Source organism: Croceicoccus sp. BE223 (assembly GCF_031457155.1).
Classification (GTDB): domain Bacteria; phylum Pseudomonadota; class Alphaproteobacteria; order Sphingomonadales; family Sphingomonadaceae; genus Croceicoccus.
Map to the genome: position 1 here is coordinate 56765 of NZ_JAVDWB010000005.1, position 56792 is coordinate 113556.

Below are 56792 nucleotides of genomic sequence, written 5' to 3' on the forward strand. Positions count from 1 at the left end.
CCGCCAGCGCCGAGTTGGTGACGTTGTGGTCACCCAGCAGCGGCAATTCGTAACGCAGCGTCGCGCCCCGCCCGTCGCGCTGATCTTCGAGCACGATGGTCCAGTCCGCACCGTTGAGGGCGGCGGACATGATGCGGATGTCGGCGTCCGCTTCCGGTCCGACGCTGACCACCCGGCCCGGATGCGCGGCCCGCAGCACGCGGAACGGCTCGTAATCGAGAACCTGCGTCGACACGATCGCGGTGCCGCCCCGCTCGCACACGTCCTCCACCAGCTCGGATTTCGCCCGCGCGATGTTCTCGACCGAGCCGAACCGTTCGGTGTGCGCGTCGCCGATGGCGGTGACGATGCCGTAGTTCGGATGCACGAAATCGCACAGACGCCGGACCGAGCCGATGCCGTATGCGCCCATTTCGGCGATGAAATAGCGGTGGCTCCATTGCAGCCGCTCGCGGATGTGGCGGGTGAGGCCGAGCACGGTGTTGATCGACCCGCGCGAGAAGAACACCGGCCCGGACACCGCGAGCACTTCGGCGAAGATGTGCTTGGTGGTCGTCTTGCCGAAGCTGCCGGTGATGCCGATGCGCACCGGGTCCAGCCGTTCAAGCTTGTCGCGCGCTTCGGCGATGTAGCCCTGGTTGATCCGCTCCTGCCCCGGGCGCAGAAGCATGTTGGCGATGACCAGCGTGAAGGGCAGCAGTTGCAGGCCGACGATCGCGGGCAGCGCGCCGATCAGGCTGATCGCGACCGGCAGGACCGCGAGGATCGCCGCGACGGTGCGGATGCGGCGGGCCCGTTCGGTCAGGGCCAGCGGTTTCTTGTAGCGATATCCCGCCTCGCGCTGCGCGAGGGAAACGATGATTACGGCAGCCGCGATGATGGCCGCGACGGCCAGCATCAGCGGCAGGCCGATAGCGACCACGGCCACTACCACGACGATCAGCGCAATCAGCGTCAGCGTCGCCTTCACATCGTAGAGCCGCACCCGCAGCACGGCCGAGAGGAACCGGCCGCCGTCGTACTCCTCTTGCTGGAAATAGGTGAGCAGCGTGTTCAGCCGCACCCACGCGAGGCGCGCGATCGCCGCCGTCAGGACCACGTTGGCGAGAAGGAGCGAGATCGTGCCCGAGCCGAGGTTCGTCATGCCACAACCCTCCGCCCGCCGGTGATCGCTTCCTTTGCCGTCAGCGCGATCTGGTGCCGTCCGCGATCGAGGATCGAGATGTGGTCGTAGTGCGGCAGCTCGACGTACTCGCTCCCCGGCACCAGCGCGGCGATCTTGCGCCCGATCTCGGGCGGGGTCTCGGTGTCGGCACTGCCGTAGAGGAGGGTCATCGGCACCGTGATGCGCGGCAGGTCGCTGCTCTGGTCTTCCGAAATCGTCTTCACGAAGATGTCGCGCATCCCGGTCTCCCGGCTCATCACGTAGTCCGGGCTGCCGAACCGTTTTTCGAGCGCGATGAGGTCTTCTTCCGTCTTCGCCCCGGCCTTCAGCTTCTGGAACTTGCGGCCGTTCCACTTGCGCTTCCAGCGTTCGCGCGCGGATACGTCGCGCGGCACGCCGGCCCCGGCGACGATGACGATATGGTCGAACATGCCGGGCGATTGCACGCCGAGGCGCAGGCCCAGGCGTCCGCCGAAGCTGTGGCCGACCCACACGCAATTCTCGACGCCGAGATCGAGACGCAGGTGCCGCGCCATGAATTCGGCGTATTCCACCGTTCCCCACGCCTCGTCGGGCCGATCCGACTTGCCGTGGCCGGGAAGATCGAACAGGTAGGCATCGATCGACGGGGCCAGCGCTTCCGCCACGGGAATGAAGTCGCGGTGCGTGCGGCCCCAGCCATGGGCGAAGACCACTTTGGGAGCGCCCGGCGTGCCGATCCGGATATGGTGGGGAGGCTGCATGGCCCCCTTCTTACAGCGCCCGCAATGGCGCACAAGTTGACACCTGCGAGTCGCACACAGGGTGGGCCGCGCAAACTGAGGATAGAGCCGGACGATGGCTGCAGGGAAACGGGCGGCAAGGAAACGGGTGGCGGTGCTGTTCGGCGGCGCGAGCCAGGAACACGACGTCTCGGTCGTGTCGGCGCACCAGCTGATGGACGCGGCGGACGTGCGCGGGATCGAGGTCATCCCGGTCTACACCGATTTCGAGAACCGGTTCTTCTCCGCGCCGTTCCTGCGCGATATCCGCCGGTTCAAGCCGAAGCCTTCGGGCGCGCCGGAAGTGATCTTCAGCTGGTCCGAACGCGGACCGGTGATGCGCGAGCGCAAGAGCCTGAGCGAGACACCGATCGATTGCGTGCTGCCGGTATTCCACGGTCCTTTCGGGGAGGACGGTCGGCTGCAGGGGCATTTCGAACTTCTCGGCATCCCGGTCACCGGCTTTGCCGCGGGGTCGAGCGCGATGGCGATGCGCAAGGATGCGACCAAGGCGCTGGTCCGGCTGGCAGGCGTGAACGTGCTCGACCACGTCACCGCCAACCGCGCGCGGCTGGCCGATCCCGACGCCCTGATCGCGGAGGTCGAGGCGAAGTTCGGTTTCCCGACCATCGTCAAGCCGGCGAACCTCGGCTCCTCCATCGGCGTCGGGCTGGCGAAGACCGCGGCGGACCTGCCGGCGCTGGTTGCCTATGTCCTGGCGCAGGACAACCTCGCGATCATCGAACCGCAAGTGCAGAACCTCGTCGAATACAACATCGCGATGCGCTGGGACGAAGCGGCACAGGAAGTGAAGTTCTCGGCGATAGAGCGTCCGAAGAGCGGTGCCGAACTTCTTGATTTTAAAGAAAAGTACTTGTCTTCTGGTGGCGGGACGAAAGGTGCGTTCCTGCCCAGCGAAGGCATGTTGTCGCTGACCCGCGACATCAATCCCGACATGCCGCCCGCATTCAAGGCGACGATCCACGACTATGCCCGCCGCGCCTTCGTCACGCTGGGCCATCGCGGCGCGCCGCGCATCGACTTCATGTCGAACCGCGAAACGGGCGAGATCTGGTTCAACGAGATCAACGCCATCCCCGGCTCTTACGGCTTCTTCCTCTGGGAAGCAGCGGATGAGCCGCTGCTGTTCCCCGAACTGGTCGACCACCTGGTGACCGAGGCGCTGCGCGACACGGTCAAGAAGTTCGACGACCCGGTGCCGCAGGGAGCCTACCTGCTGCCGCGCTGACGCCTAGAGCGAGGAGACAAGGTGTCCCCCATCGACCGGGATCACGGTTCCGGTCATGAACGACCCCGCGTCGGAGGCAAGCAGCATCATCGGTGCGTCGATCTCCTCCATCCGGCCCAGCCGCCGCATCGGCACGCGTTCGAGCGTCGCCTTGCCTTGCGGCGTGTCGAAGTGACCTTCGTTGATCTCGGTCGGAAAATAGCCGGGGGCGAGCGCGTTGACGCGGATGCCGTAGCGCGCCCATTCCAGCGCCATCTGCTTCGTCATCTGCGCCACCGCGGCCTTGCTGGCGGCATAGGCGGTCAGCGCCTTGCCCTGCCGCAGGGCGAGGATGGAGGCGGTGTTGACGATGCTGCCGCCCGTGCCGGCGTCGCGCATCGCCTGCGCCGCGGCCTGGGCCATCGCGAAGACGCCGGTGAGGTTGACCGCGATCACCTGCTCGAACTGCTCGAGCCGCTGGTCGATCGCCATCGCCGCGCCGTCGATCCCGGCGTTGTTGAGCAGGATCGTCGCGGTGCCCAAGGCGTCGCCGACGCGGCCCACGACTTCGCCGCAGCGCGCCGCCTCCGCCACATCGAGAGCGAAGGCTTCGGCCCGCGCGCCGCGTCCGCGCAATTCGTCGCGCAGCGCCTCGAGCCGGTCCACCCGCCGGGCGCAGAGCGCGATCGATGCGCCGTGATCGGCGAGGGTTCTTGCAAAATGGGCGCCAAATCCGCTGGAGGCGCCGGTGACGATGGCCGTGCGGCCCGAAAGATCGAAGTTCATGGCCGCGAACGTGCCGGTGGAATACCGCGCGGGCAACTGCTTGTTTATCCAGCGGCGAGCGGTTAGCTCCTGTCGCCATGGCAAAGGACACAACAAAAAGCCTCGTCTCCATCGACGTGGGAGGAACAAACGCCCGTTTCGCACTGGCGGAAGTGAGGGGCGGCAAGGTCGTCTCGGTCAACGAACCGACAACGTTCGCCACCGGCAGCGTCGCCGGGCTGGCCGCGGCCTGGCAGCGGTTCGAGGACGCGCAGGAAGGCCGCCTGCCGCGCGTCGCCGCGATCGCGGTCGCCGGGCCAGTGAGCGAGGACGAGATACGCTTCACCAATTCGCACTGGGTGATCCGCCCCGCCGATATCGGCCGCGAACTGGGCGTCGACGAACATGTCCTGATCAACGATTTCGCCGCCGTCGGCCACGCGGTCGCCGCCGCGGGCGAGGAGCATTTCGTGCACCTGGCCGGGCCGACCGACATTCCCGAGCATGGCACAACGACGATCACCGGCCCCGGCACCGGGTTGGGCGTCGCGGCGTTGGTCCGCCGGCCCGACGGATCCTATCGCGTGCAGCCGACCGAGGGCGGCCACATCGGCTTCGCGCCCGAGGATCGGGTGGAGGAGGAGATCCTCGCGCACGTGCGCGAATCGCTGCCGCGCGTCTCGGTCGAACGGATGTGTTCGGGACCGGCTATCGTCTATCTGGCCGAAGCGATCGCCCGCATCGAAGGCCTGCCGATGCCTTCAGGCGACGACCGTGAATTGTGGCTGTCGGCGATCACCGGCAGCGATCCGGTCGCGGTCAAGGCGATGGAGCGGTTCTGCATGATCCTCGGCGCGGCGGCAGGCGACCTAGCGCTGGCGCACGGATCGAACGCGGTGGTGATCGCCGGCGGGCTGGGCCTTCGCATCAAGGACCAGATCATCGCCTCGCCCTTTGCCGAGCGCTTCGTCTACAAGGGCCGCTTCCGCTCCTTGATGGAGAAGATCCCGGTGCGGCTCATCACCCATCCGCAGCCCGGCCTGTTCGGCGCGGCGGCGGCCTTCGCCCAGAAATACGGCTGAGCCGTCATCGACCCATGAAGAAAGGGGCGGCGTGCCGGACTGGCGCGCCGCCCCTTTTTCGGGACCCGAGGGTCCGGATCAGGTGAACGATCCGCCCTCGGCAACCAGCTTTTCAAGCAGGGCGGCAGGCTTGAGGCCCATCATCTTCAGACCCGCGACGATGCGCGGCAGACCGTGGATGTCGGCCCAGCACATCGGGCCACCCTGATAGGCGGGCCAGTTGTAGCCAAGGATCGCGGCCACATCGATGTCGCCGGCGCGAAGGGCGATGCCTTCCTCAAGTATCTTGGCGCCTTCGTTGACGACCGGGTAGAGCAGGCCAGCCAGCACGTGTTCGGCGGGAAGCTCGGCGCCGGCCTCGATCCCGCGCGCCTTGCGGACCTGCTCGACCACGTCGATCGCGGCGGGCGAGGGGGTGCCGCGGCGCTTTTCGTCATAATCGTAGAAACCGCCGTTCAGCTTCTGGCCGCGACGTTCCAGCTTGACCAGCTCGCCGGTGATCGTCGTCTGGCCCGGGAAGGTCACGACGTCGAGGCCGATGAGATCGAGCATCTGCAGCGGCCCCATGGCGAAGCCGTAGTCGCGCATCGTGGCGTCGATCACCTGCATCGGCGTGCCGCGCAGCAGCATCTCCATCGACGCGACCATGTAGGGGAACATCAGGCGGTTGGCGATGAAGCCGTCGCAGACGCGGGCCAGCACCGGCGTCTTGCCGATCTTGCCGGCCAGCTTCATGCCGGTGGCGATCACGCTGTCGCTGCTCTTCGCGCCGCGCACCACCTCGAGCAGGGGCATGACGTTGGCGGGCGAGAAGAAGTGCAGGCCCAGAACCATCTCCGGACGCGAGGTGAAGGTCGCGATGTGGTCGATGTCGAGGAAGCTCGTGTTCGAGGCGAGGATCGCGCCCGGCTTGCAGATCGTGTCGAGCCGGCTGAACACCTTCTCCTTGATCTCCATGCTCTCGAACACCGCCTCGATGACGAGGTCGCAATCGGCGAGATCGTTCATGTCGAGCGAGCCGGTGAGGAGACCCATCCGGGTCTCGACGTCCTCGGTGGTGAGGCGGCCTTTCTTCGCGGTGTTTTCGTAATTCTTGCGGATCACCGACAGGCCACGGTCGAGCGCTTCCTGCTTCACCTCTACGATCGTGACCGGAATGCCGATGTTGGCGAAGTTCATGGCGATGCCGCCGCCCATCGTGCCGGCGCCGATGACGCCGACGGTCTTCACGTCAATCAGCGGCGTGTCCTTGGCGATGTCGGGCACCTTGGCGGTTTCGCGCATTGCGAAGAAGACGTGGCGCAGCGCCATCGACTGGTCCGAGGTGAAGAGCTTGTTGAAGTTGGCTGCCTCGGCCTTCATCCCCTCGGCGAAGGGCAGGCTGACGGCGGACTGGACCGAGGCGAGGATTTCGCCCGGCGCGATCACGCCGCGGAATTCACGGCCGTGTTCGGCCTTGAACCGGTCGAACAGTTCGGTGTCCGCGCGGTCCTTCGCGATCACGTCTTCCTTCTCGGACACGCGGGGCAGCGGGCCGTCCTTGACCATCACGGCGGCGGCCATGGCCACGGCCTCGGCCATCAGGGCATCGTCGGCGACGACCTTGTCGACGAGACCCATCTGTTCGGCGAGCGCGGCCTTCACCGGCTTGCCCGTGATCATCATCTGCAGCGCGGCCTCGGCACCGACCAGCCGGGGCAGGCGCTGGGTGCCGCCGGCGCCGGGCAGGAGGCCGAGCTTCACTTCGGGCAAACCCATCTTCGCGCTCGCCCCGGCGATGCGGTAATGGCAGCCGAGCGCCAGTTCGAGCCCGCCGCCCAGCGCGGTGCCGAAGATCGCGGCCACGACCGGCTTGGCCAGCGCCTCGATCCGGTCGATCACGCCCGGCAGCCAGGGCTCGCGCATGCCGATGTCGAACTCGGCGATGTCGGCGCCGGCGGGGAAGGTGCGACCCTTGGCGGAAATCACCGCCGCCTTGATGTCGCTATCCGACGCGATGCGGTCAGCCGCCGCGGCCAGGCCTTGCCGGACCGAAAGGCCGAGGGCGTTGACGGGCGGATTGTCGATCAGGACAACGGCAATCCCGTTTTCGACCGACAGCGAGACGGTGTCGGAGAGCGCTTCGGACATCTAGGCGGTTCCTTTCCAGTATGGGCGGCCCCGTGTCATGCCTACCGGCAGGCGGGCATGAGAGGGCGAGAATCGCGGGGAGAGATGCCCGCAATGACCGGAAATGGCAATTCCGCAGGGGAACAGGTGCGTTTTACGATCCCTGCAGACAGAACGGGCAGTTCGCGGCGAAGTGACCCGGGCGAATTTCCTCGAGGATCGGCTGCTCGTGCTTCATCCGCTCGTCGTGCGGCACGGGGCTGCGCGGCCAGAAATTGCACCCTTCGGGCGGGTTGAGCGGCGAAGGCGGGTCGCCCTGCAGCACGATGCGATGGCGGGTGCGTTCGGCGCGCGGGTCCGGGGTCGGGATCGCGCTCATCAGCGCACGGGTGTAGATGTGCAGCGGATGATCGACGATCTCGCTCGCCTCTCCCAGTTCGAGGATGCGACCGAGGTACATCACCGCGATCCGGTCCGCGATGTAGCGCACAACCGACAGGTCGTGGCTGATGAAGATCATCGTCAGGCCCATTTCCCGCGTCAGCCGTTTCAGCAGGTTCAGGATCTGCGACTGGATCGACACGTCGAGCGCGGACACCGGCTCGTCGGCGATGATCAGTTTCGGCTCGGGCGCGAGTGCGCGGGCAATGGCGACGCGCTGGCGCTGTCCGCCCGAGAATTCGTGCGGATAGCGCTTCATCTGGTTCGGGTTGAGGCCCACCGTGCGCAGGAGTTCCGCGACGCGCCCGCGCAGCGCCGCACCCTTGAGGTCGGGGTGCCGCGTGCGGATCGCCTCGGCCAGCGTGGTCAGCACCGTCTGGCGCGGATTGAGCGAGGCGTAAGGGTCCTGGAAGATCATCTGGAAGTTGATCCGTTCGTGCCGGATCGCCTTCTCCGACAGGGCGGACAGTTCTTTGCCTTCGAGGAAGATGCGGCCCGACGTGGGCCGGATCAGCTGCATGATCGTGCGCGACAGGGTCGACTTGCCGCACCCGGATTCGCCGACGAGGCCTAGGATCTCGCCTTCTTTCACGGTGAGCGTCACGCCATCGACCGCCTTCACCACGCCCTTGCTTTCGCGCGTGAAGAAGTGGGTGCCGAGGTCGAAATGCGTGTGCACGTCGTCGAGAACGAGGAAATCGCGGCGCGGGTCGATCGGTACCGCCGGTTCGGTGTGGGGCGCCTCCGTGTGCGCGGTGTCGATTAAGCTCTCAGGCGTCTCGGGATTCATTGCGCCGCTCCCGCCGCTTCGGTCTCTTCGGGCACTTCGGTGCTCAGCACGCTCTCGATCGGGGCCGAACTATCGCAGAAGCGGCAGTCGGCGTAGCAGTGCCCGTTCTCGAGCTCGACAAGCTCGGGCCGCTCCCCCTCGGACAGGCCGGTCTTGGGATAAGGGCAGCGGGGATAGAAGGCGCAGCCGTGGATCGGCTTCGAGACATCTGGCGGCAGGCCGGGGATGGTGTAGAGGTTCTCGCCCTTGGTCTGAAGCGAGGGGATCGTCTTCTGCAGGGCGCGGGTATAGGGGTGCCGCGCGTTGTAGAAGACCTGCTCGGCGGTCCCGCTCTCCATCATCCGGCCGCCGTACATGACGTTCACCTTGTCGCAGGTTCCCGCCACGACGCCGAGATCGTGGGTGATCAGGATGACCGCGGTGCCGAGATCCTCCTGCCGCCGCTTGATGATGTCCATGATCTGCGCCTGCACCGTCACGTCGAGCGCGGTGGTCGGCTCGTCCGCGATCAGCAGGTCAGGTTCGGTGATCAGCGCCATCGCGATCATCACGCGCTGGCGCATGCCGCCCGAGAATTCGTGTGGATAGCTGTGGACGCGCTTCGAGGCTTCGGGAATGCCGACTTCCTCCAGCGCGGCGATGGCCCTGTTGACGGCGGTCTTGTGGTCGACGTCGTAGTGCAGGCGCAGCGCCTCGGTCAGCTGGGTGCTGATCTTGAGGTAGGGGTTGAGCGAGGTCATCGGGTCCTGGAAGATCATGCTGATCCTCTTGCCCCGCACCTTGCGCAATTCCGCTTCGTCCATCTGCAACAGGTCGCGCCCGTCGAACATCGCGGTGCCGCCGTCGATCCGGCCCGGCGGTTCGGGTATCAGCCGCATCAGCGAATAGCAGGTGACCGACTTGCCCGAACCGGACTCGCCGACGATGCCGAGCGTCTCGCCCTTGTCGACCGAGAACGACACGCCGTCGACCGCCCGCACCACGCCGTCGCGGGTGTAGAACGAGGTCTTGAGGTCTTTGACTTCAAGGAGGGGGCCAGTTGCAGTCATGGGGAATCAGTCCTTCGCGCTCTTGGGGTCGAGCGCGTCGCGCAGGCCATCGCCCAGGAAATTGAGGCAGAAGAGGGTGAGGGCGAAGAAGAAGGCCGGGAAGATCAGCAGCCAAGGATAGATCTCCATGTTCTGCTGCCCTTCGTTGATCAGCACGCCCCACGAGGCGTCGGGCGGCTGCACGCCCAGGCCGAGGAACGACAGGAACGCTTCCAGCAACATGACCGCGGGCACGGTCAGCGTCGCGATGACGATGACCGGGCCGAGCACGTTGGGGATGAGATGCCTGAGGATGATCCGCGTGTGGCTGTAGCCCAGCGACACCGCGGCCTCGACGAATTCCTGCTTCTTGAGCCCGAGCACGCCCGAGCGCACGATGCGGGCCATCGACAGCCACTCGACCGCGCCGATCGCGATGAACATCAGCCACATCGAACGCCCGAAGGCGACCATCAGCAGGATGACGAAGATGGTGAAGGGCAGGGCATAGAGCAGGTCGACGAAGCGCATCATCGTCGCGTCGACCTTGCCGCCGAGATAACCCGCCGTCGCACCGTAGACCACGCCGATCATCAAGGAGACGACGGTCGCGAGAAGGCCGACCATCAGCGAGATGCGCCCGCCCTCGAGCGTGCGGACGAGCAGGTCGCGGCCCAGCGTGTCGGTGCCGAACCAGTGTTCTGCCGACGGGGCGGTGGCGCCGAGGAACAGGTCCTGTGCCTGACTGTCGTAGGAACTGATCCACGGCCCGACAATGCAGGCAAGCGCGATCAGGACGAAGATCACCAGGCTCGCCACCGCCAGCCGGTTCTTGCGCAGCCGCGACCATGCGTCCTTCCACAGGGACGAGCCCTGGACCAGTTCCTCTTCGGCAATCTCGGAGGCGCTGCGGCGCGGCCGCGGCGCAGGTTCGCTGGCGAGGACGGCGGTTTCGGAATGATCAGTCATACTTCAGCCGTGGGTTGAGCGCGACCTGGGCGATGTCGACGAGGAGATTCATCAACACGATCAGCGCCGCGAAAAGGAGAGTGAGGCCCAGGATCAGGAAGTCGTCGCGGTTGAGCGCGCCCTTCACGAACCACTGGCCGAGGCCGGGAATCTGGAAGATCGTCTCGACCACGAACGAGCCGGAAATGATGCCCGCCAGCGCGGGGCCGAGGAAGGTGATGGCGGGGATCAGCCCGCCCTTCAGGCAGTGCTTCCACACGATCGTGCGTTCGGGCACGCCCTTGGCCCGGGCCGTGCGGACGAAATCCTGGTTCAGCATTTCGAGCATCCCGCCGCGCGTCAGCCGGGCGAAATAGGCCGCGTAATAAAGACCCAGCGTGGCAGCCGGCAGGATCACGAATTCCGGACCGAACCAGCCCGCGACCGGCAGCACCGCGAAGATCAGGCCGAAGACCAGCGCCAGCAGCGGACCCATCACGAAGGTCGGCAGGCAGATGCCGGCCATCGCCGCCGACATCGGCACGTAGTCGAGCCAGGTGTTCTTCTTCACAGCCGCCAGGATGCCCGCCGGAATGCCGATCAGCAGCGCGACGAGCAGCGAGATCGAGCCCAGCTTGAGCGAGACCGGGAAGCTTTCGGCGATGATCGCGGTCACCGTCCGGTTGGCATAGACCGCGCTTGGCCCGAAGTCGCCGCGCAGGACGATGTTGGACAGCGAGGTCAGGAACCGCTCGCCCACGGGTTTGTCGTAGCCGTAGAACTTCTCGATCTGGGCGAGGATCTCCGGGGCGATGGCGCGTTCGGTGCTGAACGGGCTGCCCGGCGTCGCCGCGACGAGAAAGAAGGTGACGGCGTAGATCCCGATCAGGACGAGGATGCCCTGAAGGAAGCGCTTGCCGATGAATTTCAGCATGATGTCGATCCCGTCGCGAAAGGGGTAACGGCGTTCACCGGGCGGTTGCCGCAGTCGGCGTGGCGGTGGGGGCAGGGCTCGGCACGGTTCCCGGCATCGGCGCGCCGCGCGGATCGAGCGTGGCCTGCGCCGGGGTCGGGGCGCCCTGCTCGTCGAAATAGAGGTATTTCACCGGGTGGTTGTCCAGCAGGGTGGGGTGCCACCCCTTCAGCCGCGGATCGCGCAGGTAGACGCGGGTGTAGAAGTAGAGCGGGATGATCGGCATCGCCTCCATCATGATGCCTTCCGCCTTGCGCAACATGGCGAAGCGGGTCGCCTCGTCCGGAGCACGCTGGGCCTGCTCGATCAGCGCGTCATAGCGCGGATCGCCCCAGCCGGTGTCGTTGTTGCCGTTGCCGGTGGTCATGATCGACAGGAAGGCCGCCGGATCGACATAGTCGCCGATCCACCCGGCGCGGGCCATGTCGTAGTTCAGCTTCTTGACGTTATCGAGGTAGACCTTCCACTCCTGGTTGTAGATGCCGATCTTCACGTTGAGGTTCTTCTGCCACATCGCCTGCAGCGCCTCGGCGATCTGGCGGTGGGTTTCCAGGGTGTTGATCAGGATCTCCGTCTTGGGAAAGCCCTTGCCGTCGGGATAGCCGGCCTCGGCCAGCAGACGCTTGGCTTCCGCGATGTCGGTCCTGGCGATGTCGCTCGGCGGATAGCCGGGGACGCCCGCGGGCACGAAGCCGGTGCCGGGAAGCTGACCGCCCTTTGTGACCTTTTCGACCAGCAGCTTGCGGTCGACCGCCAGGGCCAGCGCCTTGCGCACGCGGGGGTCGTCGAACGGTTTGCGGTTGACGTTCACCTTGTAATAGTAGTTGCCGAGATAGGGCTCGATCCGCAGATCGTCCGGCATCGTCTTCTGGAAGAACTGCACCTTCTGGTTCAGCACGTTGTTGGTGAGGTGCAGCCGGCCGCTGCGGTACATCACTTCCTCGGCCCCGGCGTTCTCGATCGGGAAGAAGCGGATGCCGTTCAGCCGGACGCGCGCCGCGTCCCAGTAATCGGGATTGCGAACGACCTCGATCTCCTGGTTCGTAACCCATTTCTTGATCATGAAGGGGCCGTTGCCGACGTAGTTTTCCGCCGTGGACCAACCGCTCTGCCGGTTGGCCATGCCGCCATGCTCTTCCACAGCGCGCGGGTTCACCGGGAACCACGAGTAGTGCTTGAGCATGTTCGGGTAGTAGGGCGTCGGTCCGACGAGGGTGACCTGCAACACGCGGGGGCCAAGCGCCTTGACGCCGACGGTGCGGAAATCCCTGGTCTCGCCCTTGTGGAACGCCTCGGCGCCTTTCAGCACGTAGAACATCTCGGCATATTCGTTGCCGAGTTCGGGCGTCAGCGCGCGCTGCCAGCTGTAGACGAAGTCGCTGGCCAGGACCGGGTCGCCGTTGCTCCACTTCGCGTCGCGGATATAGAACGTCCACACCGACTGGTCGGCATTATGCTCCCACCGTTCGGCCATGCCGGGTTCGGGAATCAGGTCGTTGGTCGGGTGGTAGGCGATCAGCCCCTCGATCAGCGAGGAAATGATGTGATTTTCCGGCACGCCGGTGACGAGGTGCGGGTCGAGCCCCTTGGGCTCTGTCCCGTTGCCCCACAGGAGAATGCCCTGCGCCGCGGCCACGTCGGTCGCCTTCTCCCGGTCGCCGCACGAGGCGAGGCCGAATCCGAGCAGCATGACGAGAAAGACGTGGCGAAGTAGTTTCATTTGCATCCTTCTTGGGTATGGGCTTTCGCCGGTTACCGCAAGCAGAGCTTGTCGTAACAACACCTGAACGGCGCAATTTCTCCCGGTTTTCCGCCAGAAAACCGTGACGCGTTGGTTACATGTGATTTTATTCGCCGTCGAAGGCCATCAGCGCGTGAACGCCCATCTCGGCTTCGCGCAATCGCTCCGCCCCGCCCAGTTCGGGAAGGTCGATGACGAACAGCGCCTGTTCGACCCGCGCGCCGCGCCCGCGCAGCAATTCCACCGCCGCCATCGCCGTGCCGCCGGTGGCGATGAGATCGTCGACCAGCACGACATTCGCGCCGGGGCCGCAGGCGTCGTCGTGCATTTCCAGCATGTCGGTGCCGTATTCCAGCGCGTATTCGATCGAGATGGTCGTGCCGGGCAGCTTGCCGCGCTTGCGCAGCATCAGCACGCCGCAACCCAGCTTGTAGGCGAGCGCCGAGGCGAAGACGAAGCCGCGCGCCTCGATCCCGGCGATGAGGTCCGGCCTGTCGCCGTCGAGCAGCGAAGCGAGCCGGTCGATCGCCGCGCCGAAGGCCTCGCCCTCCAGCATCAGGGTGGAGATGTCGCGGAACATGATGCCGGGCTTGGGATGATCGGGAATCGTCCGGACGAGGTCCTTCAAGTCGCCGTTCTGGTCGCCGTTGCTTGCCATGCGCTTCGTCATGCTCCCGTGCCCGGCGGCCGATATCGCGCGCCGGGTGCGACACTATGCAGTCGCGCGGCTGCGGGCAACCGGTCGTTCCGCGCCCGATGCCCGAAGGCCGGGCGAGGACGGAAAAGCGGTCGCTTGCCGACACGCTCGGCAACGGCTAAGGGCGGCGCTTTCCGAAATACCCTCACGCTCTTTCACAGGCTGAAGCACCATGAAGATCAGCGGCGTCGACATTCGCCCCGGCAACATCCTCGAATACGAAGGCGGCATCTGGAAGGTCGCCAAGATCCAGCATACCCAGCCCGGCAAGGGCGGCGCCTACATGCAGGTCGAGATGAAGAACCTGCAGGACGGCCGCAAGACCAACGTCCGCTTCCGCAGCGCCGACACGATCGAACGGGTGCGCCTCGACACCAAGGACTTCCAGTACCTCTACGCCGACGGCGACATGCTGGTGTTCATGGACAAGGACACCTACGACCAGATCACCCTGCCGGCCGACCTGCTGGGCGATGCCGCCGCGTTCCTCGAAGACGGCATGGAAGTGCTGCTCGAGCTGTGGGACGAAAAGCCGATCAGCGTGCAGCTTCCCGAGCAGGTCGAGGCGACGATCGTCGAGGCCGACGCCGTAGTGAAGGGGCAGACCGCCTCGTCCAGCTACAAGCCCGCCATCCTCGAAAACGGCGTGCGCGTCATGGTGCCCCCGCATATCGAGAGCGGCACCCGCATCGTCGTCGACGTCTACGAACGGACGTACGTGGGCAAGGCCTCCTGAGGCCCCCGGCGAAGGCATAGTCGAACATGGCCATCACCGGACTCATCCGCGTCATCGAGCGCGCAGCACGCAAGGCCGGGCAACGCCTGCGCCGCGATTTCGGCGAAGTCGCGCACCTGCAGGTCAGCCGCAAGGGCCCTTCCGACTTCGTGTCGAAGGCGGACCGCGCGGCTGAACGCACCTTGTGGGAAGAACTGCGGGCGGCGCGCCCCGGCTGGGGTTTCCTCCTGGAGGAATCGGGCGAGATCGAGGGCGAGGAGGGCAAGCCGCGCTTCATCATCGACCCGCTCGACGGCACCACCAACTTCCTGCACGGGTTGCCGCACTTCGCGATCTCGATCGCGGTGCAGGAACCGGCGCTCGACGGCAAGGGGCCGGACGGTTCGGGCTGGGGCGAGGTGACCCACGGGGTCGTCTACCAGCCGGTCACGGACGAGACGTTTTGGGCCGAAAAGAGCCGCGGCGCATGGCTGCACGATGCGCGCCTGCGCGTCTCGGCCCGCCGCGACCTGGCCGATTCGGTGATCGCCACCGGTGTTCCCTTCGCCGGCGCGGGCAATTTCGGGCAATGGGCGAAGATCGCGGGCGAGATCGCCCCGCGCGTCGCCGGCATCCGCCGCTTCGGTTCGGCCTCGCTCGACCTCGCGTGGGTGGCCGCGGGCCGGTACGAGGGATACTGGGAAGCCGGTCTGAAGCCGTGGGATACCGCTGCGGGCTGCCTCCTGGTGCGCGAAGCGGGCGGCTTCGTTTCCGACTGGCGCGGCCGCTCTTTGCAGATCTGCGACCAGACCGTGCTGGCCGGCAACGACGCCTTGCATTCGCGTCTGCACAAGCTGCTGGCAACGGCGCTCAAGGGCGACTGAGGCCGACGAAGCCCGTGCTTGCCGGGGCCGCATCGCCTCGCTAAGAGCGGCTTCCCGCGCACGGCGGGAACCGTGCCCCTGTGGCGGAATGGTAGACGCGAACGACTCAAAATCGTTTGTCTTCGGACGTGCCCGTTCGAGTCGGGCCAGGGGCACCACATGACCGCGATGCGCACACGATCCGGACGCATCCTGCCCGAAGCGGTTGCTTGCGCGGGATATTCGGCGGATAACCCTTCGCCTTGATGCCGGGCATTCCCCCCTACCACGCGCTGGCCGCGATGGTGCTGACGGTCGCGATGTTCGTGGCCTTCGCCCGCGGGCGCGTCGCGACCGAGATCGTCAGCCTCGCCACCATCGTCCTTATCGCGCTGGGCCTGTTCTTCTTTCCGATGGACGGCCAGCACCAGACCGACGGCTTGGCGCTCGCCTTCTCCGGCTTCGGCCACCCGGCGCTGATCACGATCTGCGCGCTGATGGTGATGGGGCGCGGCCTCGTCGTCACCGGTGCGCTCGAACCGGCGACGCGGGTGTTGGCGCGCGTCTGGCAGTTCAACACTTCGCTCGGCATGCTGGTCTCGCTGTTGCTGGCGATGGCGTTGTCGACGATGGTCAACGACACCCCGGTGCTGGTCCTGCTGCTGCCGGTCTTCGTCGGGTTGGCCGAAAAGGGCGCGATGGCAGCGTCGAAGACGCTGATCCCGATCAACGCCGCGGTCCTCATCGGCGGCATGGCGACCACTATCGGCACTTCGACCAATCTTCTCGTCGTTTCCATCGCCGCGGATCTGGGCATGGAGCCGATGCACGTCTTCGACTTCACGCCGATCGTCGCCTTTGCCGCGCTGGTGGCGCTGCCGTACCTCTGGCTGGTCATGCCGCGCCTGTTGCCCGACAACGGTCAGTCCTTCACCCGCGACCGGCGCCTGTTCGCCGCCACCATGCGGGTCGATGACGACAGCGAACTGATCGGCGTGACACCGCGCGACCTCCAATCGCGCCTGCCCGAGGGGTTCGCCTTCGAGGATTCGCTGGATCAGCCGATCACCGCCAATTCGCGAGTCGCCGTGCGCGGCACGCACAAGGCTCTGGAAGAAGCGATGCGCAGCCTCAAGGCGCGGATCGCCCCGGCCTGGGTCATCGAGCGGTTGTCCGCCGCGGCGCGCAACAAGGGCAGCGACGTCGTCGTGGTCGAAATGGCGGTGACGGCGGAATCGCGGCTCGTCGGGCTGACCATCCCGGCATCGGGCGTGGCCGGACAGTTCGGCGTGGCCGTCCTCGGCATCCACCAGCACCATCGCGGCGACGATCGCGGGCGCCACGAATATGCCGAGCTGGAGCTGAAGGCCGGCGACGTCCTCCTCGTCATGGGGCCGCTCGCGGAGATCGAGCTTTTTGCGCAGAGCGACAATCTGCTGCTGCTCGAAGGTGTGGTCGAATTGCCTCGCCGTTCGAAGGCGGTGATGGCGGCCGCGATCATGTTCGGATCGGTCGGCACCGCGAGCGTCGGGCTTTGGCCCATCGCGATTTCGGCCATGGCCGGTGCGATCGCGATGTTCGTCACCGGTTGCGTCAGGTTCGAACGGGTTGGCAACGCCTTGTCGGCCAACGTCATCGTGCTGGTTGCCGCCAGCATCGCGGTGGGTCGCCTGATCCTGGAAACGGGCGCGGCGGAATGGCTGGGGCTGCTGCTGTCGTCGGGCCTGCAGTATCTGCCCCCGGCGATGATCGTCGCGGCGGTGATGCTGTTCGTGACCCTGCTGACCAATTTCGCGTCCAACGCGGCGGCGGCCACGGTCGGCACGCCGATCGCGTTCAAGATCGCGCAGACGCTCGGCCTGCCGGTCGAACCGCTGGTGCTGGCGGTGCTGTTCGGTTGCAACCTGTGCTACGCGACACCGATCGCCTATCAGACCAACATGCTGATCATGGAAGAGGGGCAGTACAGGTTCGCCGATTACCTGCGCACCGGCTTGCCCCTTGTCGTGCTCATGGCGACAACGCTCTCGATCGCGCTCATCTACGTCTACATGTAGCCGCAACGCCGCGCGCTAACGGGGACGGCCGATGCGATAGCCGATCGCCGGTTCGCTGAGCAGATAGCGCGGCATGTCCGGCTCCGGCTCGATCCGGCGGCGCAGACGGTTGATGGCGACGCGAAGATGCTGCCGATCGTCGTAGCGCCCCTGCCAGACGGCGGCGAGCAGCGCCTCGTGCTTGACGAAACCGCCCTTGGCTGCGAGCAGGACCTGAAACAAGGCTGTCTCGCGCTCGGAAACGGGATGAACCGTGTCATCGACGGTCACTTGCCCGCGCTCGATGTCCAGTTCCAGCAAAGCGGGGAGGGCGCTTCCCGTAACCAGGAATTCGATCCGGGCGCTAAGCTGCTCGGGATCGATGGGGCCGCTTTGCAGGAACTCCGTCGTACCCAAAGCCAGCGCTGCCCTGCGCTGCACGGTCTGGGCACTGGTCGCGATCGAGAGGACCGATGCGCCTTCGTGCCGGGCCGAGAGGATGCGATCGGCAGAATCGGGCAGGGCAAGGCTCACGAAAGCCAACGCGGGAAGCGTGTTGCACCGCAGCGACTCGAAGGCGGTCGGCAAGCCCGCCTGCATCAGGGCCTCCCGGTCGTCTTGGCTGCAATCGAGGAGCCAACGCGGGGGCGGAACGGCAGGCGCAATCATCTTGCGGCCAGTGGGGGATCGAAGCACGTTTTGCAACGCCGGAACCGAAGCGCTGTTGCGGCATTGTCACAACCGGGTCGCATCGGGAAAACGTTCACTCGGGGCTATTGACACCCCTGTCAGGTTGGGGCTGTCTGCGCCGCAGAACTTACGGGAAAGCCTTCAATGATCATGACGAACGTGAACGCTACCATCGATGCGCGCAGCGATAACGACGTGGCCACCGGCGATATCGCCGCCTGGCTCGACACCGTTTCCAAGCAGGACACCAGCACCGTCGGCGCATTCCGGAAGACGCTGGACAGCCTGCTCGAGGGCTGAGCCGGACTTCAAGATTTCCTGGATCGAGCGCCGAAGTGCCCCGGTCGTGCGACCGGCGGAACCTTGGACCGACCGCATCGTTTGAAGGCAAACGGTTCAGGAGATTTCCATGACTGAAGAGCGTATCATCGAAACGCGGACGCCGTCTGGCGACACGCACACCCACACCGAGATCATCCGAGACGCCCCGGCCGAACGCCGTGGCGGGGCCGGCTGGGCGATCTTCGCGGTCTTGATCGTCGCCCTGATCGTCGGCGCCATCTTCCTGAGGAACAACAATTCGTCGGAAGTCGCCAAGGATAACGCCGTCGCGGACGCGGCGAACAGCGTTGGCGATGCGGCGCAGAGCATCGGCGACGCCGCCGACAAGGCTGCGGACAAGATCGCGGAATAATTCCGATGGCGGCAGCCCGACGGGGCAGCCGCATCGCGATCAGAGCCCCGGCGCCAGCGATGGTTGCCGGGGTTCGCTTTTACGGGGCATTTACCATGCGGCGGCTAGGCTGTCCGCCATGGCCCGCACCCGTCATCATGCTGTCGCCCGCCGGGCGTCGTCATCCCGGCCCTGGCGGCTCCGCCGTTCACGCCTCCGGGGGCGATGATGCTGGCCCGGTTATCGACGGTCAGCCTCGCCGCGGCGGCGCTTGCATGCCTTCTCGCAGCCGTTGCCATCTGGCGCGGCTCGCGTGCCGGTGAACACCGCGCGCTGGTGATTGCCGCGCTCGGCGCAAGCGCCGTGCATCTCCTTGCCTCCTCGCCTCATGCCGTCGACGTTCGCGCGCTCTGGCTGGTTACGGCCCTGCGCAACCTTGCATGGCTGTTGGTGCTTCGCGCCCAGTTCGCGGTCGATGGCCGCCACGCCAGCTTGCGGCCGGTTCGCCCGGTGATTGCGGCGCTGGCCCTTGCCGAACTGTTGCAAGTGCCGCTGGTGGTGCTGTCCGACATGTTCACCATGCCGGGCGCCTTCCTCTTGATCGAGCGGGTGTCGAACATCTTCCATTTGCTCTTCGTGGTCGGCATGCTGGTGCTGGTGCACAACCTCTATATCGGGGCCGGGGCCCAGCAACGTCTGCGGCTCGGCGCGATGGCCGGCGCGCTCGTCGTCGCTTGGGGCTACGAACTCAACGTGTTCGCCATCCAGTACCTGTCGGGCAGATTGCCCGACGCCGTCGTCCTGGGCCGCGCGATGGCATGGACGGTCGTGGCCACGCTCGTCTGGATGGATGCCCGGCGCAAGCCGGTGCCGCGCTTTGCGCCATCGCGTACGGTCGCGTTCCAGAGCCTCTCGCTGCTGGTGATCGCGCTTTATCTCTTCGCACTTTTCGCAGTGGACGGCGCGCTGGCGCACAGCGACGCGGGTCTGGGCGCTCTTTCGCGCTTCGGCGCGGTCGTCATGGCTGTCTTCGTCGGAGCTTTGCTGGCATCGAGCGGATTTCGGGCCTGGCTGCGCGAGGCGGTGGCCCGCAACTTCTTCCGCCACCGCTACGACTATCGGGCCGAATGGCTGCGCCTGTCGGGCACCATCGCCGGCAGCGGCCCGGACGAACCATCGACGCTGGAGCAGCGGGCGGTGCAGTCGCTGGCCGATATCGTCGACAGTCCGTCGGGCCTGCTGCTGACGCCGTCGGAGGATGGTGAAATGAGCCTGTCGGCACGCTGGAACTGGGAGCTAGAGGTGCCGGCAGCGCCGTTTCCGGCTCCGGCGCTCGCCCTGTTCGCCGACGATCGCAGCGTCGTCGCGCTTGATGGCCTGCGCGACAGGCCCGGGTTGCATCGCCAGATCGTGCCGGGATGGCTGCTTGGCGATCGCAGCGTCTGGGCGATGGTCCCGCTGCAGGTCGCAGACCGCATCACCGGGGTCGTCGTGCTGGCCCGCCCGGTCTATGCCCGCCGGCTCGACTGGGAAGACTTCGACATGATGCGCATCGTCGGCCAGCAACTTGCCGCGCATCTGGCGGAAAATGCCGCGCAGAAGCAATTGCTCGACGCCGCGCGTTTCGACGAGTTCAACCGGCGCATGGCGTTCGTCATGCACGACATCAAGAACCTCGCCAGCCAGCTGGGGCTACTGGTCTCAAACGCGGAGCGGCATATAGAGAAGCCTGCCTTTCGCGCCGACATGCTGGTCACTCTGCGCAGCGCGACAGATCGGATGGAAACCCTGCTCGGTCGCCTGTCCAACTATCGCGGTTCCGCACAAGCCATCGGTGGCCGCGCGATGGAACCCTTGCGCCCCGCCGACGTGGTGGCCAAGGCTCTTTCGCTCGAGATCGCCTCGGGCCTCGTGATCGTCCACGATGGCGGCACCGCGCCGCTTCTCGGCGATGGCGAAGCGCTCGACCGGGTAATCCGCCATCTCGCGCGCAACGCGATCGAGGCCAGCGCGCCGGGCCGTACGGTCGAGATCCGTTTTCCCTCCACCGATCGGCTCGCGGCCATCGCGGTCGAGGATTTCGGTTGCGGCATGAGCCCCGAATTCGTCCGATCGAACCTGTTCAAGCCCTTCGTCTCCACCAAGGCGGACGGGTTCGGCATCGGCGCGTTCGAGGCGAGAGAGCTGATCCGCGCGATGGGCGGCCGGCTCGAAGTGGATTCGCGGGTAGGGCACGGTTCGCGCTTCACCATCTGGCTGCCTCGCGCAGAGGCGGCCACAGGCAATGACAGAAAGGTGGCATGATGGCCAGGCTGGCGAAAGGTGACGGCGGGACAGGAGCGCTGCCGAAGCTGCTGGTGGTGGAGGACGATCCCGGGCTGCAAACGCAGTTGAAATGGGCCTGGGACGATTTCGACGTGACCGTGGTGGGTGACCGCGATGCCGCCATCGCGGCGCTTCGTTCGTGCCAGCCCGACGTCGTGACACTCGATCTCGGCCTGCCGCCCGATCCCGACGGGACGAGCGAGGGTTTCGCCCTGCTCGACGCGATCATGGCGTTGAAGCCCGATACCAAGGTCATCATCGCCAGCGGCCACGGCGCACACGAATCCGCGCTGCAGGCGATCGAACGGGGCGCCTACGACTTCTATGCCAAGCCGGTGAAGATCGAGGAGCTGGCCCTGATCGTGCGCCGCGCCCTGAATCTTACCGCCATCGAACGCGAGAACCGCGCGCTGGCCGCGAAGACCGGCGAGGAAAGCCGGGTGCTGGGCACGATCATCACGTCCGCGCCCGAAATGATGCGCGTCGCCCGCACTATCGAGCGGGTCGCCGCCGCCGATGTCTCGGTGATGCTCAACGGGGCGAGCGGGACGGGCAAGGAACTGCTGGCCCGCGGGATCCACGATGCCAGCCCGCGCCGGGGCGGAGCTTTCGTGGCGATCAACTGCGCCGCGATCCCCGAACACCTGCTGGAAAGCGAGCTTTTCGGCCACGAGAAGGGCAGCTTCACCGGTGCCACCAGCACGCGCGAGGGCAAGATCGAGCTGGCGCAAGGCGGCACCCTGTTCCTCGACGAACTGGGCGACATTCCGCTCTCGCTCCAGGCCAAGCTCCTGCGCTTTTTGCAGGAACGCACGCTCGAGCGGATCGGCGGTCGCAGGCACATCGCCATCGACACCCGGATCGTCTGCGCCACGCACCGCGACCTGCCGGCGATGATCGCAGAGGGGACCTTTCGCGAGGATCTCTACTACCGGTTGGCCGAGATCGTCGTGACCATCCCGACGCTGGCCGAACGACCGGGCGATGCGCCGCTGCTGGCGCGCCATTTCCTGCATCGCTTCGCGGCCGAGATGAATTCGAAGGTCACCGGATTTTCCGCAGAGGCGCTCGCCGCCATCGATGCGTGGCACTGGCCGGGCAACGTGCGCGAGCTGGAAAACCGGGTAAAGCGCGCGGTCATCATGGCCGACGGCAAGCTGGTGAGCGCCGAGGATCTCGATCTTGCCGATCCGGACGAGGACCTCGCCAATGCGCTAAACCTCAAGGCCGCGCGCGAGCAGGCCGATCGCCGCATGATCCGCCATGCGCTGGCGCGTAGCGACGGCAACATCAGCTCGACGGCGCGGATGCTGGGTATCAGCCGCCCGACGCTTTACGACCTGCTGAAGCAGTACGACCTCTCGGCCTGATCACTCGGCGATCTGCAGTTCCTCGGCGATCGCGTGGTCCGGGTGACGCTTCTTGAACCGGATCGACCAGAGCAGCGAGAGGCCGATCAGGATCGCGCCGATCAGGCCGGTCACCGTTTCGGGAATATGGAACCGCGACGACAGCAGCATGATCGCGCCGAGCACGATGATCGCCCAGAATGCGCCGTGCTCGAGATAGCGATATTGTGCCAGCGTGCCCTTTTCGACGAGGTGGATCGTCATCGAGCGTACGAACAGAGCCCCGATCGACAAGCCGAGGGCGATGACGATCATGTTGTTCGACAGGGCGAAGGCACCGATCACGCCGTCGAAGCTGAAGCTCGCGTCGAGGATGTTGAGATAGAGAAACCCGCCCAGCCCGCTCCGCACCGCGGCCCCGGCAAGGCGCTGCTTTTCTTCGTGCAGTTCGAGCAGGGTGCTCACCCCTTCGACCGCGATGAAGGTGACGAGGCCGAGGATGCCGGCGACGAGGAAGGTCAGCGCCTCCGCATCGTCGAGCATCAGCGAGATGCCCCACAAGCTGAGCAACAGCAGCGCGATTTCGGCCGCAGGAAGAGCGGAAAAGCGGCCCAGGAACCGCTCGACCGCGCCGATCCAGTGGATGTCCTTCTCGCCGTCGAAGAAGAACTTGAGGCCCACCATAGCCAGGAAGGCGCCGCCGAAACCGGCGATGCCGACGTGCGCGCTCGACACGATGCGTTCGTATTCGGCGGGGTCGTTGAGCGACAGGTTCACCGCCTCTACCGGGCCAAGGCCTGCCGCGATCGCGACGATGGCGAGGGGGAAGACGATCCGCATGCCGAACACCGCAAAGAGGATGCCCCAGGTCAGGAACCGCTTCTGCCAGACACGGCTCATGTCCTTCAGCACCGAGGCGTTGACCACCGCGTTGTCGAAGCTGAGCGAGATTTCGAGGACCGAGAGCACGACGATGATCCACAGCAGTTGCGCCGTCCCGCCAAGGGTGCCCGTGCTCGCCATGCCGTACCATGCGCCGAGCCCTAGGCAGATCAGGGTGAAGACGAGTGAAAAGCCGTAAAATCGCTTCAGCGTTTCCATGCAGATGTCCGAATTCTAAATTGAGTTGGGCCCGTAGCCGCAGCCGGGTCGGGCGGGAAGGGGCTACTTGGCGGGGTAGACCTGATCCGCTGTCGGGAAACTGCGCGAACGCACGTCGGCGGAATAAGTTTCCGCGGTCTGCGAGATGACCTGCGCGATGTCGTTGTAGCGTTTCACGAAGCGCGGCACGCGTTCGAACATGCCGAGCATGTCTTCCGTCACCAGAACCTGCCCGTCGCACTGCGCCGATGCGCCGATGCCGATGGTGGGAACCGCAACCGCCCCGGTCAACGCGATGGCGATGTCCTCGACCACGCCCTCGATCACCAGCGCAAACGCACCGGCTTCAGCCACGGCCTTGCCGTCGGCGATGATCTTGGCCTCTTCCGCCTCGCTCCGCCCGCGCGCCATGTAGCCGCCCAGCGCGTTCACCGCCTGCGGGGTCAGGCCAACGTGGCCCATCACCGGGATGCCGCGCGCGGAAAGGAACGCGACCGTTTCGGCCATGGCCACGCCGCCTTCGAGCTTCACCGCGGCCGCGCCGGTTTCGGCCATGATCCGGCTGGCACTGGCAAAGGCCTGCTGCGGGCTCGCCTCGTAAGACCCGAACGGCATGTCGACGACGACGAGCGAATGATAGGAGCCGCGCACCACGGCCGCGCCATGCGCGATCATCATGTCGAGCGTGACCGGCAGCGTGGAGGGCAGGCCGTAGATCACCTGGCCCAGCGAATCGCCGACGAGCAGCATGTCGCAATGCGGATCGAGCAATTGCGCCTGCCTTGCGGTGTAGGCGGTCAGCATCACCAGCGGCTCCGCCGTGACGCCGTCGACCTTGCGCTGCTTGATGCGCGGCACCGTCAGCCGCTTCATCGGCGCGGGGGTGGGATTGGCGCGACTAGTCGCGGTGTCGAGCTGGAAAGTGGTGGACATGGCGCGCTTGTAGGTTTCCGGTGAACAACGGGCAAGCGGCGAGGCGATTGCGCTTGCACTGGTTTCAATTGAAGCTAGCTTCGCGCCAGGATTCCGGCCCGGACCGCGCTTGCCTGCTTGTCAGCGCGGCTCGCCTTCAGCCGGACAGGGATATCAGGGAGGACCAATGTTTGGTCGTGTAAAACCGCTCGACGCCATTCTGGCGACGGCACAGAAGAAATCGCTGCATCGATCGCTCGGCTGGTTCCAGCTGACACTCTTCGGCATCGGCTGCGTCATCGGCACGGGCATCTTCGTGCTGACCGCCGCCGGCGCGCAGAAGGCGGGGCCGGGCCTCATGCTGGCCTTCGCCATCGCCGGCGCGGTCTGCATCGTGGCCGCGCTCTGCTACGCGGAAATCGCCGCGATGATCCCGGTGGCAGGGTCGGCCTATACCTACAGTTACGCGACGATGGGCGAATTCCTCGCCTGGACGGTCGGCTGGGCGCTGATCATGGAATACGCGATCGCCGCCGCCGCGGTTTCGGTGGGCTGGTCGGGCTATTTCTCGGGCACGTTCCTCAACGAATTGATGGGGGTGCAGCTGCCACCCTGGCTCGCGGCGGGTCCGCTCGCGCTGGGCGGGGCACCGGGGGGGCTGATCAATCTTCCCGCGCTGGTCATCGCGCTGCTGGTCACCGGCCTGCTTATCGTAGGGACGAGCGAGAGCGCGAAGTTCAACGCCATCCTCGTCGCAGTGAAGGTCACCGCGCTGACGGCCTTCGTCGTGCTCACGCTGGGTAGTGCCGAATTCGATCCGGCGCGGTTCAACCCGTTCCTTCCTGCCGGCGTGTTCGGCGGTTTCGGCACCGGCGTCGGCGCGGTCGGCGCGGCGGCGACGATCTTCTTCGCCTATGTCGGCTTCGACGCGGTCTCGACCGCTGCGGAAGAGACCAAGAACCCGCAGCGCAACGTGCCCATCGGTCTCGTCGGGTCGCTGCTGTTCTGTACCGTGTTCTACATCCTTGTCGCCGCGGGCGCGATCGGCACCATCGGCGGCCAGCCGATCATGGGGCCCGATGGCGTTCCCTTCCCGGCGGGGTCGGAAGAACTGGCCCGCCAGTGCGCCATGCCGCAACATGCCGACGCCCTTGTCTGTTCGAACGAGGCGCTGGCCCATGTGCTGCGTGTCATCGGTTTCTCTGGCATCGGCAACATGCTCGGCATCGCCGCGTTCCTGGCGTTGCCGTCGGTCATCCTCGTGCTGATCTTCGGCCAGACGCGCATCTTCTTCGTGATGGCGCGCGACGGCCTTCTGCCCGAAAGGCTGAGCGCCGTGCATCCGAAGTACAAGACCCCGCACGTCGTCACCGCCATCACCGGCATCGTCGTCGCCATCGGCGCGGCGTTCTTCCCGGTGGGCCAGCTGGCCGACATCTCGAACGCCGGCACGCTCTATGCGTTCATGATGGTGGCCATCGCGGTCATGGTGCTGCGCCGCCGCGATCCTTCGCGCCAGCGCGCGTTCAAGGTGCCGGCGGTGTGGATCGTCGCGCCGCTGACGATCGCGGGCTGCCTGTTCCTGTTCTTCAACCTGCCGGTCGGGGCCATGCTGTTCCTGCCGGTATGGGCGGCGATCGGGATGGTGATCTACTTCGCCTACAGCCGGGGGGCCAGCCACCTGGGCCGCGGCATCGTGGAAGTCGTCGACGACGTGGCGGGAGAGGAAACGCAGGTCCCGATTCATCCGCCGAAGGCATGATCGGACGCTGCAGAGGCAAATAAAAAAGGACCGCTCCCAATCGGGGGCGGCCCTTTTCGTTTCGGGGTAAGCCGGCAGATCAGAGCGTGGTTTCGACCTGCCCGCCCGCGACATCGTCGGTGACGTCCATGCCGAGTAGCATCTTGCCCACGGCGATCATGCTCATGTCGCCGTACCAGATCGACGCATCGCCGAGGTCCATGCGCATCAGCAGGAGTTTCGGATCGTCCTTGCCGCCGGGGAACCAGGCCTGGACCGTGTTGTCCCACTGCTTGTCGAGACGCTCGCGGCTGGTTTCCTCGCTCAGCACGCCGTGGAAGCGGGCGAAGACGTCGTGGCCCTTCGACGCGTAGGTGGCGGTCGCCGGACCCAGCTTTGCAAAGCGGTTGTCGCGGTAGGTGAAGAACCAGATGGCGCTGTTGGCGTCCTTGTCGAGCTGCGCCGTCATCGGTGCGGCGCTGTCGGGATCGGAGCCGAGCTGGAGCATGACGAAGGGCGACTTGCTCATCGCTTCCCAGAATTCGTGCTTCAGTTTCTCGGGATCGGGGTGTTTGTCGTAATTCATGGCGGGTCCTTTCGTGTGTCTGGTTAACGAGAGGAGGGAGGCGGGGTTCCATTCACGGCGAGGGGGCCGGCGCATTTCCACCGCGCGATGACGCTATGGGCTTGGACTCGATGGCGGGAACATAATAAGAACAAAGATCGTTCCCAAGGGACTTGCCAAAGTGATTCGATGACCATTCATGCCGCCCCCGATGCTGGCAGAGATGCCCCGCGTGTCGTGCCTTCGGGCGTTCCCGACGGGATGTTTCCCGCCGCCCGCCTCGCTCCCGCCCGCTGGCTGGGGGAGGATGGTGGCACGCCCGTGCCGTCCGGTTCCCCGGGTGCAAGGATCGACGAATGGCATCCCGGCTCGCCTTTCCGCGGGGCGGGCGACATCTTCGCCCCCGGTGCGGAGGCGACGGGCGCGGCGCTTGCCATCGCTTTGGCAGAGGGCAGCCCCCGCATCGGCCCGGGCCGCGACGTACCCCCGCCGTGCAGCGACGAGCGGCCCTTCCTGTGGGTGCAGGACGGGAAGGCGCTGAAAATGGGCGGAAGGCCCTATCTGCCCGGCCTGCCGCGCGACTTGCGCCATCGCTGCGTGCACGTGAAGACCAGGAACGCGGCAGAGGCGCTTTTCGCGCTGGAGGAAGGCATCCGCTGCCGCGACCTCGCCTTCGTGATCGGCGAGATCGCGGGCAACCCGCGGGAGATCGACTTTACCGCGACGCGCCGTCTGGTGCTGGCGGCAGAGCGTCACGGCGTGCCGCTGTGGCTGGTGCGGCTCGATGCGCGGCGCGACCTGGGCGCGGCGCGGATGCGGTGGGAAGCGGCTTCGGCCCCGTCCGCTCCGTCGTCATGGAACGCGCAGGCACCCGGGCTGCCGCGCTGGCGGGCGGAGCTTTTCCGGGCGCGCGGCACCCGGCCCGGCACATGGTGGATCAGCAGGCAGGAGGACGGTGATGGCCATGGCCGCATCGCCGCCGCCGCGGCGAGTGATGGCGATCTGGCTGGCGCAGCTGGCGATCAACCGCTGGCGGCGGCTGCGCCGGAACGCTGAGGACGCGCCGCTCCGCGAAGGGGAGGGCGAGGATGCCGTCCCCGTCGCGCTGATCCGCGAAACCGCGCATGGCCCGCGCATCGACGCGCTGAACCGCGCCGCGATCATGGCGGGCGTGCGCGAGGATGTGATGCTGGCCGATGCGCGCGCGGTCTGCCCTTCGCTCGTCGTCCATCCGGCGGATGCGGCGGGCGATCTCGCGTTCCTCGAAAAGATGGCGGTCTGGGCGCAGCGGTGGGGGCCGTGGAGCGCGATGGACATGCCCGACGGCCTGCTTGTCGACGTGACCGGCGCGGCCCACCTGTTCGGCGGCGAACAACGCCTGCTGGCCGATGCACAGGCGATGCTGGCGTCGCGCGGCCTTGCCGCCCGGCTCGCCATCGCGCCCACGGCTGGCGCGGCCTGGGCGCTGGCGCATCACGGCCCGGCCTGCGCCATCCTGCCGCCGGGCGAGGATATCGCCGAACGGTTGTCCGCACTGCCGATGGCGGCGCTGCGGCTTGATGACGATGTCCTTTTGGTCATGCGCCGGCTGGGGCTGAAGCGGCTGGGCGACCTGTCCGGCGTGGGGCGAGAGGCGCTGGTTCGCCGTTTCCGCAACCGTCGCACGCCTGCGGCCAACCCGCTGCTGCGCCACGACCAGCTTGTCGGGCTGGTCCCCGAACCGCTTTTGCCGGTCATCGCGGTGCCGCCGGCGATGGTCCAGCACCGTTTGATGGAGCCGATCCGCCACCTGCCGCTCCTGGAAGTGGTGCTGCGCGATCTGGCCGCGGCGCTGGTGCGCGAACTGGAAGGGCGGGGCCATGGCGCGCGGCGGGTCGATCTGGCCTGCTGGCGCGTCGACGGCGAAGTGACGATCCGCCGCCTGGAGCTTGCCGCCGCCACGCGCGATCCGGCGCACCTGTGCCGGCTGTTCTCCGAAAAGCTGCAGGGCCTGGAGGCCGGCTTCGGGTTCGAGATGGTCCGCCTCACCGCCAGCTGGGCCGAACCGCTCACCGCCGCGCAGGTCCGCCTGGGCGAGGCGGAGAACGAGCAGGGCACCAGCCTTGCTGCCTGCATCGACCGGCTGTCGACCCGGCTCGGCCCCGATGCGGTGCGCCGCGCCGTGCCCCATGCCAGCCACTTGCCCGAACGCGCCCAGCGCTGGCAGCCGCCGCTCGAACCGATGCCGCCAGCGCAGGAGGAGATGGTCTTTCACCACCGCCCGCTGAAGCTGCTGGACCGGGCCGAGCCGGTCGAGGTGCTCTACGCCACGCCCGACGGCCTGCCGCGCCGTTTTCGCTGGCGCGGCGCGCTGCACGAGGTGCTGCGGGCCGAAGGGCCGGAACGGATCGCGCCGGAATGGTGGCACGAACGCGGCACCACGCGGCTGCGCGACTATTACCGGATCGAGGACGGGGAAGGGCGGCGCTACTGGCTCTATCGTGCGGGCCTTGTGGGCGACGGGCGCGGCGGTTTGCCGCAATGGTTCCTGCACGGGCTTTTCGCCTGATTTCAAACGCGAAGAGGCGACAGGATTGCTCCTGCCGCCCCACACGGAGGCCGTCCGTGTCCCGCTGTCTGTGTCCCTGAAAGCCGTTCCCGATCACCGCCGCGTCGATTGGCGCAGAGGGTGCGATTTCGTGGATCGCCGGGGTTGCCGGTCTATATCGACAATATGGTTAACAGCCAAGCGCAAACCGCAGAAAACCGCGAGTTGTAGCGAAAGGGGACGGATCTTTCGGATCCGTCCCCACGTGCGCCGATCGATCAGGCCGGTTCGGCCTTTTCCTCACGAGCGTTGGAGGCACCAACCCCTTCGCCGAGAAAGTCGAGCAGGTCCTGCGTCAACCGGTCCTGCTGCGTCGCGAAGACCGCGTGCGGTTCGCCGTCGTATTCGATCAGCCTGGCACCGGGCACCTTCTTCGCCACCACATGACCCGTCGCCTCGATCGGCACGGTCTTGTCCGCGGTGCCGTGGATGACCAGCGACGGCACCTTCACATGGTCGAGGTCGGGGCGGAAATCGGTCGTCGCAAAGGCTTCCGCCGCTTGCAGAATGTTGCGCAAGCCCGCCTGCATGGCGGTGCGCCAGGCCCAGTGTAGCTGCTCGTCGCTGACCGGGTGCGACAGCATGCCGACGCCGTAGAAGTCCTTGAAGAAGCCGGTGAAGAACTTGCGGTGATCCTTCTTCATCGCGGCGGTCATGTCGTCGAAGGTCGCCTGCGGCACGCCATCCGGATTGTCGGGGCCCTTGAGCAGATAGCCGGCGACCGAACTGACGAAGACCGCCCGGCTGACGCTCTTGCCGCCGTGGCGCGACATGTAGCGCGCAATCTCGCCCCCGCCCATCGAGAAGCCGACGAGGGCAACGTCGGCCTGCAACTGCTTTGCCGCCATCACGTCGGCAAGGTCGTCCGCATACGTGTCGTAATCGTTGCCGCTGCCCGGCTGGTCGCTGCGGCCGAAGCCGCGCCGGTCGTAGGCTACGACGCGGTAGCCCGCATCGGCCAGCGCGTTCATCTGCGGATCCCAGCTGTCGGCGGAAAGCGGCCATCCGTGGATGAGGACGACGGGTCGGCCGTGTCGAGGCCCCCACTCCTTGGCATAGAGCCGGGTTCCGTCGCGAGTGTCGATCATGGTCATGGAAAATCTTTCCGGCCTTGGGCCCTTCGTTTCGGAAGACGCCGGTTGCGGCGCGAGATGACCCGATAACGCGCTGACCCACGATGGTTTCCATCCGATGCGACTGCCCGCATTGCTTGTTCGACCAGCTGATTCACAAAGGATATTGGCAATGATCCGATAAGAACATAGAAAGAACAAATGGCGGAAAAACCGATCCTCGACCGGCTCAAGATTCTCGCCGATGCGGCGAAGTATGATGCCTCCTGCGCGTCATCGGGCACGAGCAAGCGCGACAGCCGCGGCGGCAAGGGCATCGGATCGACCGAGGGGATGGGCATCTGCCATGCCTATGCGCCGGACGGGCGGTGCATTTCGCTGCTCAAGCTGCTGCTGACCAACCACTGCGTGTTCGATTGCCATTACTGCGTGAACCGCAAAAGTTCGAACGTCGAACGGGCGCGCTTCACGCCGCAGGAGGTCGCGGACCTGACGCTGACCTTCTACAAGCGCAACTATATCGAGGGGCTGTTTTTGTCCTCGGGCATCATCCGGTCGTCGGACCACACGATGGAGATGCTGGTCGAAACCGCGCGCATCCTGCGCGAGGAGCACGACTTTCGCGGCTACATCCACCTCAAGACCATTCCCGAGGCCGACCCGGAAATCGTCCACCGCGCCGGGCTCTATGCCGATCGCGTCTCGATCAACGTCGAACTGCCCACCGACGCCGGGCTGAACCGCCTCGCGCCCGACAAGAACGCGGGGCAGATCGACGGCGCGATGGCGGGCATGAAGACCGCCATCGTCGAGGCGAAGGACGCGAAGAAGCGGTTCCGCCACGCGCCGAAGTTCGCGCCCGCCGGGCAATCGACGCAGATGATCGTCGGCGCGGACAGCGCTAGCGATGCCGATATCGTGACCCGGGCCAGCTCGCTCTATGCCCGGCACCGGCTGCGCCGCGTGTATTACAGCGCGTTCAGCCCGATTCCCGATGCCAGCGCGGTGCTGCCGCTGAAGCGCCCGCCGCTGATCCGCGAACACCGGCTCTACCAGTCGGACTGGCTGATGCGCTTCTACGGCTTTGCCCCGCACGAGGTGGCGCAGGCGGCGGGGACGGACGGCATGCTGCCGCTCGACATCGATCCCAAGCTGGCCTGGGCGCTGAAATTCCGCGAAACCTTTCCCGTCGACGTGAACCGCGCGCCGAAGGAAGCGCTGCTGCGCGTGCCGGGGCTGGGCACGCGGGCGGTGGGGCAGATCCTTTCGGCGCGGCGGCACCGGCGGCTGCGGCTCGAGGACGTGGCGAAGCTGACGGTGTCGGTAAAGAAGGTGCAGCCGTTCATCGTGACTGCCGACTGGCGGCCGGTTCTGTTGACCGACCGGGCCGATCTGAAATCGCTCATCGCCCCGGCGAGCGCGGCGGCGGAGCAGCTGGAACTGTTCGCGGCATGACTGGCCAAAGTGCTCTAGGGCTCCAGCATGTCCGGCTCGGCACCTACTACGTCGTGCCTTTGGCCGCCTCGGACGATTTCGAGGAATGGCGCGACCATGCCCGTCGCCTGCTGATGGCCGACGTGCCGCCCGACCGCGTGGCCTGGACCGAGCCGGGAGGCAGCGCGGGCGACCTGTTCAGTCACGGCGATCGCCGTCTGCCGGTGCCCGGCAAGGACGCGCAACCGCCGCGCGTTTCCAAGCGGTTCATGGAGATTGCCAGGACTGTCCTGCTGAACTCTGATCCTGCACGCTTTTCCCTGCTTTACCGCGTGCTCTGGCGGCTCCAGGCCCAGAACGGTTCGATCGGGCCTCGGCTGATCGAGGATGCCGCCGATCCCGATGTGCGGGCGATGGCCGACATGGCGCGCGAGGTGCGGCGCGACATCCACAAGATGCGCGCCTTCGTCCGCTTTCGCGTGGTGGAGGAGGAAGACGGTAGCGAGCATTACGTCGCCTGGTTCGAACCGTTCCATCACATCCTGCGCCACAATGCGGGGTTCTTCACCCGCCGCTTCGCTAACATGCGCTGGTCGATCCTGACCCCGCGCGGCAGCCTGCACTGGGATGGCGAGACGCTGCGCGAGGGGCCGCCGGCCACCCGCGCCGATGCGCCCGGCGGCGATCCGGCAGAGGACCTGTGGCGCAGCTACTATGCCTCCATCTTCAATCCGGCCCGGCTCAAGATCGGCGCGATGCTGAAGGAAATGCCGCGCAAGTACTGGAAGAACATGCCCGAGGCGCAGCTCATCCCCGAACTGATCGCCGGGGCGCAGGCGCGAGAGGCGGCGATGGTGGCGAAGGGCGCGCTGGACATGGGCGAACGACCGCAGACGCTGGCCGCCATCGACAAGGCGATCCACGCCTGTGCCCGCTGCCCCATCGGCGAATTGCACAACACCGCGGTGATGGGCGAGGGGCCGCAGGATGCGGCGCAGGGGTTCTCGGGACTGATGATCGTCGGCGAACAGCCGGGCGACCAGGAGGACCTGCAGGGTCGGCCCTTCGTCGGTCCGGCGGGGCAGTTGCTCGACGTCCATCTGGCGCAGGCAGGGATCGACCGCGGCGCGGCCTATGTCACCAATGCAGTGAAGCACTTCAAGTATGTCCAGCGGGGCAAACGCCGGCTGCACCAGAACCCCAGTGCGAAGGAGATCGACGTCTGCCGCTGGTGGGTGGAGAGCGAACGCATGATCGTCCGGCCCAGGCTGGTGCTGGCGATGGGGGCGAGCGCGGCGCGCGGCCTGCTGGGCAGGACAGTGTCAATCAGCAAGGTGCGGGGCGAGCCCATTCCCCTCGAAGACGGTAGCGAACTGTGGGTCACCTCCCACCCGTCCTATCTCCTCCGGCTCGACGGCGCGGGTCGGGAGGAGCAGGAGCGGCTTTTCGCGCGCGACCTGGCCGCCGTTGCCGCGCGGCTTGCGCAGCTGGCGTGAGCCGCCGAGGTGATCCGTGCCAGAAGGACCGCTCACGCCCGAAAAGCGCCGGATCGATCTTGATCCGGACCTGATCGACGCGCCTTTGCGCGCGCCTTTCGTCGAACTCGGCCTCGTCTCCTGTTTCTCCTTCCTGCGCGGCGCGTCGGATGCGGTGGACCTGGTGCTCACGGCCCGGTCGCTGGGCTACGACGCCATCGGGATCGCCGACGCCAATACCTTCGCCGGCGTGGTGCGGGTCCATACCGAAGCGCAGACGCTGAAGCTGCGCCCGGTCATCGGCACCCGGATCGAGACGGTGGAGGGGCTGGCCTTCCTCGCCTATCCCACCGACCGCGCCGCCTATGGTCGCCTCTGCCGCCTGATCAGCCAGGGGCGGATGCAGACGCTGGACGGCGGGTGGCAAGACAAGGGCGTGTGCGACATCGACCTCGCCATGCTGGCCGCGCATGACGAGGGCGTGCACCTCATCCTGCTGCCGCCACGCGATCTCGATGCGCGTTTTTCGGTGAAGGTGCCGGGCAATGTCGTGCCGCTGGGCGGCGGAGAGGCGGAGCGGGTCGAGGCCTGCCTGCCTTTCCCCGACCTGCTGCCGCACCTGGTGCGCGACATTCCCGCGCTCGGCCATCTCGCGGCGAGCCATCTCTACACCGGTGACGACGTGGCGCGGATCGACCGGCTCGACGCGTTGGCCCGCGCGCACGGGCTGGCGCTGCTCGCCACCAACGACGTGCATTACCACGCGCCCGACCGCCGCCCGTTGCAGGACGTGATGACCGCAATCCGGCACAAGACGACAGTGGCCAAGGCCGGGCACCTGCTCCACGCCAATGCCGAACGGCATCTGAAACCGCCCGCCGAGATGTGCCGCCTCTTCGCCCGCTGGCCCCATGCGATCCGGGCCGCGCGCGAGGTCGCCGACGCCTGCCGCTTCAACCTGGAGGAACTGCGCTACGAATATCCGGAAGAGATCTACCCCGCCGGCCGTACCCCGCAGCAGCACCTGGAGGCGCTGACGTGGGAAGGCGCTAAATCACGCTATCCCAATGGCTTGCCGGACACTGTTTGCACGACGATCGAACGCGAGCTGGCGCTGATCGGCAAGCTGGACCTTGCCCGCTACTTCCTTACCATCAAGGACATCGTCGATTTCGCGCGGGGCGTCGATCCGCCGATCCTGTGCCAGGGGCGGGGCAGCGCGGCCAATTCGGCGGTGTGCTACTGCCTCGAGATCACCGCCGTAGATCCGGCCCAGCACGCCCTGCTGTTCGACCGCTTCATTTCCGAGGAGCGCAAGGAGCCGCCCGACATCGACGTCGATTTCGAACACGAACGGCGCGAGGAGGTGATCCAGCACATTTATCAACGCTATGGCCGCCACCGCGCCGGCCTGTGCGCCACGGTCATCCACTATCGACCGCGCATGGCGATCCGCGAGGTGGGCAAGGCGATGGGCCTGTCCGAGGATGCGACCGCCGCGCTGGCCGGCACCGTCTGGGGCGGGTGGGGACGCGAGATTGGGGAGCGGCACGCCGCCGAGACCGGCATGGACGTGACCGATCCACACCTCAGGCGCGTTCTCGCCATTACCCAGCAAATGATTGGCATGCCACGACATCTGTCGCAGCATGTCGGCGGATTCATCCTCACCGAAGGCGCGCTTACGGAAACCGTGCCGATCGGCAACGGCGCGATGCCGGACCGCAGTTTCATCGAGTGGGACAAGGACGATATCGAGGCGCTGGGCATCCTCAAGGTCGACGTGCTGGCGCTCGGCATGCTGACCTGCGTGCGCAAGTGCCTCGACCTCGTCGCCGATCACCACGGCCATCAAGGTGCCGATGGGCGCATGACGCTGGCCACCGTCCCGCGCGAGGATCCGGAAACGTACGCCATGCTCCGGCGCGGGGATTCGCTCGGCGTGTTCCAGGTGGAGAGCCGGGCGCAGATGAACATGCTGCCCCGCCTGCGCCCGCGCGAATTCTACGATCTCGTCATCCAGGTCGCCATCGTGCGCCCCGGTCCGATTCAGGGCGACATGGTACACCCCTATCTCAAGCGCCGGCGTGGCGCGGAGAAGGTGGAAATTCCCGCGCCCGGCCCCGATCACGGCCCGCCCGACGAGCTTTCCAGCATCCTTGGCCGCACGCTCGGCGTGCCGATCTTTCAGGAGCAGGCGATGAAGATCGCGCTGGATGCGGCGAAATTTTCCAGCGTGGAAGCGAACCGGCTGCGCAAGGCGATGGCGACCTTCCGCAGCCGGGGCATGGTCGACGAACTGCAGGACATGATGGTCGAGCGCATGGTCGCGCGGGGCTATGACCGCGACTTCGCGCAGCGCTGCTTCAACCAGATCCGGGGTTTTGGCGAATACGGCTTTCCCGAAAGCCACGCCGCCAGTTTCGCGCACCTCGTCTACGTGTCGAGCTGGCTGAAATGCCATTACCCGGCCGCCTTCGCCTGTGCCTTGCTCAACTCGCAGCCGATGGGGTTCTACGCCCCGGCGCAGATCGTGCGCGACGCGGTGGAGCACGGGGTCGAGGTGCGCGGCGCCGACGTCAACCACAGCGCATGGGATTGCACGCTGGAGCCGCTGCCGGGCGAGCGGGTGACGCTGCGCCTCGGTCTCAGGATGATCGACGGCTTGCCCGAACACGTTGCCGCCATGCTGATCGACGCGCGCGATGCCGGCGGACCCTTTGCCGACGTGACGCAGGTGCGCGAACGCAGCCGCATCCCCGCCGCCCATGTCGAGCGGCTTGCCAGCGCCGACGCCTTCGGTTCGCTCCGCCTGTCGCGCAGGCAGGCGCTGTGGGATGCGCGCAGCCTTGTCGCGGCCCCGCCGCTGCCGCTGTTCGACCACGCCAGAGCGCGGGACGAGGGGGCGGAGCGGGCGCCCGCGCGCCTGCCGTCGATGCCCCTGTCCGAGGAAGTCGTCGCCGATTACCAGACCACGCGCCTGTCGTTGAAGGCGCATCCGATGGCGTTCCTGCGCGCGCATCTGGCCGAACGCGGCTTCGTGCGGGCGGCGGACCTGCGCGGGCGCAAGTTCCGCTCGATGGTGCAGGTGTCGGGCGTGGTGCTGATCCGCCAGCGGCCCGGCAGCGCCAAGGGCGTGTGCTTCATCACGCTGGAGGACGAGACCGGGGTCATCAACCTCGTCGTCTGGCCGCACCTGAAGGAGAAATACCGCAAGGTCGTCATGGGCGCGCGGCTGATGGAGGTACGGGGCCGCGTCGAATACGACGACGAGGTGATCCACGTCATCGTCGCGCACATGGAGGATGCGACTCACCGGCTCGACATGCTGTCGGAAGACATGCTGCCGATGACCCTGGCCCGCGCCGATCACGTCGCCAGCCCGCTGCCGGGAAAGTTCAACCCGCGGGACAACCTGAGAGAAGGGGTGGACGATCCCTACGTTTCCGCCCCTGACGGGGCCCTGCCCGATCGGGGACAATCCGATCCATCGGTCCTCGGCCCGCTCGACCCGTGGGAGCCGCCGCCGTCGGGCAACCGCGAGTGCGGGTTCCAGGGCCGCCATCCGCGCGACGTGCGCGTGATACCCAAGGATCCGATCAGGCCGAAAGACGCGCGCAGGATACTTCCGAAGTCTCGCGACTTTCACTGACGATGCCTCGCTCCGCCCTCAAGTCGTTCGCCCCGCTTCCCGCCCGCGCCTTTCGCCTCGACTACTGGCTGGTCGCGCTCTTCGTGATCGGCGGCGCGGCGCTCTATGCGCTCGACTGGCTGGCCCGCCATCCCCAGCACGATCCGCGCGCACCGCTGGTCCTGCAACAGGCGGAGGGCTGGGCGACGCCGGGCAAGCTGGCGGCGCTGCGCGGCGATGCGCAGGCCTGCCGCGCGGTGCTCGAACGCTCCGGCGTGGCGTTCGACCGATTTGAGGCCGAGGGCGAGGGTGCATGCCTTCGCGCCGATCGCGTTCTGCCTGCCGCCGATGCCGTGCCCGGCCTTGCCTTCTCGCCCGCGCGGGCGGCGGCCACATGCGGGGTTCACGCGGGGCTCGCCTGGTGGCTCGACCACCGGGTGCAACCCGCCGCCGATGCCATCCTCGGCAGCGAAGTGGTCCGCATCGAACAGATCGGCACGGCCAGTTGCCGCTGGGTCAACAACGCCAGCGAAGGGCGCTGGAGCGAACACGCGACGGGTAACGCGATCGACATAGCCGGCTTCGTGCTGGCCGACGGGCGGCGCATATCGGTCCTGCGCGACTGGCAGGGCGACGAGGCAGAGGCGCGTTTCCTGCGCGCCGTGCGCGACGGGGCCTGCGACGTTTTCGGCACGACCCTTTCGCCGGACTACAACGCGCTCCACGCCGATCACCTTCACCTCGATCAGGCGCAACGCGGGATCGGCGGGTTCTGCCGCTGAAGCCGCCTCCTTGCATGCTCCTTGGCAGGGCCCATCGCATGGCCTAGACCGCAGGCTTACGGCACGGGAAGGGCAGGCATCCGATGGCATCGACGGCAGGAGGAACCCGCGCGGTTCTGGTGGAGAGCAGCCTCCTGCGGCAATTGACGGTCTTCCTCTTCTATTTCTGCCAGGGCATCCCGCTCGGCCTCTTTTACCTTGCCATTCCCGCCTACATGGCCGGGGCGGGGGCGACCCCCGGCGATATCGCCGCGGTGATCGGCATGACGTCGCTGCCGTGGTCGCTGAAGCTGGTGAACGGCTTCATCATGGATCGCTACACTTACCTGCCAATGGGGCGGCGGCGCATCTGGATCATCGGCGCGCAGGTAGTGATGATCGGCGGCATGCTGGCCGGAGCGTTGCTGGCCCCCGGCGGCACCGACGTCTTCCTCCTCTCGGCGCTGGCCTTCGTGATTTCCGCCGCGACGACGTTTCAGGATGTCGCCATCGACGGACTGGTCGTCGACATCATGACCGACGAGGAGCAGGCGCGATCGGGCGGGATCATGTTCGGGGCGCAGGCGCTGGGCATGGCGGCCTCGACGGCGGTGAACGGTTGGCTGATCCAGGGCCGCGGCATCGCCAGCGCCTATCTGCTGAGCGCGGCGGTGCTGGCGCTCGTCACCACCTACGTCGTCATCGTGCGCGAACGGCGCGGCGAAAAGCGCGTGCCGTGGAGCGCCGGGGTTGCCCATCCGCGCAATCTCGACATCCAGGTCGAGGCGTGGTGGCCGCTGATCCGGCAGAGCTTCAAGGCGATCCTCGGCATCTCCAGCCTCATGATCTTGCCCTACCTGCTGATGCGGGCGATGCCGGCCGGGGCGAACGAGGTGTATTATCCGATCCTCACCTCGACCGTTACCGGGTGGAGCACGTCCGATTACACCAACGTCAATTCCGCCGCGCAGCTCGCCTCGGCCCTATTCGGGCTGGTGCTGGGCGGATGGCTGATCGGCAGGATCGGCCCGCAGCGTTCGGTCGGGCTGCTGCTGCCGCTGTTCGTCGTCCTGCTGCTCGTCATCGGCCTTTCGCCCGGCCAGTGGGCGCAGTCCTCGTTCATGACCACGGTCATCTGGATCAACGAATTTCTCGGCATCCTGCTGGCCATCGCGCTGATCCCGATCGCGATGCAGCTCTGTTCGCCGGCCGTCGCGGCGACGCAGTTCACCATCTACATGGCGATCGCCAATTTCGGCCGACCGCTCGGCGCCTGGGTCGCCGCGAAGACGACGGGCGGCAGCGCGCCGGAAACGATGTTCTTCGTCATCGCCGCCGTCTTCGCGCTCGGCGCGGCGTTCATCTGGTTCATCCGCCTGCCGCCCAAGTCCCCGGCAGAGGAGGCGAAGGTCGAACACGACATCGCCCACGGTGCCGGAATGGCGCCCGTTGAAAACTGACCTCGCGTGGGGGTCTGGCGGTCAGACCGTTTCGAACGAGTAGCCCGCCGACCGCACGGTGCGGACCGGGTCGCTGGCTCCGTCGCTGGTGATGCCCTTGCGCAGGCGGCGGATATGCACGTCGACGGTGCGCAGTTCGATGTCGCTTTCGGTGCCCCAGACCGCATCGAGCAACTGGCCGCGGCTGAACACCCGGCCTGGGTGCTCCATGAAGAACTTGAGCAGGCGGAACTCTGTGGGCCCCAATTGCAGCGACTGGCCGCGGCGGGTGACGCGATGGCTGGTCACGTCGAGCGCGATGTCGCCCACTTCGAGCACTTCGCCCGCGAGCGCGGGGCGCACCCGGCGCAGCACGGCGGACACGCGGGCAATCAGTTCGCGCGGGGAAAACGGCTTGGTGACATAGTCGTCGGCACCGGTCTCGAGCCCGCGGATGCGATCGTCCTCGTTGCCGCGCGCGGTCAGCATGACGATGGGAACGTGTGCCGTCTCCTTGTCGCGGCGCAGCCGGCGGCAGATCTCGATGCCGCTGGTGCCCTCGACCATCCAGTCGAGGATGACGAGATCGGGTGCCTGTTCGGCGGCCAGCAGCAGCGCCTCGTCCCCGTCGGGGGTGGCGACGACCTCGTAGCCCTCGGCCTCGAACCGGTATTGCAACAGTTCGGCGAGGGCGGTGTCGTCTTCGACGAGGAGCAACCGGGGCGAGGGGCGGGGAGAGGGCAAGTTGAGCAGCCTTTCGTTTCGGATCAAGCCTGTCTGATCTTGCCTTCACACGCTCAATGTTACCCCGTTATGACAGTGATGCGACGGCTGCGTGGCCGTCGCGTCGCTGCCTCAGGAATTGTGCTCCTCGCGATCGGGCGGATACTGGCCGGTCGCCGAATAGTAGACCATTTCGGCGACGTTGGTCGCATGGTCGCCGACGCGCTCGACATTGCGGGCAACGAAAAGAAGCTGCGCCGCCGAGCCGATCGTGGCCGGATTCTCGACCATGTAGGTGACGAGATTGCGAAAGATGCTGTCGTAGAAGGCATCGACCGTCGCGTCGCGGGCGATGACCTCGCGGGCAAGCTGCGGGTCGCGCGCGGCATAGGCGGTGAGCACGTTGTGCACCATTTCCGCCGCGACTTCGCCCATGGCCGGGATCAGGGTCAGCGGCTCGAACTTGCGGCGGCCCTCGATCTTATTGATGCGCTTGGCGATGTTCTTGGAATAGTCGCCGATGCGTTCGACGACGCCCGCGATCTTTAGCGCCGCGATGACTTCGCGCAAGTCGTCGGCCATCGGCGCGCGCAGGGCGATGATGCGGACGGCGAGCCGGTCCACTTCCATTTCCAGCGCGTCGATCTCCTTGTCGCGGGCGATGACCTTCTCTGCGAGATCCTCGTCACCGTTGACGATCGCCTCGAGCGATTCGACGACGGACAGCTCGGCCAGTCCGCCCATTTCGGCGATGAGGCCGCGCAGCCGGGTGATGTCCTCCTCGAAGGCCTTGACGGTATGTTCCATGCTCACCCGTAGCGTCCCGTGATGTAATCCTTGGTGCGTTCTTCGCGCGGATTGGTGAAGATATCGCTCGTCCGGCCGTATTCGACCAGGTTGCCGAGGTGGAAGAACGCGGTCCGCTGGGACACGCGCGCGGCCTGCTGCATCGAGTGGGTGACGATCACGATGGCATAGCGGCCGCGCAGTTCGTCGATCAGCTCCTCGATCCGCGCCGTGGCGATCGGGTCCAGTGCCGAGCAGGGCTCGTCCATCAGGATCACTTCGGGATCGACCGCGATGGCCCGGGCGATGCACAGGCGCTGCTGCTGACCGCCCGAAAGCGCCGTCCCGGAATCCGAGAGGCGGTCCTTCACTTCTTCCCACAGGCCGGCACGGCGCAGAGAGCGTTCGACGATGCCGTCGAGATCGTTCTTGCTTTCGGCGATGCCGTGGATGCGCGGGCCGTAGGCGATGTTCTCGTAGATCGACTTCGGGAAGGGATTCGGCTTCTGGAACACCATGCCGACACGGGCGCGCAACTGCACGACGTCCATGCCGGAGGTGTAGATGTCCTCGCCGTCGAGCAGGATCTCGCCATCGACGCGGGCCGACGGAATCGTGTCGTTCATGCGGTTGAGGGTACGCAGGAACGTCGACTTGCCGCAGCCCGACGGGCCGATGAAGGCGGTCACGTACTTGGTGTGGATGTCGATCGACACTTCGTCGATCGCCTTCTTCTCACCATAGTAGACCGACACCTTGTTGGCGCTGATCTTGGCGGAGCCGGCGTCGGCGAATGCCGGGCTGGCCACGTCTGTCAGTTCCGGATTGTTCATTTTCATCCTTTACCAGCGCCTTTCGAACCGATTGCGCAGATAGATCGCCAGGCCGTTCATGACCAGCAGGAACAGCAGCAGCACGATGATCGCCGCGCTGGTGCGTTCGACAAAACCGCGGTCGATCTCGTCCGACCACAGGAAGATCTGCACCGGCAGCACGCTCGCCGGCGACGTGAAGCCGTCGGGCGGCGTCGCGACGAAGGCGCGCATGCCGATCATCAGCAGCGGCGCCGTCTCGCCCAGCGCGCGGGCCATGCCGATGATCGTGCCGGTCAGGATACCGGGCAGGGCCAGCGGCAGGACATGGTGGAACACGACCTGCACTGGCGAAGCGCCGATGGCGAGCGCCCCGTCCCGGATCGAGGGCGGCACCGACTTGATCGCGTTGCGCCCCGAAATGACGATGACCGGCATCGTCATCAGCGCCAGCGTCATGCCGCCGATCAGCGGGGCCGAGCGGTAATTGGGAAAGATCGTCAGGAACACCGCGAGGCCGAGCAGGCCGAAGATGATCGACGGCACCGCGGCGAGGTTGTTGATCGACACCTCGATGATGTCGGTCCACTTGTTCCGCGCGGCATATTCCTCGAGGTAGACGGCGGCCAGAACGCCGATGGGAAAGGCAAGGACCAGCGTCACCAGCATCGTCAGCAGCGAACCCTTGAGCGCGCCCCAGATGCCCGCTTCCTGCGGATCGGTCGCGTCGGCGCGTTCGAGGAAGCCGGTGTCGAAGGCGCGTACCAGCACACCTCGTTCGCTAAGTTCGGCGGCCAGTCCACGCAGGTCCCGATCGCCGTCTCCGCGCAGCGCGGCGGCGAGGTCATCGCTCACCGGCACCGAAACGGTCGTCGAACCGGCGATCATGTCCGGATCGTCGACGATCTGCCGGGCGAGATCGCGCCATGCGCTGGCGTTCAGCTGTTCGGCGACCTTGGGGCCATAGGCCTCGGTCGCGGCGAACTGCAGCACGTCCGGCAGGCCCGCCGATTCGAGCGCGCCTTCCGCGCCGGGCTGGGAAAGACGTTCGGGCGTGACGGTGAGGCCCGCGCCGCCGAAATCGACCGGCACCTTCAATTCGGCGCGGGTGAAGCCGGCGATGCCGTTGGCGGTCATCGTCACCAGCAGGAAGGCAAGGACGAGCGCCGAGAAGGCGACCGCCATGAACGCGAGCGCCTTGAAACGGCGTTCGGCGGCGTAGCGTTCCTTCAACCGCGCGGCGATGCGCTGCTTGTGGGCGGCACGGATTTCCGCTTCGTCGAGGGGCATGGTCTCGCTCATCGGATCACTCATAAGCCTCGCGGTACCGTTTGACGACGCGCAGCGCGATGAAGTTCAGCGCGAGCGTCACGACGAACAGCACCATGCCCAGCGCGAAGGCGGACAGGGTGGCGGGGTGGTCGAAGCTGCCTTCGCCGGTCAGCATCGCGACGATCTGGTAGGTCACCGTGGTCATCGATTCAAAGGGATTGGCGGTGAGGTTCGCGGACGCACCCGCGGCCATGACGACGATCATCGTCTCGCCGATGGCGCGGCTGACGGCGAGCATGATGCCGGCGACAATACCGGGCAGGGCGGCGGGCACCAGGACGCGGCGGATCGTTTCGGACTTGGTCGCGCCCATCGCCAGACTGCCGTCGCGCATCGCGGCGGGGACCGCGGCGATCGAATCGTCGGCCATCGATGAGACGAAGGGGATGATCATCACGCCCATAACCAGGCCGGCGGCAATCGCGCTTTCGCTGCTGGCGCTGGCGATGCCGATCGACTTCGCGACGTCTCGGATGAACGGGGCGACGGTCAGCGCCGCGAAGTAGCCGTAGACCACGGTCGGGACGCCGGCCAGGATCTCCAGCATCGGCTTCATCCACTTGCGCACCGACGGTGCGGCATACTGCGTCAGGTAGATCGCGCTCATCAGCCCGAGCGGGATCGCGACGATCATGGCGATGATCGCGCCGATGTAGATCGTGCCCCAGAACAGCGGCAGCGCGCCATAGTCCTCTCCGTTCGTCTGGGCGACATCGCCCATCGGATTCGGCGACCAGTGCGTTCCGAATAGGAAGTCGATCGGGTTGACCATGCCGAAGAAGCGGATCGTTTCGAACAGCAGGGAGGCGACGATGCCGAACGTCGTCAGGATGGCGACGAGCGAAGCGAGCAGCAAAATCAGCATGACCGTGCGTTCCACCCGGGTGCGGGCGGTGAAATCGGGACGCAGGCGCAGGAAGGCGAAGACGCCGCCGGCAAAGCCGACCAGCACGGTGATGACCGCGCCGATGATCGCCATGCGCTGCATCGCCGCGCGGGCCGGTTCGACCAGCGCCTGTGCGGCCGGGTTGAACACCGCATTGGCGCTGCCGCGTGCGACGCCGAGCGCCTCGGACAGGATCGTGTCACGCCCGATGCCGAATTCGGGCAGGCTGGCGGCGGCCGGATCGGACAGAACCGCCTGCATCACCAATTGCGGGCTGACCACGTTCCAGATCGCCACGAAGACGATCGCCGGGATGAAGGCCCAGAGGGCGACATACCAGCCGTGGTAGGAGGGAAGGGAGTGCAGACGCACCCGGCCCTCGCCACCGGAAGTGGCGAAGGCCCAGGCGCGGGAACGAGCGGCCAGCCAACCGACCAGACCGAGGCCGATGGCTAGGAGGACGAAGATGGCTGGCGACATAGTTCCTGAGCAGTTAGGTCCGACTTATTTCAGAACCGAGGCATCGAGCACGGTCATGTTCTTGACCACGTCCGCGTTCTTGGCCGCGACATCGTCGGTCGAGGCGATCATGCCGTTCGACGTGAACAGGCCGCCCTTGCCCCAATTGCTCACCCAAGTCGAGATGTACTCGCGCAGGCCGGGCACCGCGTCGAGGTGCGCCTTCTTGACATAGAGGTAGAGCGAGCGGGCGCCGGGGTACGAGTTGTTCGCGATGTTGTCGTAGTTCGGATCGACGTTGTCGATCTTCAGGCCGCGCAGCTTGTCAGCGTTCTCTTCAAGGAAGGAATAACCGAAAACGCCGACGGCCTGCGGGTTCGAGGCGAGCTTCTGGACGATGAGGTTGTCGTTCTCGCCCTGCTCGACGTATGGGCCGTCGGTGCGGACTTCGGTGCAGATCGCGTCGTACTTGTCCTCGTCGGTGTCCTTCAGTGCCTTGGTCGCCGCGTCGGTCTTGCAGCCGGCGGTCATGATCAGCTCCTCGAACGCGTCGCGCGTGCCCGAAGTGGCCGGCGGGCCGTAGATCAGGATCGGTTCGTTCGGCAGCGAGGGATCGATGTCGCTCCAGGTCTTGGCGGTGTTGGGTTTGCCGTAGGGGTTCTTGGCGACCGCTTCGTAAAGCTGCGCGACGGTCAGGCCGAATTCCGGCCCTTCCTTCGATTCGGCGATGGCGATGCCGTCCTTGCCGACTTCGATCTCGACGATCTCGGTGACGCCGTTCTTCTGGCAATCCTCGAACTCGCTCGCCTTCAGGCGGCGCGAGGCGTTGACGATGTCGGGGTGCTGGGTGCCGACGCCCGCGCAGAACAGCTTGATGCCGCCGCCGGTGCCGGTCGATTCGACGATCGGCGACTTGTACTGGCCCGAGAACGAGCGGGCGAATTCCTCTGCCGCCGCCTTGGCGAAGGGATAGACGGTCGACGAGCCGACGGCCTTGATCTGGTCGCGCGAAGCCGAGGCGGTTTCGCCGCCGCAGGCCGAGAGCGCAGCGCTGGCGAGCGCGGCAACGACGATGGTCTTGGTAAAGCGCATGGGAACTGTGTCCTTCTTTGGGTCTCGCCGGGCGCTCTATGGGGCTGTCATGACAAGCATATGACAGTCCACAGGCGATCGGTCAAAGATCGATAATCCTTATAAATCAGTCTGTTGAGACGGAGACTTCGTTTCCGATGAAAGAATCGGGCGATCAGAAGTCGATCTGGGCGCGGGCGCCGAAGGCATCGACTCCGTAGGAACGATCGCCATTTGGGAGCGCAACCGCGTCGGTGTAGTTCATGCGGCCGTAGTTCACGATGAAACGCATGTAGTCCGTCGGCGTCCAGATCAGCGAGGCTTCGTACCCATCCTGCTTGCCACCGACGATGCCGGCATCGTTGAGATCGAGGTAGTCGTAGCGCAGGTTCACCTGGATCGCGCCGATCCCGCCCTTGTCGACGCCGTTGGCCGGCTTGATGCGGTCGAAGGTGCCGTTCTTGTAGCCGCGGGTGTCACCCTTGGTCAGGAAATAGCCGACCTCGGCATAGCTGCCGAAGAAAGTCGGGTCGTCGAATCCGATGCGCGAGGCCTTCTGCCAGTGCGTTTCACCGGCAACGTGGAAGGGGCCGTTGATGTAGCCGGCTTCGAGGCCGTAGCCGAGTTCCTTGTCCACCGTCATGTTGCCGGTCGCGATGAAGCGCACGTCGGGCGTGTGGATGAAAGGGCGGACCCGATAGTTCACGCCCTTGTCCGCATTGATGTCGCGCATGTTGACGTTGGCACCCAGGTGCAGCTGGCTATCGCCGAGCTTCGGCGCGAAAACGAGGCGGCCGCTGTAGGTCAGCTCGCTGTTGCCGTCGTCGGTGAGGTCGTCGATGTTGTCGGTGAAGACGCCGGCCTGGGCGATCACGTCGCCCTGCGTGACGGCAGCGGTCAGGCCGACCTTGCGTTCGTAGCCGAAGGCGGTGTTGAGCGCGGCGCGTTCGGTGAACGAGGGGAAGAGGTCGCTGGTCAGTTCCTCGAGGCCCCAGAACGGCTTCTGCTGGCCGAGCGTCAGCTTGACCGACTTGCCGGCTTCGTAGGTGACGTAGAGGTCGGTGACCTCCAGCTTCTGGTCCGCGACGTTGATTTCGGCGCGATAGCCGAACCCGCCGGGGATGGTGCCCTCGAAACCGAGATAGGCGCGGCGCAGTTCGCTGCCGAAGCCGGTGGCGTCGTTGACGTAGCCGTCGGGCGCGCCGAGGTAGCCGATGTCATACTGCATGCGGCCGCGCGGCTTGAAGGTGAAACCCTTGCCCTCGAACTGGGGGGCGCCCTTCCAGCTGACCTTGGTGTCGCTCTTGGCCGCCTCGGCCGCGGCGAGGGCGGTGGTCGAGGTCTGTGCGGCGGTGTCTGCCTTGGCGTTGGCAGCGGCAAGCTGGCTTTCCAGCGAATCGATCTTGGCGGCCATCGCCTGCATCTGCGCGCGCATCTCCTGCAGCTGCGCCTGCACTTCGGCGGCATCCTGGGCGTTCGCCGGGGTAGCGATACCGGCGGCGGCCATCAACGCGATCGCCGAAACGTAAGTGGTCCTCATGACTCTCGGGCCTTTGTTACAATTCTCTATCCGAACAACGACGCCCGTATGACCGCAAGGTGACAGTTTTGTTACAGATGCGCGGCCGTCGCCGCATTCCTTGTGGAAAGCGCGCAAATCGGCACCGACCATGTGACAATCTTGTCCAGCCTCAGGCCAATGTCGTCTGCTCGACATGGCGGGGCAGGCGAACGGTGACCGTCGTTCCCTGGCCAAGCTGGCTCTCGATCTCCAGCCGGCCGCGATGGCGTTCGACGATGTGCTTGACGATGGCGAGGCCAAGGCCGGTTCCGCCGACCGCCCGGCTGCGGCCCGGATCGGTGCGATAGAAGCGGCGCGTCAGCATCGGGAGGTGTTCGGGGGCGATACCTTCGCCGCTGTCCCTGACCCGAAACTCGAACATGTCGCCGTTGCGCTGCACCGAAACGCGCACCGGTTCGCTGGCCGATCCGTATTTCAGCGCGTTCTCGATCAGGTTGCGGGCAAGCTGGTGGACCTGCTGCTCGTCTCCTCTGATCGGCATCGGCACTTGCGCGCGTTCGAGGATGATGCGGTCCTTGCCGTGAAGCGACTGCATCGCCGAGATCGCGCTCTCCATGCTGCTGCCGAGATCGAGGACGAGAGCCGGGAGATCGTGCTTTTCCGCCTCGATCCGCGACAGGCTCATCAGGTCCTCGACCAGGGCCTGCAGCCGCTTGCCTTCGCGGGCGATGGTTTCGAGGAAACGCAGCCGCGTCTCCTCCTTCATCGGCGGAGCATGATCGTCGGTGTCGGCATCGATCAGCGTTTCTACGTAGCCGATGATCGAGGCGAGGGGCGTGCGCAGTTCGTGACTCGCATTGGCGACGAAATCGGTGTGCGCGCGGCTGATGTCTGCCTCTGCCGTGCGGTTGACCAGTTCGATCATCGTCTTGGAATTGTCGATCCGGCGCAGCGCCACGTCCCATACGCTGCGATGGCCGGTGAGGCCGCGAACCACTGCGCTGCCTTCCTCGCCGCTGTCCATCAGGCGCACCGCTTCGGGATGGCGCAGAGCGACGCGGGCGTCCTGCCCGACGACGTGGCTGCCGAGAACGTCGCGCGCCGCCCGGTTGGCGATGGTAATGCGCCGGTTCTCCATGACCAGATAGGGGAGGCCGAGCGGCTCGATCAATTCGCGCACGCGGTGTTCGGCAATGTGTCGGCCATCGTCGCGCGGCCGGGCATTGTCCGGCGCAGGGCGCGACAGGAACAGCGAGCCGACCCAGACCACCAGCACGCCGAGCGACAGGACGAATTCGCCGGTCGTGACCAGCATGACGACTGCGCCCGCCACGGCCAGCGCCAGTCCGGCATAGGGGACGGAGTTGCGCATCAGCAAGGCACCCGTGGGGTGCGCAAGCGGCAGCGATGGGCGCGATGAATCAGGTCCGTCCGTTCCACAGCGTGGGGCCATAAGGCGACCTTGGGCGAGGCGCCAGTGTCATATATCTGTCATGTGAGGAGGATGGTGACCCCTACGGGAATCGAACCCGTGTTTCAGCCGTGAGAGGGCCGCGTCCTGACCGCTAGACGAAGGGGCCGTCGCCAATGGTAAGGCGAGTGCTGCACCGTGGTGACCCCTACGGGAATCGAACCCGTGTTTCAGCCGTGAAAGGGCCGCGTCCTAACCGCTAGACGAAGGGGCCACGCGGTGCAGGCCCGCGCACTTACGGGGCACTTCGCAGGCGGTCAAGGCCGGAAATCACCTTTCGCGACAATTCCGTGCAAGCCGCCCGCATCAGTCGAGGAAGGCGGCGTCTTCGATATGCAGTTCGGCGGCGGGCACCTGCCCCCAGTCGTCCACCTTCGCCCGTCCAGCCAGCCACAGGCGGCGTCCCTGCGACGCGTGGAGCAGGGCCTGGCCCATATCCGATTCCGCCGCGCGGAAGGCGATCCCCTTGAACCGGGCGCCGTCGTTGCCGCTGGCGATGACCCGGACATGGCCGGTCCCGACGACATCCGCCTTGACCAGACGCACCGGGCCGACCGCAACGCGCGGCGCGGGCCAGCCGACACCGTAGGGGCCCGCCGCTTCGAGATCCGCTACCAGGTCCGGATGTAGGCCGCCGGGCGCGACCGATACGTCGATCAGCGTCGCCTGACCCGCGCGCGCCCGCTCGACGTCGCGCGCGAGCCGCTCGTCGAGCCAATCGGCGAAGGCATCGATCCGGCCCTCCGCAATGGTGAGGCCCGCCGCCATCGCGTGCCCGCCGCCACGCTCCAGCAAGCCGGTTTCGCGCGCCGCGATGACCGCCGCGCCAAGATCGACGCCCGACAGCGACCGTCCCGATCCCTTGCCTTCGCCCTGTTCGTCCACCGCGATGACGATGGCGGGCTTGCCGGTCTTCTCCTTGATGCGGCCGGCGACGATGCCGATCACGCCGGGGTGCCAGCTCCGGCCCGAAAGCACGAGGACCGAGCGGTTGTGCTGGCCGCCGACCTGCTCCTCCGCCGCGGCCTGGACTTCCGCCTCGATCGCGCGGCGCTCTTCGTTGAGCACGTCGAGACGGGCGGCGATGTCGCGCACGTCCTCTTCCGCGCTGCCGGTCAGCAGCCGGACGCCGAGCGTCGATTCCCCGACCCGCCCGCCAGCGTTGATACGCGGGCCGAGCGCGAAGCCGAGATCGCTGCACTGCGGCGCGCGTTTCAGCCGGCTCGCGTCGATCAGCGCGTTGAGCCCGGCGTTGCGGCGACGCGCCATGACCTTCAGCCCCTGCGCCACGAAGGCGCGGTTGAGGCCGTGAAGCGCGGCGACATCGGCCACCGTGCCGAGCGCGACGAGATCGAGCAGGCCCATCAGGTCCGGCTCTGCCCGTTCGGCAAAATGCCCCGCCGCTCGCAAGTTTCGGACAAGCGCGATGGCGAGCAGGAATGCGACCCCGACCGCGGCCAGGTGACCATACGATGCCGCCTCATCGGTCGAATCGAGGCGGTTGGGATTGACCAGCGCGGTGGCGACAGGGTTTTGCGCCGCACACTTGTGATGATCGACGACGATGACGTCGATGCCGGCATCGTGCGCCATCTGCAGCGCTTCGTGCGCCATCGCGCCGCAATCGACGGTGACGATCAGGCTGCTGCCTTCCTGCCCCAGCCGGACCAGCGCCTCGCCCGAAGGGCCGTAGCCTTCGAGCAGGCGATCGGGAATGTAGTGCGCCGGGTCCGCGCCGAGGTCGCACAGCAGCCGGATCAGCAGCGCGCTGCTGGTCGCGCCGTCGACGTCGTAGTCGCCGTAGATCGTGATCCGCTCGTTCGCGCGGACCGCCTTTGCGAGCCGCTCGGCGGCCTTATCCATGTCGTGGAAGATCGAGGGATCGGGAAGAAAAGCCCGCAGGGTCGGGTTGCGGTGCCGTTCGATGTCGTCGACCGCCACGCCCCGCGCGGTGAGAAGCTGTGTCACGAGATCGCCGCCCGCACCGCCCGCGCCCAACGCCATGTTGCCGCCACGCCAGCGCCACGCCTTTCCCGAAAGCGAACGCGCCACGCCGCAGGCCAGACCGTCGATTTCATCATGCAGGGGAAGCGTTGCCATCCTTTCAGCCTACAACCGCGCTTTGCCGGGTAAAACCCGATGCGGGACGCGGCCCCCAGCTTTTCCCCCGCCGCGCATTGGGACTATGCTGGCGCGCCATGACACGTCCGGCCCCCCTGCTGATCATCTGGCACTCGCGAACGGGGGGCGCTCGCCAGATGGCGGATGCCATCAAGGCGGGCGCGGGGGACGACGGCCGGATCCTGCCTTGCGAGGAGGCATGGCCCGAAGACCTGCTGGCAACGCAGGGTTACGTCTTCGTCTGCCCGGAGAACCTGGCGACGGTGTCGGGCGCGATGAAGGAATTCTTCGACCGGTGCTATTATCCGGTTCTCGGGCGGATCGAGGGCCGGGCCTACGCCACGGCGATCGCGGCAGGCTCCGATGGGGAGGGCGCGACGCGGCAAATCGACCGGATCGCCACCGGCTGGCGCCTGCGCCGCGTGGCGGATCCGCTGATTGTCAATTTCGCGGCGCAAACGCCAGAAGAGATATTGCGTCCCAAATCGTTACAGGTGAAATCGGCGCGCGACTGCTTCGATCTGGGGCAGGCGATGGGGCAGGGGTTGGCAATGGGCGTTTTCTGATTTCTGCTCTTTGCCATGGCGCGCGCCCATTCGGGGGGGTGGGCGCCGCCATGCCGAGGTGATGCGGACGGGGACACCGCAATTGCATCGGATCTGGATTAGGTTCGTCGGCTGGGGACTCGACCAATGATTGGGGGCTTGCAAGAATCCGCTGAAACGGGACGGGACATCGGCATCATGTCTGACATCGCTGCATCCGGCATCGACACGGATCGGTCGGGCCGGTTTCGTTTTACCGCGTGGTTTGCGCCTGACTCGGCCGGGATACCGGATATGTCCGAAGCGGTGCGCGATGCGGATCTCGTGATCGTCGGCGATGGCGCGACGGCGGACATCGGGCTGATCGCCGATGGTCTGGATTTTGCGATCTCGCCTGCCCCGGTCGGGGATGCGGGAAGCGTTCCGGCAATGCGCTTCGACGCGCCGGATCACCTTTTCGAGGGAGCTTCTGCTGTACGGCTGGCACCGTCCCTGCCGGACGTGGGCGATGAAGCGCCGATGGCGGTGATCCGCGCGGCCTGTCGGGTCGCGCTGGCGCTGGCCGCCATGCCGGGTTGCGTCGCCATCGGCTGGGCTGCGGCGGACAGCGCCATGGGCAGCGGATACTTTGGAAGGACGGTCCGCCACTGGCTGGCCGGCGGCCCATTTCCGGCGCTGGGCCTGACATCGATGGCCCTCGACGAAGAGGGCAACATGGTCTCGCGCGGATTGAACCTGATCATCGGGCAGGAATTGCGCGTCCTCGCCGCGCCCGGCCAAGCCAGTGCGGACCGCGCCCGCATCGCCATTCGCATGATCGATCACCTTGTCCGGCACGGTACTGTACACGAAGCCGAAGTCGTCGAGATCGAGGGGTACGGTACCTTTGCGATAGAGCCCGCCGGTGACTTTATTAACCTTGCGCCTTCACCCTTTGCTTAAAGTTTATGGCTGATGACCGGGTGCCTAAGGGTACGGGTGAATGTCGCAGATTTATCCCCGCCACCGGGGGATACGCCGGTTCTCGGCGGTTAACAGAACGGGAAGCGTCAACTTTCGCAAGGGCTGGCAGAAGCACCATCTGCTTCCGCGGCAACTGATGTCGCGTCGTTGCCTTGCATCGATGATCACTTCGATCGGCTCTGCGGGGCTGTCGCTCGACGATTTCGACAGCAACGGCGTCCTGCTGCCCGGCAGCGAAGTCATTGCTTTCGACGAGGGGCTGCCGCTGCATCGCGGGCCGCACAAGATCTACAACGAGCTGGTGTTCGAAAGGGTCGGCGCAGTCGAAATGGAGTGGTCGCGAACACGAAGCCGGGACGAGCTGCAAGCCCGCACTGCCGCCTTGTCGCGCCTACAGCTCGTCCAGCGCGGCCTGGCGCGCAGGATCGAGAGAGAGGGCAGGAGCCGGCTGACCCTCAGCCGGCGCGATCCGATCGGGCGTGGGGTTGACTATTCCTCGCTCGACGCGATGGCCGAACAGCTTTGGGGTGCGACCGTCTGAAGGGGTGAAACGGGGCGGGCGCGGCGGGTTCCCGCCGCGCCCGCCGGGTCGTTACGCTTGCGGGCGCACCGCGTTCGCGGCGCTGAGGATGGCGCGCACGCTGGCGGTCGCAACGTCGGCGCTGATGCCGACGCCCCAGACGATCTCGCCGCCCTCGCTCATGCATTCGACATAGGCGGCGGCCTTCGCGTCACTGCCTTTCGACAGGGCGTGTTCGGAATAGTCGAGCACTTCCAGGGTCATGCCGAATGCCTCCGACAGCGTCGCCACGACCGAGGAGATGAGCCCGTTGCCGCGGCCTGAAACAGTGCGTTCGCGCCCGCCTTCGGTGATCGTGCCGGTGAAGACCCGGGTGCCGTCCTTGGCCCGTTGCTCCTCGTAATCGACGAGCTGGAAGTGCTGCGGACGCGACACGTGGTATTCGTGCTGGAACGTGTCCCAGATGTCGGCGGCGTTGAGCTCGCGGCCCGTTTCGTCGGCGGTGCGCTGCACGGCCTTGGAAAAGTGCGCCTGCATGCGCTTGGGCAGCTTCAGGCCCTTGTCCTGTTCCAGCACCCAGGCAAAGCCGCCTTTGCCGGACTGCGAGTTGACGCGGATCACCGCTTCGTAGTTGCGGCCCAGATCGGCGGGATCGATGGGCAGGTAGGGCACGCGCCAGATCTGGTCGTTCTGGGTCTCGTGCGCCTCGAACCCCTTCTTGATCGCGTCCTGGTGGCTGCCCGAAAATGCGGTGAAGACCAGCTCGCCGCCATAGGGATGACGCTGGTGCACCGGGATCTGGTTGCAGAACTCGACCGTCTCGATCACCTCGTCGATGTTCGAGAAGTCGAGGCCTGGGTCGACCCCTTGCGTGTACATGTTAAGCGCGACGGTCACCAGGCAGCAGTTGCCGGTCCGTTCGCCATTGCCGAACAGGCAGCCTTCGACCCGGTCCGCGCCCGCCATGATGCCCAGTTCCGCCGCGGCGACGCCGGTGCCGCGGTCGTTGTGGGTGTGCAGCGATATCAACGCGCTGTCCCGGTTGGGCAGGTTGCGGCAGAAATACTCGATCTGGTCGGCATAGACATTGGGTGTCGCGCATTCGACCGTTGCGGGCAGGTTGAGGATGATCGGCCGTTCGGGCGTCGGCTGGAGGATGTTCATCACCGCCTCGCAGCACTCGATGCTGAAATCGAGTTCGGCGGTGCTGAAGGTTTCCGGGCTGTATTCGAAATGCCAGTCGGTCTCGGGGTACTTTGCCGCTTCGTCACGAATGACCTTGGCGCCGGCTTCGGCGATGCCGCGCACTTCGGCGGTGGTCATCTTGAACACGATCTCGCGCCAGGCGGGGCTGACCGCGTTGTAGACGTGGACGATCGCCTGCTTCGCGCCGATCAGGCTTTCGAAGCTGCGGCGGATCAGGTCCTCGCGGCTCTGCGTCAGGACCTGCACCAGCACGTCGTCGGGGATGCGGCCCGAACGGACGAGGCTCTGGATGAAGTCGAATTCGGTCGCCCCGGCGGCGGGGAAGCCGACCTCGATCTCCTTCAACCCGACCTTGACCAGCTGGTCGAAGAAGCGGTTCTTCTTCACGCTGTCCATCGGATCGATGAGGGACTGGTTGCCGTCGCGCATGTCGGTCGAAAGCCAGCGCGGCGGCTTGCTGATCGTCTTCGACGGCCAGGTGCGATCGGGCAGGTCGATCGGCGGGAAGGGACGGTATTTGACCGACGGATCGGTCAGCATGGTGCGGGGCGTGGTGGCCATGACGGTTACTTCTGTTCAGCTGGTTCAGGTGGTGCGGCGATCATCCCCCAGGCCGCCCCGGCGCCGGTCAAACGACCAGCACAACGGTCACGCCCAGGGGCGTGTAAGTCGAAGCAGCAGGCCGAAACCCGATTGGTCGCGCAGCACGGTCATGTCGCGACGGGCTATGATCGACATGGGCGGGGTTGTCCAGACCCGAAATGACGGGATTTCCGGGAAATCCGGCGCTGCCGTAACGTCAGGCCGGCGCCGGTTGCAGCGTTGCCGCACGGCGCAGGTCCTTTGGCCGGCCGAACGCCAGCAGCATGGCGACGAGGTCCGCACGGCCCGGCGCAAACACCGTGCGCGCGCCGATCGCAAAGCTCTCGCGGCTGGCCGGTCGGACAGGGTGCCACGCCCCGTCGCGGAAATGGCGGAAGCCCGCCATGAACTCCACCGGGACGGCGAATGCGCTCCACGTCGCGAAGCTGTCCGACCGGAAGTGTGCGCTGTCGCCTTTCTGCTGCAGGGCGGCGCCGGTCCATTCGATCACGCCGGGCAAGTCGTGCGGATCGATTACCACGTCGATATCGCCGATTGTGCCCGGATCTCCGCCATGCAGCGCCACCGCGACGCTCCCGATCAGCCACCACGGACGCTGGGCACCCGCCATGGCGTCGGCCAGAGCCGCCATCGCCTCCATCAGGCCGTCGACCAGCCGTATGTCGCTCACAGCAGCTTTCCCATCGAGATTACCCGATCCTCGTCATAGCCGAGGCGGCGGTAGAAGCCGGCGACGGCTTCGTTGCCGTTGCGGATCTGGAGGTTGATCTTGATGCAGCCCAGCGCCCGCAACCGTTCCTCCGCCGCGTGGACGAGCATCTGGCCGACCCCTTCCCCCCGAAAGCGGCGCGCGACCGCTACCGAATAGAGCCAGCCGCGATGGCCGTCGTATCCCGCCATGGTCGTGCCGACGACCGCGCCCTCCCGTTCGGCGACGAGGAACAGTTCGGGCTGATGCGCGAGCTTGCGCGGGATCGAGTTCGCCGCGTGATTGCGCGGTGGGTCGGCGGGAAAGACTTTTCGCCAGAGCCTTTCGACCTGCTCGAAGTCTGCATCGCGATAAACGCGCACGAGCGTGCGTGGCATGGCGTGGATCACAGGTCCAGGTGAAGAAACTGGCTGAAGGCGTTTGGCCTGTAGTCGGCAAAGGCGTCGCCATCGACGAAACCCCGCTTGCGGTACATGGCGAGAGCGGGCTCGAATGCCTCGCCGCGCCCGGTTTCGAGACTGAGGCGCCTGACACCCCGTTCGCGCGCGGCGGCGATGATCGTGTCTAGGATTGCGGCTGCCGCGCCTTGCCGAAGGTAATCGGGATAGGTTCGCATCGACTTCACCTCGGCCATGCCGTCGCCCAGCATCTTGAGCGCACCGATCGAGGCGATCTCCAACTGCCCATAGCCGACCGTCTGCCATGCCGACCAGACTGTCACGTCCGGCGCCTGCAACCCGCCAAGATCCAGCGCGAAGACCGCGTCGGGAGGCGAGTTCTTGTGCATGCCCGACAGGTGGAGCGCCAGAAGATCGCGGGTCTGCCGGTTGCTCAGGTCGTCTTCGCGGATCACGAACATGGCGGGCCTAGAAGCAGTCGACCGACACGATCACGCCGGCCCCGTCGGTTTCGATGTTGAGGCGACCGGGACGAAGGTCGTCGGTGACCGGCTGGCCGGTGACGAAGGTGCGCACGCCGCCGCTGGCCGATCCCTCGACGACGGCGCGAACGTCATCGCTCATCGGCTGGCCGACGAACTGATAGGCCCGGTCGGCGCCGCAGCTTTCGGGCAGGATGCCGAGGCAGTTGGAGCCGCTCGGCCGGTCAGGGTCGGCATAGGCCGGGCAGCTTTCGGGCGCCTGCCAGCGCTTGACCGGCCGGTCCGGCGCGCCGTTCACCTCGACCTTTTCGGTCACCTCCGCGATCTGCCGGCCGACCGTCGCTTCCTCGGACGGCTCCTTGCCACACGCGCCCAGTGCGGCGGTGAGCATCAGGATGGCGGCGAGGGCGCGACGGTCGGGGCGAGGGATCATTTGCGTTCGAATGCTGCCGAAATGTCGAGGACGACGGCATCGGACACCATGGGCACGAACGTGGCAATCCCGAAATCGCTGCGCTTCAGCATGGCGCGACCTTCGAAGCCGACGGTTTGAGCCTTGTTCATCGGATTGGTTCCGGCCCCGGTGAAGCGCGCGGCGATCGCGACGGGCCTCGTCCTGCCGTTGAGCGTAAGGTCGCCGACGATCGTGGCACGGTCCGGTCCGGTCCGGGTCACGCTGGTCGAAACGAAGCGGGCGGGCACCGGATCCGCGCCGAAGAAATCGGGCGCGGCACCATCCTTGCCGGGGCGCAGCAGGTGTTCCTTCAGCCCTTCGGAGGCGACGGCCAGCGAAGTGATGGGAATCGTCACGTCCAGCTTCGCCGTCTCGGGCGCGGCAGTATCGAGATCGAGCGTGCCGGTGACGCTGCCGAAGATGCCGAAATAGTCGTTGAAGCCGAAGTGATCGACGCGCCAGCCGACGAGCGTGTGGTTGGGATCGACCGCATAGCTCCCCGCCGCAACGCGAGAGGCATCGGCAACGCCGGGAAGCGGCGCATCCTGCGCCACGAGCGGAGCGGTCAGCCCGATGCCCGCCGCCGCCAGCGCGGCGGGAAGGGCGATGCGAAGCACGCGCGAATTGCGAA

50 protein-coding genes and 3 tRNA genes (2 of these 53 running past the window's edge) are annotated in these 56792 nt (G+C 66.4%); 21 read left to right on the forward strand and 32 right to left on the reverse strand.

The genetic code is table 11. The features are described from left to right. A protein-coding gene (locus J2X37_RS11220; RefSeq protein WP_310021214.1) for a UDP-N-acetylmuramoyl-tripeptide--D-alanyl-D-alanine ligase crosses the window boundary here: on the reverse strand, window positions 1–1144 show its 5' portion. The gene continues 491 nt to the left of window position 1, outside the view; only the first 1144 of its 1635 coding nucleotides appear in the window; its start codon is at window positions 1142–1144; its stop codon lies off the left edge, out of view. Next, on the reverse strand, window positions 1141–1908 hold the full coding sequence (locus J2X37_RS11225) for an alpha/beta hydrolase (protein WP_310021216.1): 768 nt from the start codon (window positions 1906–1908) through the stop codon (window positions 1141–1143). Before J2X37_RS11225 ends, J2X37_RS11220 begins: the two co-directional genes overlap by 4 nt. A gap of 94 nt (window positions 1909–2002) precedes the next feature. On the opposite strand from J2X37_RS11225, the gene J2X37_RS11230 reads away from it, so the two are divergent. Continuing rightward, window positions 2003–3175, forward strand: coding sequence for a hypothetical protein (locus J2X37_RS11230; protein WP_310021218.1), 1173 nt, complete (start codon window positions 2003–2005; stop codon window positions 3173–3175). Window positions 3176–3178: 3 nt separating this feature from the next. Here the strand turns inward: J2X37_RS11230 and J2X37_RS11235 are convergent, their stop codons facing one another. Continuing rightward, complete coding sequence (locus tag J2X37_RS11235) at window positions 3179–3940, reverse strand: SDR family oxidoreductase (protein ID WP_310021220.1); 762 nt, start codon at window positions 3938–3940, stop codon at window positions 3179–3181. A gap of 116 nt (window positions 3941–4056) precedes the next feature. On the opposite strand from J2X37_RS11235, the gene glk reads away from it, so the two are divergent. Continuing rightward, window positions 4057–5001 (forward strand): glucokinase, encoded by a 945-nt coding sequence (gene glk, locus J2X37_RS11240; protein ID WP_310021222.1) that lies wholly within the window; start codon window positions 4057–4059, stop codon window positions 4999–5001. Between the two features lie 78 nt (window positions 5002–5079). Here glk and J2X37_RS11245 read toward each other — a convergent pair whose 3' ends face one another. From J2X37_RS11245 to J2X37_RS11275, 7 genes are all read right to left on the reverse strand, one after another. Then, a complete protein-coding gene (locus J2X37_RS11245; RefSeq protein WP_310021224.1) occupies window positions 5080–7131 on the reverse strand; it encodes a 3-hydroxyacyl-CoA dehydrogenase NAD-binding domain-containing protein in 2052 nt (683 codons plus the stop codon). Window positions 7132–7264: 133 nt separating this feature from the next. Beyond that, window positions 7265–8341, reverse strand: a complete 1077-nt coding sequence (locus tag J2X37_RS11250) for an oligopeptide/dipeptide ABC transporter ATP-binding protein (protein WP_310021226.1) — start codon at window positions 8339–8341, stop codon at window positions 7265–7267. Further along, a complete protein-coding gene (locus tag J2X37_RS11255; protein WP_310021228.1) occupies window positions 8338–9390 on the reverse strand; it encodes an ABC transporter ATP-binding protein in 1053 nt (350 codons plus the stop codon). The genes J2X37_RS11250 and J2X37_RS11255 overlap by 4 nt, the downstream gene beginning before the upstream one ends. A gap of 6 nt (window positions 9391–9396) precedes the next feature. Then, the gene (locus J2X37_RS11260) at window positions 9397–10338 is read right to left on the reverse strand and encodes an ABC transporter permease subunit (RefSeq protein WP_310021230.1); all 942 of its coding nucleotides are present in this window, start codon (window positions 10336–10338) and stop codon (window positions 9397–9399) included. Further along, window positions 10331–11251, reverse strand: a complete 921-nt coding sequence (locus tag J2X37_RS11265; RefSeq protein WP_310021232.1) for an ABC transporter permease subunit — start codon at window positions 11249–11251, stop codon at window positions 10331–10333. The genes J2X37_RS11260 and J2X37_RS11265 overlap by 8 nt, the downstream gene beginning before the upstream one ends. Window positions 11252–11285: 34 nt before the next feature. Further along, on the reverse strand, window positions 11286–13010 hold the full coding sequence (locus tag J2X37_RS11270; RefSeq protein WP_310021235.1) for a peptide ABC transporter substrate-binding protein: 1725 nt from the start codon (window positions 13008–13010) through the stop codon (window positions 11286–11288). 127 nt (window positions 13011–13137) lie between these two features. Continuing rightward, window positions 13138–13701, reverse strand: coding sequence for an adenine phosphoribosyltransferase (locus tag J2X37_RS11275; protein WP_310021238.1), 564 nt, complete (start codon window positions 13699–13701; stop codon window positions 13138–13140). A gap of 199 nt (window positions 13702–13900) precedes the next feature. Here J2X37_RS11275 and efp point away from each other — a divergent pair, with 199 nt between their 5' ends. From efp to J2X37_RS11295, 4 genes are all read left to right on the forward strand, one after another. Continuing rightward, window positions 13901–14464 carry an elongation factor P gene (efp, locus tag J2X37_RS11280; RefSeq protein ID WP_310021240.1) on the forward strand — a complete coding sequence of 188 codons (564 nt, stop codon included), beginning with the start codon at window positions 13901–13903 and terminating at the stop codon, window positions 14462–14464. Window positions 14465–14490: 26 nt separating this feature from the next. Then, a complete protein-coding gene (locus J2X37_RS11285) occupies window positions 14491–15327 on the forward strand; it encodes an inositol monophosphatase family protein (protein WP_310021243.1) in 837 nt (278 codons plus the stop codon). A 74-nt stretch (window positions 15328–15401) separates the two neighbouring features. Continuing rightward, window positions 15402–15485 (forward strand) — tRNA-Leu (locus tag J2X37_RS11290). A gap of 87 nt (window positions 15486–15572) precedes the next feature. Next, window positions 15573–17363, forward strand: coding sequence for an SLC13 family permease (locus J2X37_RS11295; RefSeq protein WP_310021245.1), 1791 nt, complete (start codon window positions 15573–15575; stop codon window positions 17361–17363). A gap of 15 nt (window positions 17364–17378) precedes the next feature. Here the strand turns inward: J2X37_RS11295 and J2X37_RS11300 are convergent, their stop codons facing one another. Beyond that, the gene (locus tag J2X37_RS11300; RefSeq protein WP_310021247.1) at window positions 17379–18011 is read right to left on the reverse strand and encodes a winged helix-turn-helix domain-containing protein; all 633 of its coding nucleotides are present in this window, start codon (window positions 18009–18011) and stop codon (window positions 17379–17381) included. 165 nt (window positions 18012–18176) lie between these two features. Between J2X37_RS11300 and J2X37_RS11305 the strand changes: the two genes are divergently transcribed. From J2X37_RS11305 to prsR, 4 genes are all read left to right on the forward strand, one after another. Further along, the gene (locus tag J2X37_RS11305; protein ID WP_310021248.1) at window positions 18177–18332 is read left to right on the forward strand and encodes a hypothetical protein; all 156 of its coding nucleotides are present in this window, start codon (window positions 18177–18179) and stop codon (window positions 18330–18332) included. A 109-nt stretch (window positions 18333–18441) separates the two neighbouring features. After that, window positions 18442–18726, forward strand: a complete 285-nt coding sequence (locus J2X37_RS11310) for a hypothetical protein (protein ID WP_310021250.1) — start codon at window positions 18442–18444, stop codon at window positions 18724–18726. Between the two features lie 207 nt (window positions 18727–18933). Continuing rightward, window positions 18934–21009: an XrtA/PEP-CTERM system histidine kinase PrsK gene (gene prsK / locus J2X37_RS11315; RefSeq protein ID WP_310021253.1), complete on the forward strand. Its 2076-nt coding sequence runs from the start codon at window positions 18934–18936 to the stop codon at window positions 21007–21009. Further along, window positions 21009–22400, forward strand: a complete 1392-nt coding sequence (prsR, locus tag J2X37_RS11320; protein ID WP_310021255.1) for a PEP-CTERM-box response regulator transcription factor — start codon at window positions 21009–21011, stop codon at window positions 22398–22400. Before prsK ends, prsR begins: the two co-directional genes overlap by 1 nt. On the opposite strand, the gene J2X37_RS11325 is transcribed toward prsR, so the two are convergent. Both J2X37_RS11325 and panB read right to left on the reverse strand, forming a co-directional pair. Continuing rightward, window positions 22401–23480, reverse strand: a complete 1080-nt coding sequence (locus J2X37_RS11325) for a DUF475 domain-containing protein (protein WP_310021257.1) — start codon at window positions 23478–23480, stop codon at window positions 22401–22403. A gap of 63 nt (window positions 23481–23543) precedes the next feature. Further along, complete coding sequence (gene panB, locus J2X37_RS11330; RefSeq protein ID WP_310021259.1) at window positions 23544–24413, reverse strand: 3-methyl-2-oxobutanoate hydroxymethyltransferase; 870 nt, start codon at window positions 24411–24413, stop codon at window positions 23544–23546. 166 nt (window positions 24414–24579) lie between these two features. On the opposite strand from panB, the gene J2X37_RS11335 reads away from it, so the two are divergent. Continuing rightward, entirely contained in the window at window positions 24580–26154 is a 1575-nt protein-coding gene (locus J2X37_RS11335; protein WP_310021262.1) for an amino acid permease, read from the forward strand. Between the two features lie 79 nt (window positions 26155–26233). On the opposite strand, the gene J2X37_RS11340 is transcribed toward J2X37_RS11335, so the two are convergent. Then, a complete protein-coding gene (locus tag J2X37_RS11340) occupies window positions 26234–26719 on the reverse strand; it encodes a pyridoxamine 5'-phosphate oxidase family protein (RefSeq protein WP_310021263.1) in 486 nt (161 codons plus the stop codon). Between the two features lie 168 nt (window positions 26720–26887). Here J2X37_RS11340 and J2X37_RS11345 point away from each other — a divergent pair, with 168 nt between their 5' ends. Then, window positions 26888–27754 carry a hypothetical protein gene (locus tag J2X37_RS11345; protein WP_310021265.1) on the forward strand — a complete coding sequence of 289 codons (867 nt, stop codon included), beginning with the start codon at window positions 26888–26890 and terminating at the stop codon, window positions 27752–27754. Next, window positions 27693–29246 (forward strand): DUF6504 family protein, encoded by a 1554-nt coding sequence (locus tag J2X37_RS11350; RefSeq protein WP_310021267.1) that lies wholly within the window; start codon window positions 27693–27695, stop codon window positions 29244–29246. The genes J2X37_RS11345 and J2X37_RS11350 overlap by 62 nt, the downstream gene beginning before the upstream one ends. Before the next feature lie 257 nt (window positions 29247–29503). Here J2X37_RS11350 and J2X37_RS11355 read toward each other — a convergent pair whose 3' ends face one another. Next, window positions 29504–30379: an alpha/beta hydrolase gene (locus tag J2X37_RS11355; RefSeq protein ID WP_310021269.1), complete on the reverse strand. Its 876-nt coding sequence runs from the start codon at window positions 30377–30379 to the stop codon at window positions 29504–29506. 180 nt (window positions 30380–30559) lie between these two features. Between J2X37_RS11355 and J2X37_RS11360 the strand changes: the two genes are divergently transcribed. From J2X37_RS11360 to J2X37_RS11380, 5 genes are all read left to right on the forward strand, one after another. Then, window positions 30560–31813: a putative DNA modification/repair radical SAM protein gene (locus tag J2X37_RS11360; RefSeq protein ID WP_310021271.1), complete on the forward strand. Its 1254-nt coding sequence runs from the start codon at window positions 30560–30562 to the stop codon at window positions 31811–31813. Next, window positions 31810–33288, forward strand: coding sequence for a UdgX family uracil-DNA binding protein (locus J2X37_RS11365; RefSeq protein WP_310021273.1), 1479 nt, complete (start codon window positions 31810–31812; stop codon window positions 33286–33288). Before J2X37_RS11360 ends, J2X37_RS11365 begins: the two co-directional genes overlap by 4 nt. Window positions 33289–33304: 16 nt before the next feature. Continuing rightward, entirely contained in the window at window positions 33305–36919 is a 3615-nt protein-coding gene (locus J2X37_RS11370) for an error-prone DNA polymerase (RefSeq protein WP_310021275.1), read from the forward strand. 2 nt (window positions 36920–36921) lie between these two features. After that, window positions 36922–37680: an extensin family protein gene (locus J2X37_RS11375; protein ID WP_310021277.1), complete on the forward strand. Its 759-nt coding sequence runs from the start codon at window positions 36922–36924 to the stop codon at window positions 37678–37680. 83 nt (window positions 37681–37763) lie between these two features. Next, window positions 37764–39119 (forward strand): MFS transporter, encoded by a 1356-nt coding sequence (locus tag J2X37_RS11380; RefSeq protein ID WP_310021279.1) that lies wholly within the window; start codon window positions 37764–37766, stop codon window positions 39117–39119. 21 nt (window positions 39120–39140) lie between these two features. On the opposite strand, the gene phoB is transcribed toward J2X37_RS11380, so the two are convergent. The 11 genes from phoB to recJ all read right to left on the reverse strand — a co-directional run bounded on the left by phoB (window position 39141) and on the right by recJ (window position 50260). Next, window positions 39141–39869 carry a phosphate regulon transcriptional regulator PhoB gene (gene phoB, locus J2X37_RS11385; RefSeq protein WP_310021281.1) on the reverse strand — a complete coding sequence of 243 codons (729 nt, stop codon included), beginning with the start codon at window positions 39867–39869 and terminating at the stop codon, window positions 39141–39143. Between the two features lie 84 nt (window positions 39870–39953). Beyond that, a complete protein-coding gene (gene phoU, locus J2X37_RS11390) occupies window positions 39954–40634 on the reverse strand; it encodes a phosphate signaling complex protein PhoU (protein WP_310021284.1) in 681 nt (226 codons plus the stop codon). Beyond that, window positions 40631–41440 (reverse strand): phosphate ABC transporter ATP-binding protein PstB, encoded by an 810-nt coding sequence (gene pstB, locus J2X37_RS11395; RefSeq protein ID WP_310021287.1) that lies wholly within the window; start codon window positions 41438–41440, stop codon window positions 40631–40633. The genes phoU and pstB overlap by 4 nt, the downstream gene beginning before the upstream one ends. A gap of 9 nt (window positions 41441–41449) precedes the next feature. After that, entirely contained in the window at window positions 41450–42721 is a 1272-nt protein-coding gene (gene pstA, locus J2X37_RS11400) for a phosphate ABC transporter permease PstA (RefSeq protein WP_404979619.1), read from the reverse strand. 4 nt (window positions 42722–42725) lie between these two features. After that, complete coding sequence (gene pstC / locus J2X37_RS11405) at window positions 42726–44117, reverse strand: phosphate ABC transporter permease subunit PstC (protein WP_310021289.1); 1392 nt, start codon at window positions 44115–44117, stop codon at window positions 42726–42728. Window positions 44118–44141: 24 nt separating this feature from the next. Further along, complete coding sequence (locus tag J2X37_RS11410) at window positions 44142–45188, reverse strand: substrate-binding domain-containing protein (RefSeq protein WP_310021291.1); 1047 nt, start codon at window positions 45186–45188, stop codon at window positions 44142–44144. Window positions 45189–45342: 154 nt separating this feature from the next. Beyond that, complete coding sequence (locus tag J2X37_RS11415; RefSeq protein WP_310021293.1) at window positions 45343–46707, reverse strand: porin; 1365 nt, start codon at window positions 46705–46707, stop codon at window positions 45343–45345. A 151-nt stretch (window positions 46708–46858) separates the two neighbouring features. Further along, window positions 46859–48061, reverse strand: coding sequence for an ATP-binding protein (locus J2X37_RS11420; RefSeq protein WP_310021295.1), 1203 nt, complete (start codon window positions 48059–48061; stop codon window positions 46859–46861). A 133-nt stretch (window positions 48062–48194) separates the two neighbouring features. Continuing rightward, window positions 48195–48269, reverse strand: a tRNA-Glu gene (locus J2X37_RS11425). A gap of 30 nt (window positions 48270–48299) precedes the next feature. After that, window positions 48300–48374 (reverse strand) — tRNA-Glu (locus tag J2X37_RS11430). Between the two features lie 92 nt (window positions 48375–48466). Beyond that, window positions 48467–50260 carry a single-stranded-DNA-specific exonuclease RecJ gene (gene recJ, locus J2X37_RS11435; protein ID WP_310021297.1) on the reverse strand — a complete coding sequence of 598 codons (1794 nt, stop codon included), beginning with the start codon at window positions 50258–50260 and terminating at the stop codon, window positions 48467–48469. Window positions 50261–50358: 98 nt separating this feature from the next. Between recJ and J2X37_RS11440 the strand changes: the two genes are divergently transcribed. The 3 genes from J2X37_RS11440 to J2X37_RS11450 all read left to right on the forward strand — a co-directional run bounded on the left by J2X37_RS11440 (window position 50359) and on the right by J2X37_RS11450 (window position 52330). After that, window positions 50359–50847, forward strand: coding sequence for an NAD(P)H-dependent oxidoreductase (locus J2X37_RS11440; RefSeq protein ID WP_310021299.1), 489 nt, complete (start codon window positions 50359–50361; stop codon window positions 50845–50847). A gap of 177 nt (window positions 50848–51024) precedes the next feature. Further along, a complete protein-coding gene (locus tag J2X37_RS11445) occupies window positions 51025–51768 on the forward strand; it encodes a hypothetical protein (protein ID WP_310021300.1) in 744 nt (247 codons plus the stop codon). Between the two features lie 40 nt (window positions 51769–51808). Next, window positions 51809–52330, forward strand: coding sequence for an AHH domain-containing protein (locus tag J2X37_RS11450; RefSeq protein ID WP_310021302.1), 522 nt, complete (start codon window positions 51809–51811; stop codon window positions 52328–52330). 51 nt (window positions 52331–52381) lie between these two features. Here J2X37_RS11450 and leuA read toward each other — a convergent pair whose 3' ends face one another. The 6 genes from leuA to J2X37_RS11480 all read right to left on the reverse strand — a co-directional run. Next, on the reverse strand, window positions 52382–54076 hold the full coding sequence (gene leuA, locus J2X37_RS11455; RefSeq protein ID WP_310021304.1) for a 2-isopropylmalate synthase: 1695 nt from the start codon (window positions 54074–54076) through the stop codon (window positions 52382–52384). A gap of 238 nt (window positions 54077–54314) precedes the next feature. Further along, window positions 54315–54788, reverse strand: a complete 474-nt coding sequence (locus J2X37_RS11460; RefSeq protein ID WP_310021306.1) for a hypothetical protein — start codon at window positions 54786–54788, stop codon at window positions 54315–54317. Continuing rightward, window positions 54785–55204 (reverse strand): GNAT family acetyltransferase, encoded by a 420-nt coding sequence (locus tag J2X37_RS11465; protein ID WP_310021309.1) that lies wholly within the window; start codon window positions 55202–55204, stop codon window positions 54785–54787. Before J2X37_RS11465 ends, J2X37_RS11460 begins: the two co-directional genes overlap by 4 nt. 8 nt (window positions 55205–55212) lie before the next feature. Further along, on the reverse strand, window positions 55213–55686 hold the full coding sequence (locus J2X37_RS11470) for a GNAT family N-acetyltransferase (protein ID WP_310021312.1): 474 nt from the start codon (window positions 55684–55686) through the stop codon (window positions 55213–55215). 7 nt (window positions 55687–55693) lie between these two features. Then, window positions 55694–56140 (reverse strand): I78 family peptidase inhibitor, encoded by a 447-nt coding sequence (locus tag J2X37_RS11475; protein WP_310021314.1) that lies wholly within the window; start codon window positions 56138–56140, stop codon window positions 55694–55696. After that, a protein-coding gene (locus tag J2X37_RS11480; protein WP_310021317.1) for a YceI family protein crosses the window boundary here: on the reverse strand, window positions 56137–56792 show its 3' portion. 16 nt of this gene lie beyond the right edge of the window; 656 of the gene's 672 nt are visible here — the last part of the coding sequence; its start codon lies beyond the right edge, outside the window — the gene reads right to left on this strand; it ends in the stop codon at window positions 56137–56139. Before J2X37_RS11480 ends, J2X37_RS11475 begins: the two co-directional genes overlap by 4 nt.

Excerpts from the sequence above, each read along its gene's own strand:
- J2X37_RS11225 (WP_310021216.1), bottom strand. The coding sequence starts at position 1,908 with ATGCAGCCTCCCCACCATATCCGGATCGGCACGCCGGGCGCTCCCAAA.
- J2X37_RS11230 (WP_310021218.1), top strand. The coding sequence starts at position 2,003 with ATGGCTGCAGGGAAACGGGCGGCAAGGAAACGGGTGGCGGTGCTGTTC.
- J2X37_RS11235 (WP_310021220.1), bottom strand. The coding sequence starts at position 3,940 with ATGAACTTCGATCTTTCGGGCCGCACGGCCATCGTCACCGGCGCCTCC.
- J2X37_RS11245 (WP_310021224.1), bottom strand. The coding sequence starts at position 7,131 with ATGTCCGAAGCGCTCTCCGACACCGTCTCGCTGTCGGTCGAAAACGGG.
- J2X37_RS11250 (WP_310021226.1), bottom strand. The coding sequence starts at position 8,341 with ATGAATCCCGAGACGCCTGAGAGCTTAATCGACACCGCGCACACGGAG.
- J2X37_RS11255 (WP_310021228.1), bottom strand. The coding sequence starts at position 9,390 with ATGACTGCAACTGGCCCCCTCCTTGAAGTCAAAGACCTCAAGACCTCG.
- J2X37_RS11260 (WP_310021230.1), bottom strand. The coding sequence starts at position 10,338 with ATGACTGATCATTCCGAAACCGCCGTCCTCGCCAGCGAACCTGCGCCG.
- J2X37_RS11265 (WP_310021232.1), bottom strand. The coding sequence starts at position 11,251 with ATGCTGAAATTCATCGGCAAGCGCTTCCTTCAGGGCATCCTCGTCCTG.
- J2X37_RS11270 (WP_310021235.1), bottom strand. The coding sequence starts at position 13,010 with ATGAAACTACTTCGCCACGTCTTTCTCGTCATGCTGCTCGGATTCGGC.
- J2X37_RS11275 (WP_310021238.1), bottom strand. The coding sequence starts at position 13,701 with ATGACGAAGCGCATGGCAAGCAACGGCGACCAGAACGGCGACTTGAAG.
- efp (WP_310021240.1), top strand. The coding sequence starts at position 13,901 with ATGAAGATCAGCGGCGTCGACATTCGCCCCGGCAACATCCTCGAATAC.
- J2X37_RS11285 (WP_310021243.1), top strand. The coding sequence starts at position 14,491 with ATGGCCATCACCGGACTCATCCGCGTCATCGAGCGCGCAGCACGCAAG.
- J2X37_RS11295 (WP_310021245.1), top strand. The coding sequence starts at position 15,573 with ATGCCGGGCATTCCCCCCTACCACGCGCTGGCCGCGATGGTGCTGACG.
- J2X37_RS11300 (WP_310021247.1), bottom strand. The coding sequence starts at position 18,011 with ATGATTGCGCCTGCCGTTCCGCCCCCGCGTTGGCTCCTCGATTGCAGC.
- J2X37_RS11305 (WP_310021248.1), top strand. The coding sequence starts at position 18,177 with ATGATCATGACGAACGTGAACGCTACCATCGATGCGCGCAGCGATAAC.
- J2X37_RS11310 (WP_310021250.1), top strand. The coding sequence starts at position 18,442 with ATGACTGAAGAGCGTATCATCGAAACGCGGACGCCGTCTGGCGACACG.
- prsK (WP_310021253.1), top strand. The coding sequence starts at position 18,934 with ATGCTGGCCCGGTTATCGACGGTCAGCCTCGCCGCGGCGGCGCTTGCA.
- prsR (WP_310021255.1), top strand. The coding sequence starts at position 21,009 with ATGGCCAGGCTGGCGAAAGGTGACGGCGGGACAGGAGCGCTGCCGAAG.
- J2X37_RS11325 (WP_310021257.1), bottom strand. The coding sequence starts at position 23,480 with ATGGAAACGCTGAAGCGATTTTACGGCTTTTCACTCGTCTTCACCCTG.
- panB (WP_310021259.1), bottom strand. The coding sequence starts at position 24,413 with ATGTCCACCACTTTCCAGCTCGACACCGCGACTAGTCGCGCCAATCCC.
- J2X37_RS11335 (WP_310021262.1), top strand. The coding sequence starts at position 24,580 with ATGTTTGGTCGTGTAAAACCGCTCGACGCCATTCTGGCGACGGCACAG.
- J2X37_RS11340 (WP_310021263.1), bottom strand. The coding sequence starts at position 26,719 with ATGAATTACGACAAACACCCCGATCCCGAGAAACTGAAGCACGAATTC.
- J2X37_RS11345 (WP_310021265.1), top strand. The coding sequence starts at position 26,888 with ATGACCATTCATGCCGCCCCCGATGCTGGCAGAGATGCCCCGCGTGTC.
- J2X37_RS11350 (WP_310021267.1), top strand. The coding sequence starts at position 27,693 with ATGGCGATCTGGCTGGCGCAGCTGGCGATCAACCGCTGGCGGCGGCTG.
- J2X37_RS11355 (WP_310021269.1), bottom strand. The coding sequence starts at position 30,379 with ATGACCATGATCGACACTCGCGACGGAACCCGGCTCTATGCCAAGGAG.
- J2X37_RS11360 (WP_310021271.1), top strand. The coding sequence starts at position 30,560 with ATGGCGGAAAAACCGATCCTCGACCGGCTCAAGATTCTCGCCGATGCG.
- J2X37_RS11365 (WP_310021273.1), top strand. The coding sequence starts at position 31,810 with ATGACTGGCCAAAGTGCTCTAGGGCTCCAGCATGTCCGGCTCGGCACC.
- J2X37_RS11375 (WP_310021277.1), top strand. The coding sequence starts at position 36,922 with ATGCCTCGCTCCGCCCTCAAGTCGTTCGCCCCGCTTCCCGCCCGCGCC.
- J2X37_RS11380 (WP_310021279.1), top strand. The coding sequence starts at position 37,764 with ATGGCATCGACGGCAGGAGGAACCCGCGCGGTTCTGGTGGAGAGCAGC.
- pstB (WP_310021287.1), bottom strand. The coding sequence starts at position 41,440 with ATGAACAATCCGGAACTGACAGACGTGGCCAGCCCGGCATTCGCCGAC.
- pstA (WP_404979619.1), bottom strand. The coding sequence starts at position 42,721 with ATGAGCGAGACCATGCCCCTCGACGAAGCGGAAATCCGTGCCGCCCAC.
- pstC (WP_310021289.1), bottom strand. The coding sequence starts at position 44,117 with ATGTCGCCAGCCATCTTCGTCCTCCTAGCCATCGGCCTCGGTCTGGTC.
- J2X37_RS11410 (WP_310021291.1), bottom strand. The coding sequence starts at position 45,188 with ATGCGCTTTACCAAGACCATCGTCGTTGCCGCGCTCGCCAGCGCTGCG.
- J2X37_RS11415 (WP_310021293.1), bottom strand. The coding sequence starts at position 46,707 with ATGAGGACCACTTACGTTTCGGCGATCGCGTTGATGGCCGCCGCCGGT.
- J2X37_RS11420 (WP_310021295.1), bottom strand. The coding sequence starts at position 48,061 with ATGCGCAACTCCGTCCCCTATGCCGGACTGGCGCTGGCCGTGGCGGGC.
- recJ (WP_310021297.1), bottom strand. The coding sequence starts at position 50,260 with ATGGCAACGCTTCCCCTGCATGATGAAATCGACGGTCTGGCCTGCGGC.
- J2X37_RS11440 (WP_310021299.1), top strand. The coding sequence starts at position 50,359 with ATGACACGTCCGGCCCCCCTGCTGATCATCTGGCACTCGCGAACGGGG.
- J2X37_RS11445 (WP_310021300.1), top strand. The coding sequence starts at position 51,025 with ATGTCTGACATCGCTGCATCCGGCATCGACACGGATCGGTCGGGCCGG.
- J2X37_RS11450 (WP_310021302.1), top strand. The coding sequence starts at position 51,809 with ATGTCGCAGATTTATCCCCGCCACCGGGGGATACGCCGGTTCTCGGCG.
- leuA (WP_310021304.1), bottom strand. The coding sequence starts at position 54,076 with ATGGCCACCACGCCCCGCACCATGCTGACCGATCCGTCGGTCAAATAC.
- J2X37_RS11465 (WP_310021309.1), bottom strand. The coding sequence starts at position 55,204 with ATGCCACGCACGCTCGTGCGCGTTTATCGCGATGCAGACTTCGAGCAG.
- J2X37_RS11470 (WP_310021312.1), bottom strand. The coding sequence starts at position 55,686 with ATGTTCGTGATCCGCGAAGACGACCTGAGCAACCGGCAGACCCGCGAT.
- J2X37_RS11475 (WP_310021314.1), bottom strand. The coding sequence starts at position 56,140 with ATGATCCCTCGCCCCGACCGTCGCGCCCTCGCCGCCATCCTGATGCTC.